The organism is Stenotrophomonas sp. TWI819 (genome assembly GCF_039673075.1).
In the GTDB taxonomy this organism is placed as follows: domain Bacteria; phylum Pseudomonadota; class Gammaproteobacteria; order Xanthomonadales; family Xanthomonadaceae; genus Stenotrophomonas; species Stenotrophomonas rhizophila_B.
Map to the genome: position 1 here is coordinate 1 of NZ_JBDJKY010000009.1, position 57671 is coordinate 57671.

Here is a 57671-nt window from a genome sequence, read left to right on the forward strand (position 1 = left end):
GCGCTGGCCCCCCATGCCCTTGTAGGCGAAATAAAGGAGGAGGGGGCGGCCGCAGGCCGACGCCGGAGGACATTCGCCGGAAAGGGTATGGGGGGCCAGCGCCCCACCCACCGACCGGCCCTACGACCAAGGTCGGACGGCCCGCGCCTCACCATCGGACTATGCTCGATCCCATGACTTTGTCTGGGAGGGCTGTCATGCGTTACGAAGATGTCTATCGACGTTCGGTCGATGAACCCGAGGCGTTCTGGGGCGAAGAGGCCCATCGCATCTATTGGCATACCCCGCCGCAGCAGATCCTCGACTACAGCAACCCGCCGTTCCGGCGCTGGTTCGTGGGCGGGGAAACCAACCTCTGCTACAACGCGGTGGACCGCCATCTGGTCGACCGTCCCGACCAGCTCGCGCTGGTTGCCATCTCCAGCGAAACCGGCGTTACCCGCGAGATCAGCTACCGCGAACTGCACCGCGAAGTGAATGCCTTCGCCGCCGTGCTGCAGCGGCTGGACGTGCAGCGCGGCGACCGCGTGGTGATCTACATGCCGAACATGGCCGAGGCCGTGTTCGCGATGCTGGCCTGCGCGCGCATCGGGGCGATCCACTCGGTGGTGTTCGGCGGTTTCGCCGCGCACAACCTGGCACTGCGCATCGATGACGCCGAACCGAAGCTGTTGATCGCCGCCGATGCCGGCAAGCGCGGTGGCAAAGTGATTCCGTACAAGGCGATGGTCGATGCCGCCTGCGCCGAAGCCGCCTCGCCGCCACCGCATGTATTGATCGTCTCACGCGGGCTGGACGCGGCCGAGCCGAAGGTGCCCGGCCGCGACGTCGACTACGCCACGCTGCGTGCCGAGGTGGGTGACCAGGATGTACCGGTGGTGTGGCTGGAATCCAGCGAGCCGAGCTATCTGCTCTACACCTCCGGCACCACCGGCAAGCCGAAGGGCGTGCAGCGCGATGTCGGCGGCTACGCCGTGGCGATGGCGCAGTCGATGGAGACGGTGTTCGACTGCAAGCCCGGCCAGGTGATGTTCTCCACCTCGGACGTGGGCTGGGCGGTCGGGCATTCCTACAACGTGTACGGCCCGCTGATCGGCGGCTGCACCTCGCTGCTGTACGAAGGGCTGCCGACTCACCCGGACCCGGGCATCTGGTGGGCGCTGTGCGAACAGTACGGCGTGCGCACGCTGTTCTCCTCGCCGACCGCGATCCGCGTGCTCAAGAAGCACGATGCCGATTTCATCCGCCGCCACGATCTGGAAGCACTGAAGTACGTCTTCCTCGCCGGCGAACCGCTCGATGAGCCGACCGCGCACTGGATCAACGATGCACTCGGTAAGCCGATCATCGACAACTACTGGCAGACCGAAACCGGCTGGCCGGCACTGACCCTGCTGCCGGGCGTGGACATGAAACCGGTGCGCTTCGGCTCGCCCGGTTTTCCGAACCTCGGCTACCGGATGAAGGTGATCGACGAGAACACCGGCGAGAGCGTCGCGCCGGGGCAGAAGGGCGTGCTGGTGATGATCCCGCCCTTGCCGCCGGGCTGCATGACCACCGTCTGGAAGGACGATGCGCGCTTCATCCAGAGCTACTTCAGCCACTTCAAGGAACTGCTCTACAGCTCGCTGGACTGGGCGATCCAGGACGAAGACGGCTACACCTTCATCCTCGGCCGCACCGACGATGTCATCAACGTGGCCGGGCACCGCCTGGGCACGCGCGAGATCGAAGAATGCATCGCCGGCCATCCGCTGGTGGCCGAGGCCGCCGTGATCGGGGTCAAGGATGAACTCAAGGGCCAGGTGCCGCTGGTATTCGTCACCCTCAAGCAGGCCCTGCAGGGCGACGGCAGTGCCGTGGCGGCCGAGATGATGCAGCGGGTGACCAATACCCTGGGCGCGGTCGCACGGCCGGCGCACATCCATATCGTCAACGCGCTGCCCAAGACGCGCTCGGGCAAGCTGCTGCGGCGCTCGCTGCAGGCGCTGGCCGAGGAGCGTGATCCGGGCGATCTGTCGACCCTGGACGACCCGGCGGCCTTGGACGAGATCCGACGCGCACTGGGGACGTAGGGCGCGGACAGCCTCGTGCGCCCCCGGGCCCGCCTCCTCGGAGAGGCGGGCTTTTTCATGCCCGCCGCGCGCCGGCCAGCCCGTGCTGCAGCGCATTACAGTCGATGCGGAGGGTCGGGTAAGCTGCGCAGGTGATCGTTGCAAGGGGGCGCGCACGTAGCGGCGAACGGCCGGTGCCACGCGCGGTGATGCACCACGTGAAGGGGGAGCACATGGCCTACATCCATGCCAAGACGGCCGCTGGCCGTCAGGAAATCGAGGATCGTGCACGGCGCCTGCCGCCGGCGTTGCGGTCGATTCTGCTGATGGTCGATGGTCAGCGCGATGACACCGCGTTGACCGCGCTGTTGCCGGGCCTGCGTGCTCCGGACGATGCGCTGGCGCAGCTCTCGGCGATGGGCTTGATCGAGATCGTCGGCGGCAGTGCCGCACCGGTCGTCGCCGCAGCGCTGACCGCCGGACGCGAGCAGGATCCGGAGCTGTACAAGCGGCTGTATGACTGGATGAGCGAATCGGTGCGCAGACACCTCGGTCTGAAGGGCTATTTCATGCAGTTGAAGGTCGAGCGCTGCACCGATGCCGGCAGCCTGGAAAAGCTGTGGCCGGACATGGCCGCCGCGATCAGCAAGGCGAAAAGCCCGGCACTGGCCAACCGCTGGCTGGAAGAAACGCACGCGCTGCTGCACACCGAGTCCGTGATCGCCTGAGGCGGCACGTCGACGGCGGCCAGCCAGCGCGCTGTTTAGAATGCGCGCTGTTCTGTTGCAGGAGAGCGGTGATGGTGGACGAGATCGAGATCGAGGACGACGGCGCCCCCGGGTGGGATGCCATCGATGCCGCGTTGAAGGCGGTGTATCCCACGCAGGCGCCGCAGCATTACGGCCCGGTGCTGCGCTCGCTGCTGGGTGGCGAGGATCCGCTGGACGGCATCAGCGCGTACTGGAACGATGCGCCGCTGCCGCACTGGCACTTCGTCAGCTACGGCTTCTCCGAGCTGTATGAAAAGGAGAGCGATGATCCGGCCACCAGTGGCTACGGCTTCGAGCTGAGCGTCCGGGTTGCCGCCGCGGCGGGCAGCGAGCCACCGCCGTGGGCGATGAACTTCCTGCAGAACCTGGCGCGCTACGTGTTCGCCAACGGCAAGGTGTTCCAGCAGGGCCACTACCTCAATGCGGGCGGGCCGATCGCCGCCGACACCGATACGCTGCTGCGGCACGTCGCCTTCATGCGCGACCCGCAACTGCCGCCGCGCGAGACGCCCAACGGTTCGCTGGCGTTCCTGCAGGTGATCGGGCTGGCCGATGACGAGATGGAGGCGGTGAAGCGCTGGTCGACCACGGGCGTGCTCGAAGCGCTGCTGCCGAAGATGCCGCTGTGGATCATCGATATCGCGCGTGGCTCGCTGCTGGACGACCCCGCGCTCGCTGCCGCCGTGGCAGAGGGTGCGGCACGCGAAGGCTCGCAGACGGCCTATCTGTTCCTGGAGAAGCTGGGCGGATCGGTGCAGGGCGAGGGCGCCGACCAGCAGTTGACCGTGACGCTGGGCGCGCGTCAGGTGGAATCGCTGCTCGCGCTGCTGCCGGCGCGGTTGCTGTTCGGCCAGCCATTGACGCTGGTCGGCAACGATCGGCAGATCACGCTGTCGCCGGCGGCCGTCAACGCGCTGGTGGTCGAGGGCGATGCGCTGGACTGCCAGCTGGCCCCGGCCACGGTGCAGGCGCTGGTCGCCACGGTCATGCCACGCCGCGGGACCTATGCGATCCCGGGTTGGCCGGCGCTGCAGGTGGTGGTGGAGCCGAGCGAACTGCGCGATGCCGAGGGCACTGTGGTCGAGATCGTTGGCTGATCGCCTCGCGCGCGCTGGAAACGAAAAAGCCCGGCACTGCCGGGCTTCTTCTTATCCGTCTACGTCAGCCGCACCGGTCAACTCAGGCCTTCGGCCTTCAGTACCGCCTGCACGCCGGCATCGGCGTCCATCCGCTGCTTGAAGGCAGCGATGTTGTCCAAGCCGCTCAGGTCGATCTTCGCGCCCGCGGCCCAGCGCAGGGTGATGTAGAAGTACGGGTCGGCGAAGCTGCGGAACCCGGCCAGCCAGGGGCGGTCGGCCAACTGCGCATCGGCGCGCTCGAACAGGCCACGCAGGCGCTTGCGGGCGGCGGCGCGGAGCGCGTCGTACTGGGTGTCGTCTTCGATGAAGGTGCCCGGCCCGAACAGCGGCTTGAACGCCGGGTGCAGGTCGGAGTTGACGAAGGACAGCCAGCGGGTGGCTTCGGCGCGCTGCTTCGGGCTGCCGTCACCGGTCAGGCCGGCCTGCGGGTAGGTATCGGCGATGTAGCCCATGATGGCCGCGTTCTGGGTCAGCACGAAATCGCCATCGACCACCACCGGCACCGAGCCGGCCGGATTGAGGGCCAGGAACGGCGGCGCCTTCAGGGTGTCCTTGTCGAGCAGTTCCACCTCGAACGGCTGGCCGGTCCACTGCAGGGCGATGTGATCGGCGGTGGAGCAGGCTCCGGGCTTGCTGTACAGCTTCATGGGAACTCCGTTGCGGATGGGTGGAAGGTGAGCCGCCCACTATTCCAGAGCCGGCCCCGCATCCTCAACGGTATGGCCGTAACAGATCGTTACGACGCGCGTGGCTTGAGTTTCTGCACGCGATAGAAGGTGTGATCACCGATCGTGGCCACCTGGTAGGCGTTGCGCCAGCTCGGGTTGGCGATCGCCAGGGCGGCGAAGTGGCTCGCCCCCGGGACGATCTCCTTGCGCTCACCGGCCGGCAGGGCCCAGTTGCGTTCGGCGTCGAAGGCGACGGTCATCGCTTCCTGCCAGGCATCGGCGTTGCCGAGCTGGGTGCCGGGCGCGACGATGGTCGGGGCGAACTGCTTGCGCGCGGTCACCACCTGGCACATCGAGTCGCCCCAGAGGCCGCTGTCCAGGCGGCGCAGCGCCACTTCCGCGACGGCTTGCTGGCCGCGCAGGGTCTGGTCACGCGCTTCGAGGTAGACGGTCGTGCTCAGGCACAACGAATCGGCGGCAGGCTGCGGCAACAACTGTGACAGCCAGAGAATCCAGGCCAGTTTCATAAATCTCCTTGCTCCGTGTGGGCCGCACCTGGCTGTTCCATCCGATCATGCGGACGGGGCGTGGGTACGACTTGGCGTCATGGGGAGGCGACCATCGGGGCCGCCCGGGGGCGGACCCGAAAGAAGACGTGGGGTCCGCGCGCTCACTCGAACTGGGTGGTGAGCGGGAAAGTTGGCGCACGATAGGGGGGGATTTCCCAATACATCCTGAACCCGAACGCTTGACATTCAGGTTTGGAGGTGGGGCTGAATCGGCGGTTCAGCCCCGTATTCAGGTCCGTTTCGACCCGGATCAGAGCGCGGCGGCGACCCGGCTGCCCTGATCGATCGCGCGCTTGGCGTCGAGTTCGGCGGCGACATCCGCACCGCCGATCAGCTGCGCATGGATGCCGGCGGCCTGCAGCGCGGCGTGCAGCTCACGGCGCGGTTCCTGGCCGGCGCAGACCACCACGTGGCTCACCGGCAGCAGCTGTTCCTGGCCATCCACGCGGATGCGCAGGCCGCTGTCATCCACGCCCAGGTACTCAACGCCACCGAGCATGCTCACGCCCTTGGCCTTGAGCGTGGCGCGGTGGATCCAGCCGGTGGTCTTGCCCAGCCGGGCGCCGGGCTTGCCTGGGCTGCGCTGCATCAGCCAGACCTTGCGTGCGGGTGCCTCAGGCGCTGGCTTGGCGAGCGCGCCGCGGCCCTCGAACGTCGGGTCCACGCCCCACTCCGCCATCCAGCGTGCCGGGTCCAGCGCGGAGGAGGGCCCCTCGTGGACGAGGAACTCGCCGACATCGAAGCCGATGCCGCCGGCGCCGATGATCGCGACCTGCTCGCCCACCTGGACCCTGCCAAGCAGCACATCCAGGTAGGTAACCACCTTGGGATGGTCGGCACCGGGGAAATCGACCCGGCGCGGGGTGATGCCGGTGGCGATCACCACCTCGTCGAAACCGGTCAGCGCGGCCACGTCGGCCACGGTGCCCAGCTTCACCTCGACACCGGTCTCGTCCAGCTTGTGGCGGAAATAGCGCAGCGTCTCGTGGAATTCTTCCTTCCCCGGGATGCGCTTGGCGACATTGAACTGCCCGCCGATCTCGCTGCCGGCATCGAACAGCGTGACCGCGTGGCCACGCTCGGCAGCCACGGTCGCGCAGGCCAGCCCGGCCGGCCCGGCGCCGACCACGGCGATCCGGCGCGCGGCGCTGGTCGGGCGGTAGACCAGTTCGGTCTCGTGCACGGCGCGCGGGTTGACCAGGCAGCTGGCGGTCTTGTTCTCGAACACGTGGTCCAGACAGGCCTGGTTGCAGGCGATGCAGGTGTTGATCGCCTCCGGACGGCCGGCGCGCGACTTGTTGGCCCACTGCGGGTCGGCCAGCAGCGGCCGCGCCAGCGAGACCATGTCGGCACCGCCCGCGGCAAGGATGCGCTCGGCCACGTCGGGCATGTTGATGCGGTTGGTCGCGATCACCGGCACGCGCACGTGCGGTTTGAGTTTGGCGGTAACCGCCGCGAAGGCGCCGCGCGGTACCGAGGTTGCAATGGTCGGGATGCGCGCTTCGTGCCAGCCGATGCCGGCGTTGATCAGGGTCGCGCCCGCCGCTTCGATGGCCTGCGCCTGCTGCACGATCTCGGTCCAGTTGCTGCCGTCGGGCACCAGATCCACCAGCGAGAGCCGGTAGATGATGATGAAATCCGGGCCGCAGGCCTCGCGGATGCGACGCACGATCTCCACGGCGAACTGCATGCGCTGGGCCGCGTCACCGCCCCAGCGATCGGTACGCTGGTTGGTACGCGGGGTGATGAACTCATTGATCAGATAGCCTTCCGAGCCCATCACCTCGACGCCGTCGTAGCCGGCCTCGCGGGCCAGCCGCGCGCTGCGCGCGTAATCGGCGATGTGGCGCTCCACCCCGCGCGCCGACAGCGCCCGCGGGGTGAACGGGTTGATCGGGGCCTTCAGCTTGGAGGGAGCCACCGAGAGGGGGTGGTAGGCATAGCGGCCGGCATGCAGCAGCTGCAGGCAGATCTTGCTGCCGTTGTCGTGCACGGCCCGGGTGACCTGGCGATGCGGTCGCACCTCCCACGGCCAGGACAGCTTGCCACCGAATGGCTTGAGCCAGCCGACCACGTTGGGCGCGAAGCCGCCGGTGACGATCAGCCCGACGCCGCCGGCCGCCCGCTCGGCGAAATAGGCCGCCAGGCGTGGGAAATCGCGTGCACGGTCTTCCAGACCGGTATGCATGGACCCCATCAGGACCCGGTTGCGCAGCTGGGTGAAGCCCAGATCGAGCGGCGTGAACAGATGCGGATAAGCGGTGGATTCGGCGGCTGGCGACATGTGGATACGCTTGCGTACGGAAGCCCGCAGGGTGCCGCGAATGTCCTTGAAGAGCAAGGGCAGGTGTCCCCGAACTGCCGACCATCGGTCGGCACGGACGCCCGTTAGGGCGTGGCGGCTGCCGGGCTGGGCTTGCGGATGCCGAACAGCGGCAGGGTGACGCCGCACAGCGGGCCGATCAGCAGCGCGAACGCGAGGGTGCCGACCCCGACATTGCCACCCAGCCACCAGCCGATCAGCAGCACGGTGCCTTCGATCGCGCTGCGCACGATCCAGATCGGCCAGCCGGTGCGGGCGTGCAGGCCGGTCATCAGACCATCGCGGGGGCCGGGGCCGAAGCGCGCGCCGATGTACAGGCCGGTGGCCAGCGCGACCAGCAGCAGGCCGCAGACGAACATCGGGATCTGCCAGGTCAGGCCATGCACCTCCGGCAGCAGCCACAGCCCGAACTGGGCGCTGGGGCCGATCAGCAGCACGTTGAGCACGGTGCCCAGACCCGGTTTCTGCCGGATCGGCCACCACAGCAGCAACACCAGCGCGCCGATCACATTGGTGGCCACGCCGAAGGACAGTGGCGTCTGCAGCGCGATGCCCTGTGACAGCACATCCCAGGGCGCTACGCCGATCGCCGCGCGGATCATCACCGCCGCGCCGAAGCCGTACAGGAACAGACCAAGCAGGAGTTGCAGCAGGCGCAGGGGCAGGGACGTGGGCATGGCGGATTCACCGGAAGGGCCACTGACTGTAGGCGGCACGGCGTACCGCCGACAGATACAGATGCGCACGAAAGTGCGATGACACACCGGCGCGCGGTTTACTCCCAGCCGGACAGCACCAGCTTGCCGATCACGCCGCCCGCTTCCAGCCGGCGGTGTGCCTCGCGCAGGTTCGCCGCATTGATCGTGCCCAGGTGCGTGTGTGCGGTCGTGCGCAGTTCACCGGCATCGATGAGGCTGGCCGCCCGGTTGAGAATGCAATGCTGCTCGATCATGTCCACCGTCTGGAAGCGCGCGCGGGCGAACATGAATTCCCAGTGGATGCCGATGCACTTGGCTTTATAAGGATCGCCGATGCGCAGCGCGCCGCGCGGCTCGACGATCAGCCCGACATGCCCCTGCGGCGCCAGCAGCTCACCCAGCGGTTCCCAATAATGGTCGGTGTCGGCCAGGTTCAAGGCCGCCTGCACCTGCGCAATTCCCAGTGCCTGCAACTGCGGCGCCAACGGCTGGCGATGATCGATCACGTGGTCTGCGCCCATCTGCAGGCACCACGCGCGCGTTTCATCCCGCGATGCCGTGGCGATCACCGTGAAGCCCGCATGCCGCGCGAGCTGGATCGCAATGGAGCCAACGCCACCGGCACCGCCGATGATCAATAGATGCTGGCCGCGATGACGGCAGTCATCAAGCTGCAATGGCATCCGCTGGAAAAGCAGCTCCCACGCCGTCAACGTGGTCAGCGGCAGCGCCGCCGCTTCGGCGAAATCCAGCGTGGTCGGTTTGCGCCCGACCAGACGCTCGTCGACCCACTGGTACTGCGCGTTGCAGCCCGGGCGTGTGACATCGCCCGCGTAGTACACCTCATCGCCGGGCGCGAACGCGCTCACCTCCTCGCCGACCGCTTCAACAACCCCTGCAGCGTCATAGCCGAGCATCCGCGCAGGGTTCTCGTGTTGCGCTCGCGGCGCGCGCTGTTTTGCATCGACAGGATTCACCGACACGGCGTGTACGCGCACCAGCAGATCGCGTCCTTGCGGTGCGCCCGGCGGCGCGATATCCAGGTCCTGCAGGCTTGCGGGGTCTTCAATCGGCAGATACTGCGTCAATCCCACGGCTTTCATGGCGGCTCCGGATGGGGGAATCACCTTCATCATACGGATCACGACGCCGCTGTTTCTGCGCTGAATCAAGAGGTGATCGCGATTTGAACCCTTCCGTGAAAAATGTGTCCCGACCGCGCCTGAATTACGCAAAACCCTTGTCGCGTCTGGGTCTTGCGGAATTTCATCAACCTGTATAGGGTGCCACCAGCTGGACCGGTAGAGGTCTAGCGGTCGTCTTCACATGTTACGGGACTGTTAACATCACCTTCACTCGCCTGAGCATAATGTTCGCGGCGGTGGCGTGCTGAATCGGCAGTCTGAAAAACGACGCAGTAGTGCTGGCCCATGCCTCTACCGGTTTCATACCCCCGAAATAGGAGCTGTACTCAATGAACAAGAAGATCCTTACTGCCGCGCTGCTGGGCGGTCTGGCTTTCGCCCAGGCTGCATCGGCGCAGGATTTTGACGACCGCTGGTACCTGACCGGTTCGGCCGGCTTCAACTTCCAGGATAGCGACCGTCTGACCAACGACGCTCCGTTCGTTACCCTGGGCCTTGGTAAGTTCATCAGCCCCAACTGGTCGCTGGACGGCGAGCTGAACTACCAGAACCCGAACTTCGATTCCAACCAGGATCTGAACTGGAGCCAGTACGGCGCGTCCGTCGATCTGCGTCGCCACTTCATCCAGGACGGCCGCGGCTGGAACCCGTACCTGCTGATGGGTCTGGGCTACCAGAAGTCGGAAGAAGAGTACCCGGCACTGGACGGCAACGGTCCGCGTGAGCGCAAGGACGGCAACTTCGCCGCCAAGGTCGGTGTCGGTCTGCAGACCACCTTCGAAAAGCGCGTCGCCGTGCGTGCCGAAGTGGCCTACCGCGCTGATTTCGACGACAAGAGCATTGCTGCTCCGAGCGAAGACTGGTTCGGCGACGTGCTGGCTTCGGTCGGTGTCGTGATCCCGCTGGGCCCGGCCCCGGTTGCTGCCGTGCCGGCTCCGGCTCCGGTTGCGCCGAGCTGCGCCGATCTGGATGACGACGGTGACGGCGTCAACAACTGCGACGACAAGTGCCCGAACTCCCAGCCGGGTCAGACCATCGGTCCGGACGGTTGCCCGGTCCCGGTGTCGATCGATCTGAAGGGCGTGAACTTCGACTTCGATAAGTCGAACCTGCGTCCGGACGCGGTTGCGATCCTGAGCGAGGCTTCGGAAATCCTGAAGCGTTACCCGGATCTGCGCGTTGAAGTGGCCGGTCACACCGATTCCAAGGGTACCGACGCTTACAACCAGAAGCTGTCCGAGCGTCGTGCTACCTCGGTGTACAACTATCTGACCCAGAACGGCGTTGACGCTTCGCGTCTGGTCGGTCCGATCGGTTACGGCGAGAGCCGCCCGATTGCGCCGAACACCAACCCGGATGGTTCGGATAACCCGGAAGGTCGCGCCAAGAACCGTCGTACCGAGCTGAACGTCCAGAACTAATCCTTCTGGCAGTACAGTCTCAATAAGCAGGGCCCGGCATTGCCGGGCCCTGTTTTTTTTTGTCTTCTCTCAACTCGACACTTGGGCCCTTCCGCGCGCGTCACGCCCCGTATCGACCGGTAGGCTCCTTGGCAAATGTCCCCCGGCCGCCGCCTGACGGCGACGGCCTCCTCCTTGATTTTGCCCAGGGGCCTACCGGTCGCTGCGGGGCTGGGCGTGCTGTAAACCCACGTAAAACCTCGCCCTTCTCCGCAACGCCAACTGGCTTGGCACGATGGGCCGCGCTGCGCTTGTGGGCGAAATAAAGGAGGAGGTGGCGGCCGCAGGCCGCCGCCGGGGGACATTCGCCGACAAGCGCGGCGTGGTCCAGCGCTCGACGCACCGGCCGCCGAGAGTCAAAAGGTTCGCCGTTCGCTTCAAGAAGTGCCCTCGCTGATGGAGAAGCGCCTTCTCACGGATCCAGTCGGTTCGAATCCTTGAAATCAACAATAAATCCAATAAGTTGCCGTATTCATTGAAGGTGGCGCTTGAAAGACGTTGTGGCGCTGTTAAACTCGCCGCGTCGACCCCTTCCTGGATGCATCCCATGCAGCGTTTTGCACTGGCCGCCGCGCTTGGCCTGGCCCTGGTTCCCACCGCCCACGCTGCCGTGGACTGTTCGGCACCTGCCAGCGCATCGCCGCTGCCGCTGCCGGCCACCGCGATCGCACCGGTTGCCGAAGAGCTGTACATCCGCAACGTCCAGTTGGGCATGCCTGCCGGCGTGCTGACCTCCAGCTACGACCGCGAGCAGTCGCTGGACAGCGTGCTGCAGCGCCTGCGCATCGACGGCTGCCAGAACATCGCCAAGGCGATCCCCAGTGCACCGGTGATCAACCCGAACGATCCCGCCGCCTACAAGCCGCAGACCGAGTTCGACAACACGCCGTGGCGCTTCGACATGAGCCAGAACGGCAAGCGCATGACCGCCGAAGAATTCGACGCGTGGATGAAGGCGCGCGGTGTGCGCGTGGTCAAGGCGCGCCCGGTACCGGCTGCCGTGCCGGCCGCCACCACCGAAGCACCGGCTGAGACCAAGCCGGCGGACAAGAAGTAAGCCGCCTGAGCGGAGCACGATGACGACACGCCGGCCACCCGCCGCGAATGCGTCCCGACCACGCCGCCCCGAGCGGCGTGCGAGCCCCGCAACAGGCACCCGCAACGCCGCCTCCAGCAGCCCCGCGGGCGCACCGCGCCATGGCCTGGCGCGCGTGCTGTCCAAGGCCGGGCTGTGCTCGCGCACCGAAGCTGCGCGCTGGATCGCCGATGGCCGGGTGACGGTCGACGGCCGTGTCATCAACAACCCCGAATTTCCGATCATCGACGGGCGCCATCACGTGCGTGTCGATGGTCAGCCGCTGGATGCGCCCAAGCGCGTGCACCTGATGCTCAACAAGCCGCGAGGGCTGGTGACCACCGCGCAGGACGAGCGCGGCCGTGACACCGTGTACCGCTGTTTCGATGCTGCCGGCCTGCCGTGGATCGCGCCGGTCGGGCGCCTGGACAAGGCCAGCGAAGGCCTGCTGCTTTTCAGCAATGATCCGCAGTGGGCCGCGCGCCTGACCGATCCGGCCACCGGCCCGGACAAGACCTATCACGTCCAGATCGATGCCATCCCCGATGCCGCGCAGCTGCAGGCGTTGTGCGCGGGGATCGAGGACGAAGGCGAGCTGCTGCGTGCGCGGCGCGCCACGCTGCTGCGCAGTGGCGACAAGACCGCCTGGCTGGAAGTGGTGCTGGAGGAAGGCCGCAACCGGCATATCCGCCGCCTGCTTGCCGCATTCGACATCAACGTGCTGCGCCTGGTGCGCGTGGCGATCGGCCAGCTGCCGCTCGGCGAGCTGGGCAAGGGCGCCTGGCGCGAGCTCAGCCAACACGATCTGGATCTGCTTTATGCCGTGGCCGACAGCGCCGCGGCCACACCGTGACCTTGTGGCCTGCCGGCATGTGGCAGGCCAATCGACCCGGGCAATGGATGGCCTTCGAAGGGACGTTCCGTTCAACACCGGGAGTAAGACCATGCACGTCAGTACCCTCAACCGTTCCCTGTTCCGCGGCGCCTGCCTGTTGTTGCCGGCCGCGCTGCTGACCGCCTGCGGCGGCCACAAACAGATCGCCAAGCAGGCGCCGCCGGTGACCGACAAGGTCGTGGAGGTCAAGGTTCCCGAGCTGGATGGCCGCGGCAGCTACCGCTTCCTGATGAGCGATGGCGACAAGCGCATGAGCGCCGACGAGTTCGATGCCTGGATGAAGGCCAACGGCATCCGTGTGGCCAAGGGCAATGGCCAGGATGGACCGGTTGCGGCACCGGTGGTGGTGGCCAGCAAGGAAGAGGCCAAGGACAAGAAGAAAAAGAAGAAATAAAAAAAACGCCGGGCATGGCCCGGCGTTCTGTGGGGACGGCACGCCAGGCGCCGCCGTCCGGTCAAGCCTTGATCACGCCCAGTTCCAGGCCGATCCGGGTGAAGGCATCGATGGCACGGTCCAGGTGTGCACGCGTGTGTGCGGCGCTGATCTGGGTGCGGATGCGGGCCTGGCCCTTGGGTACCACCGGGAAGAAGAAGCCGATCGCGTAGATGCCTTCCTCGAGCAGGCGCTCGGCGAACTTCTGCGCCAGCGGCGCGTCGTACAGCATCACCGGGCTGATCGGATGCACGCCCGGCTTCACATCGAAACCGGCGGCGGTCATCTTCTCGCGGAAGTAGGCGGTGTTCTGCGCCAGGGTATCGCGCAGGTCATCGGCGGCGGCCAGCATCTCGAAGGCCTTGATGCCGGCAGCGACCACGTGCGGCGGCAGCGAGTTGGAGAACAGGTACGGGCGCGAGCGCTGGCGCAGTAGTTCGATCACTTCGGCGCTGGCGCAGGTGAAGCCGCCCAGTGCACCGCCCATGGCCTTGCCCAGGGTGCCGGTGATGATGTCGATCTTTTCCAGCACGCCTTTGACCTCGGCCGAGCCGCGGCCCGTGGCGCCGAGGAAGCCGGTGGCATGGCATTCGTCGATGTGGACCAGCGCGTTGTACTTCTTGGCCAGTGCGGTGATCTCATCCAGCGGGGCGATGAAGCCGTCCATCGAGAACACGCCGTCGGTGGTGATCAGCTTGGTCTTGCAGCCGGCCGCATCGGCTGCCTGCAGCTGGGCTTCCAGATCGGCCATGTCGCAGTTGGCGTAGCGGAAACGCTTGGCCTTGCACAGGCGCACGCCATCGATGATCGAGGCATGGTTGAGCGCGTCGGAAATGATCGCGTCGTGCTCGCCCAGCAGCGGCTCGAACAGGCCACCGTTGGCGTCGAAGCAGGCCGCGTACAGGATGGTGTCCTGCTTGCCGAAGAAATCGGCGATCTGCTTTTCCAGCTGCTTGTGCAGGTCCTGGGTGCCGCAGATGAAGCGCACCGAGGCCATGCCGAAGCCGTGGGTATCCAGCGCATCCTTGGCGGCCTGGATCAGGTCCGGATGGTCGGCCAGGCCCAGGTAGTTGTTGGCGCAGAAGTTCAGTACCGAACGGCCATCGTCCAAGGTGATCTCGGCAGACTGCGGGCTGGTGATGATGCGTTCGGACTTGAACAGGCCCTGGGCGCGGATCGCCTCCAGTTCTTCAACGTAGTGCTGGGTCAGCGAGGCGGTGGTGGCGTCGGTCATGGCAGGCAGTCTTCGGCACGGGAAACCCGGGATTTTACCTGTCGCAGGCGGCCGCAGGGTGCGCCGCCGGGTAGCCGGGGCGGGGCAGGGCAAGGGACGGTTGCAGACGTGATTGTTGCATCGCAATATCAATCAGGTTAAAAAACTGTAAACCGCGCCGTTCCGCCCACCCCCACGTCTGGAGAGACCCCGCATGAACCACGCCACGCGCTGTACCGCCGCCGCTGTGCTCTGCGCCGCCCTGCTTGCCCCGTTTGCCGCCAGCGCCCAGGACGAGGCCGAATCGCCGTTCAGCTGGAACGTCACCGCCGTATCGGACTACGTGTTCCGTGGTGTGTCCCAGACCGACGAGGACCCGACGATCCAGGCCGGCTTCACCTACACCTCGCCGGTGGGCCTGTACGCCGGTGTCTGGGGCTCGGGCGTGGATTTCGGTGATGGCGGCCCGGATGCCGAGGTCGATTACCTGATCGGCTACGCCTTTGACGTGACCGACAACGTCAACGTGGATCTGCTGCTCAACCGCTACACCTACCCGGGTTCGAGCGAGTTGGCCTACAACGAGTTCATCACCAAGACCACGTTCGCCAAGCAGTACAGCCTGACCGTGACCTATACCAACGACGTGTTCAACTCGAGCACCGATGCGTGGTACTACGCCGTGGGCGGCGAGTGGGCACTGCCGCAGGACTTCACGCTGAGCGCGAACGTCGGCCGCAGCACCTTCGAAGAAGGCATCTCCAAGGATTACACCGATTGGAATGTCGGCGTCAGCCGCCAGTTCGGCCTGTTCAACCTGGGCCTGGGCTACTACGGCACCGATGGCAACGGCCGCGACAACTCCGGCAAGCTGGCTGACAACCGCGTGGTGTTCACGGTCGGCATCGGGCAGTAACCGGCACCCGACACCGCCAACCACCTCGCGAACCAGAAAAGGCGCCCGGATGGGCGCCTTTTCAATGTTGACCTCACACCGGAACCCTTGCTGGAGAACAGCCCCCTTGTTGTTCAAGGGGGCGCGCCAACGGCGCGAGGATAAGGTGGAATGGACAATTGACCATCGGTGCCGAAGGCACAGGTGATCAATTCCAGCTCAGCACCACCTTGCCGGCCTTGCCCTGTTCCATCAGGTCGAAGCCCTTCTGGAAATCATCGATCGGCAGCTGGTGGGTCATCACCTTGCCGAGCGGGAAGCCGGAGAGCACCAGCTGGGTCATCTTGTACCAGGTCTCGTACATCTTGCGGCCGTAGATGCCCTGCACGGTCAGGCCCTTGAAGATGATCTTGTCCCAGTCGCAACCGGCGCCCTTGGGCATGATGCCGAGCATGGCGATCTTGCCGCCATGGTACATGCAGTCGAGCATGTCGTTGAACGCGCGCGGATTGCCGCTCATTTCCAGGCCCACGTCGAAGCCCTCCATGTGCAGTTCCTTCATCACGTCCTTGAGCGAGGTGTTGGACACGTTCACCACGCGGGTGGCGCCCATGTCGGCGGCCAGCTTCAGGCGGAAATCATTGACGTCGGTAACCACCACGTTGCGCGCACCGATGTGCTTGCAGATGCCCGCGGCGATGATGCCGATCGGGCCGGCGCCGGTGATCAGCACGTCCTCGCCGATCACGTTGAACTCCAGCGCGCAGTGCGCCGCGTTGCCGTACGGATCGAAGAACGCGGCCAGCTCGGAGGGGATCTGATCCGGGATCGGCCACAGGTTGCTGGCCGGCATCACCATGTACTCGGCGAAGGCGCCGTTGACGTTGACGCCGATGCCCACGGTGTTCGGGCACAGGTGCTGGCGGCCGCCGCGGCAATTGCGGCAATGGCCGCAGACGATGTGGCCTTCGGCCGAGACGCGCTGGCCAATCTCATAGCCGGTCACGCCCGGGCCGATCTCGGCGATGCGGCCGACGAACTCGTGGCCGATGGTCAGGCCCGGCTTGATCGTGCGCTGGCTCCACTCGTCCCACAGGTAGATGTGCAGGTCGGTACCGCAGATGGCGGTCTTTTCCAGCTTGATCAGGACCTGGTTCGGGCCTGGGGTAGGGACCGGCACCTCTTCCAGCCAGATGCCCTTGGCGGCTTCGCGTTTGACCAGGGCCTTCATTGTTTGCTGCGCCATCGGGGTGGAACTCGTCTGGGGGAAAACGCGGATTATAGAGCGGCTGGCGGTTTTCCCATGTTGCAGCGCGGGTGGGTTGGGAGGTGGCCATGCCCATCATTGCCGCACTGCGTGCGGCCAGCCGACCCTGGGGCGGCTCCACCGGGCTTCGGGACGGCGCAGCGGCTGGGCTAGAATCGGCGGTTCTTTCACCAGGGGCTGCTCAATGCGCTCGAACCTGCTTGCTTTCTCCGTCGTCGCCAGCCTTGGGCTGGTCCAGGTCGCCCATGCCGCTGAAGGCATGTGGGTGCCGCAGCAGCTGCCGGAAATCGCCGGCCCGCTCAAGCAGGCCGGCCTGAAGCTGTCCCCGGAGCAGATCTCCAACCTGACCGGCGACCCGATGGGCGCGGTCGTGGCGCTGGGTGGCTGCACCGCCAGCTTCGTCTCCCCGCAGGGCCTGGTGGTCACCAACCACCACTGCGCCTATGGCGCGATCCAGCTGAATTCGACGGCCGAAAAGAACCTGATCAAGGACGGCTTCAACGCGCCGACCCTGAAGGACGAGCTGAGCGCCGGCCCCAATGCCCGCGTGTTCGTGCTGGACCAGATCACCGACGTGACCGACCAGGCCAAGGCCGCGATCGCCGCCGCCGGCAAGAACCCGCTGGCCCGCACCCGCGCGCTGGAGGCCTTCGACAAGGCCCAGACTGCCGCCTGTGAAGCCGATGCCGGCTTCCGCTGCCGCCTGTACAGCTTCTCCGGCGGCAACACCTACCGCCTGTTCCGCAACATGGAAATCAAGGACGTGCGCTTGGTCTACGCGCCCCCGGGCAGCGTCGGCAAGTTCGGCGGCGACATCGACAACTGGATGTGGCCGCGCCACACCGGCGATTTCTCGTTCTACCGCGCCTACGTGGGCAAGGACGGCAAGCCGGCCGCCTTCTCGGCCGACAACGTGCCTTACCAGCCCAAGCACTTCCTGAAGTTCGCCGACCAGCCGCTGGGCGCCGACGACTTCGTGATGGTGGCCGGCTACCCGGGCCGCACCAACCGCTACGCCCTGGCCGGCGAGTTCAATGAAACCGCCAGCTGGACCTACCCGACCATCGCGCGCCACTACAACGCGGTGCTGAAGATGATCGACGAGGCCGGCAAGGCCGACCCGGACGTCAAGGTGAAGTACGCCGCCACCGCGGCCAGCATGAACAACGTGGCCAAGAACTACGCCGGTCAGCTGGAAGGCTTCAAGCGCATCGACGCGGCCGGCCAGAAACAGGCCGAAGAAGCCGCCGTGCTGGCCTGGCTGAAGAAGCGTGGCGCCGCCGGCAAGCCGGCCCTGGCTGCGCATGCGCAGCTGATCCAGCACCTGGACACCAGCAAGGCCACGCGTGAGCGCGACCTGTTCGTCAGCCAGTTCAACAGCACCTCGGCCGTGGGCTCGGCGATCACCCTGTACCGCCTGTCGATCGAACGCAGCAAGGCCGATGCCGAGCGCGAAGTCGGCTATCAGGAGCGCGATCTGCCCTCGATCGAAGGCGGCCTGAAGCAGATGGACCGCCGTTACGTGCCGCGCATGGACCAGCAGCTGCAGACCTACTGGCTGAGCCAGTACGTGGCCCTGCCGGCGTCACAGCGCACCAACGAGGTGCTCAACCAGTGGCTGGCAGGCAGCGATGCGGCCGCCGTGCAGGGTCTGGTCGGCAAGCTCTCGGCCACCAAGCTGGGCAGCCTGGATGAGCGCCTGACGTGGTTCAAGGCCGACCGCGCGGCGTTCGAGGCCAGCACTGATCCGGCCATCCAGTACGCGGTGGCGGTGATGCCGGCGCTGCTCAAGCAGGAAGAGCAGAAGAAGACCCGCGAAGGCGAGTCGCTGGTGTCGCGCCCGCTGTATCTGCAGGCCGTGGCCGACTACAAGAAGAGCAAGGGCGAGTTCGTCTATCCGGACGCCAACCTGTCGCTGCGCATCACTTTCGGCAACGTCATGGGCTACGGCAAGGACGGTGTGAACTACACCCCGTTCACCACCCTGGAAGGCGTGGCGGCGAAGGAAACCGGCGAAGATCCGTTCGATTCGCCCAAGGCGCTGCTGGAGGCGGTCAAGGCCAAGCGTTACGGCGGCCTGGAAGACAAGCGCATCGGCTCGGTGCCGGTGAACTTCCTGTCCAACCTGGATATCACCGGCGGCAATTCCGGTTCGCCGGTGCTGGATGCCAACGGCAAGCTGGTCGGCCTGGCCTTCGATGGCAACTGGGAGTCGGTGAGTTCGAACTGGGTGTTCGATCCGGTGATGACCCGCATGATCGCGGTCGACAGCCGTTACATGCAGTGGATCATGCAGGAAGTGGCGCCGGCGCCGCAGCTGCTCAAAGAACTGAACCTCAGCAAGTAAGCCGATACGTCGGTTTCCAGAACCCCGCAGCGACATCTGCGGGGTTTTTTTTATGGTCCGCTATACCTCCAACGCGAGGCGTCTTGTTTTCCCCTGAGGGAGCGCGCCGGGCAGGGCTGGGCGAGACACGCCGTGAACCCATCCATGGGGGTCTCGTACGACCGCATCCATGCGGTCGAACGGTCTCGCCCAGCCCTGCCCGGCGCGCTCTGGACAGATGCCGGTGTGCGGACAAAAAGGCGAAGCGGCACTGCACCTGCGCTTTGCGTCCGCCTCAGCGACGAAAACCTTGATGGCTGAGGCCGGGTAGCCTCTGGCAGGACCGTGCGACGGCATGGATGCCGTCGTACGAGCCCCCAGGGATGGGTTCACGGCGCGTCCTGCCAGAGGCTGCCCGGCCTCAGCCTGCGCGGGCCAGTCAGGCGCCGGGCTGTACGAGCCATCCTTCCGTAAGTCAGCAAGTCAGCAAGCACGCAAACAACGAAGCGCAAAGCGCCACACAGCTTCACAGCCGCGACCGGGTATCATCCCTGTTCCGCGTGCTTTCACAGGATGTGAACGAAGCGCCGGAACCTCCTCCCCCAAGGACCCCTTGTCCGCATGCGCATCCTGCTTGCCCGTCACGGCGAAACGCCGTGGAATGCCGAAGGCCGCTACCAAGGCCAGATCGATATCCCGTTGTCGCCGATCGGCGAAGCCCAGGCCAAGGCACTGGGGGAACGTCTGAAGTCCGTCGACATCACCCGTGCCGTTGCCTCACCGCTCTCGCGCGCCCAGCTCACCGCCCAGCTCGCCCTCGGTGCCGAGCGCGCGCCTATGCTGCTGACCGAGCCGGACCTGCAGGAAATCGCCCACGGTGAATGGGAAGGCCTGCTGGCCAGCGAAATCCACGACAAGGATCCCTCCCGCCTGCGCGCCTGGCGCGAAGAACCGGACACCGTGCTGATGCCCGGCGGCGAATCGCTGCGCCTGGTGCTCGAACGCAGCTGGCGTGGCCTGGCCCGTGCCGCTGAAGGCCTGGGCGAGCACGACACCCTGCTGGTGGTCGCCCATGACGCCGTCAACCGCGTGATCCTGTGCCGCATCCTCGGCCTGCCGATCTCGCGCCTGTGGACCTTCCGCCAGGCACCGACCACCCTCAACCTGCTCGAAGGCCCCGACCTCGATCAGCTGGAAGTGGTCCGCCTCAACGACTGTGCGCACCACACCCCGTTCTTCGGCGAAGCCAAGCACCGCGCGCTGTAACGCACTGCGTCCCATCCTGCCGTCCGCCCCAACGATTCCGATCCAACGACCATGACCACCACCGCCCGTCCGCAGACCCTCTCCGATTGGCTCGGCTACATCGAGCAGCAGCACCCCGCCACCATCGACATGGGGCTGGACCGGGTGCGTACCGTGGCGCAGGCGATGGGGCTGGGCGCGCCGGCCGAGCGCAGCATCGTGGTCGGTGGCACCAACGGCAAAGGCTCCACCGTGGCCTTCATCGAGGCCATCGCACGTGCCGCCGGCTGGAAGGTCGGTGCGTACACCTCGCCGCACCTGCTGCGCTACAACGAGCGCGTGCGCATCGATGGCCAGGACGCCACCGATGACGCTCTGATGGCGGCCTTCAACGCCATTGAGGACGCGCGTGGCGATACCACGCTGACCTACTTCGAGTACGGCACGTTGGCCGCCCTGCAGCTGTTCGCGCAGGCGGGCCTGGATCTGGCCGTGCTTGAAGTCGGCCTTGGCGGGCGTCTGGATGCGGTCAACATCGTCGATGGCGACGTGGCGGTGATCACCACCGTCGATATCGACCACAGCGGCTGGCTGGGCGAGGACCGTGAAGCGATCGGGACCGAGAAGGCCGGCATCATCCGAGGCTGGAAGCCGGTGATCCTCGGCGAAATCGATCCGCCCTCGAGTGTGCTCGCGCGTGCCTATCTGGTGGGTGCCAACGCCATCCGTGGCGGCAGCGATTTCTTCGCCGATGCCATCGATGGCGAGCGCTGGCGCTGGCGCGATGTCGGCTTCCGTATCGAACTGCCGCACCCGACGCTGCGCGGGCCCATCCAGCGGGCCAATGCCGCGACGGCGATCGCCGCGCTGCGTGCGCTGGATCGTCCGCTGCCGCGCACCGCCTTCATCGAAGGCGTCGCCGCCGCGCGTATCCGTGGCCGTCTGCAGGCCTTCGATCGTGACGGCGTGGAGGTGCTGGTCGATGTCGGCCACAACCCGCAGGCCGCACGCGAACTGGCCACCGCACTGAAGGCCAGTCGCGTCACCGGCAACACCATCGCGGTGTTTGCCGCCCTGCAGGACAAGGATGCCGCCGGGGTGGTCGAGGCCTTGGCCGATCAGGTCCAGCAGTGGCACCTGGCCGGGCTGGAGGGGGCGCGTGCGCAGAGCGCCGAGGAACTGCGGGCACGCCTGACCGGTACGGCTGCGGCCGGCGCTACGCCGCATGCCACCGTCGTGGACGCCCTGCAGCATGCCGTGACGCAGGCCCAGGCCGGCGATCGCGTGCTGGTGTTCGGCTCCTTCCACACCGCCGCGCAGGCGCTGCAGACCCTCGACCCCGGCGCCTGAGGTGCTTTGCAGCGCCGTTCAGCCGCATCAGCCGCCGCACACGCGCGCACCCGTATAATCGCCGTGGCATTCCGCCGCGCCGCCTGCCTGCCTTCACGTGGATACTCCTCTGAAACAGCGACTGATTGGTGCCATCGTCCTGGTGGCGTTGGCCGTGATTTTCCTGCCCATGCTGGTCAAGGGTCCCGCACCTGACAGTGGTGTCGCCAACGTGCCGATCAGTGCACCGGCCGCGCCGTCGGATGGCCAGTTCGAAACCCGCGAGCTGCCGCTGGTCGCCCCCACTGGTGGCGCCACCGGCCTGCAGAGCGGGGCATCCACCACGCAGCCGCTGGCCGACAGCGCTGCGGTCGCCGCCGATCCGGCGCCGGCCGATACCTCGCCGGCCGTGGCCGCGGGCAACTACGCCGTCAGCTTCGGTGCCTATGCCACCGAAGCCGATGCCGACCGCGTCATCGCCTCGTTGAAGAGCGCCCAGCTGGCGGGCTTCCGCGAGCCGGCCATGATCAATGGCCGGCAGGCTTGGCGCGTACGCGTCGGCCCCTACGCCGATCGCGCGCTGGCCGAAGCCGGCCGCCTGCAGGCGGTGAAGGTGCGCAACGACGTCAAGGCCGAGGTCATCACCCTGGATGCTCACGCCGATACCGCGGTTGCCGCCACGCCGGCTGCGACTGCACCGACCCCGTCGGCCTCCAGCGCTGCCGCCGCGCCGGCGGGCAATACCGTGAAAACCGAATCCCTGCCGGCCGAGCCGGTCGCGGCCGCCAAGCCGGAACCGAAGCCGGCCGCGCCCAAGCCCGAGCCCAAACCGGCCCCGGCGCCCAAGCCCGAGACGGCCGTCGCGGCACCGGCTGCTCCGGCTGCCCCGGCCGCCAGCAGCGTCGGTTTCGCCGTGCAGCTCGGTGCCTTCGGCCAGGCGGCCGAGGCCAACGCGCTGCGCGACAAAGTCCGCGCCGCCGGCTTCAGCGCCTTCGTGGAGCAGGTCCGTACCGACAAGGGCACCCTCAACCGGGTCCGCGTCGGGCCGGTCGCCAACCGCGCCGATGCCGAGAACCTCAAGGCCCAGGTGGCCGCCAAGGTCGGTGTGGCCGGCATGGTCCGCCCGCACCCCTGATGCCTGAGCTGCGCCGCCCCGCACCCGCTGGACGGCGCCTGCCGCGCGGCCTGCCGGCATGATCGACATCGTCCTGCTGGTCCTGATCGGGGCCTCGGTCCTGCTGGGCCTGATGCGCGGCTTTGTCGGCATCGTGGTCAGCACGCTGTCCTGGCTGCTGGCCGGCTGGGCCGCGTTCCTGTTCGGCAATGACGCAGCCCAGTGGTGGGCGGCGCCGCAGGAACCGGGCACCGGCCATTACGTTGCCGGCTATCTGGGGGTGTTCCTGATCGTCATGATCGGCGTCGGCCTGATCGGCATGCTGATCAAGGCGGCCGTGAAGGTCACCTGCCTGACCGGCGCCGACCGCCTGCTGGGGGGCGCGCTGGGCTTGGTACGCGGCGCCTTCCTGGGCTGCGTGCTGCTGATGCTGGCTGCCTTCACGCCGCTGCCGCAGGAGCCGGCCTGGCAGACCTCGCAGGTGCGGCCACTGCTGCAACCCGGCGTGCGCTGGATGCAGGCGCAGCTGCCGGAGATGGCGTTGCCGGAGGTGAATCTGCCGCAACTGCCGACGATGGATTTGGGCAAGCCGCTCGCGACAGGCGATAATGGCGTCCTTGGCGAGGTAGTGGCAGGGCGCGGATGGCCGCGTCCCGTTGACGAGGGGAGGGAGACGGCACCTGCCGACGCTGCGGCGCGCGGGCCGGCTTCCACACTGCCAGTCAATATCGAGCCGGCGCCCCCGCGTCCGGACGACACCGCTCCGGCACGGAACGGTACCCCCGGCCAGGCACGGCCACCTTCACTGTAGATGGGCGCAGCCCAGCGGAGAATTCGCACCATGTGTGGCATCGTCGGAATCGTCGGCAACCAGAACGTCGCCGGGCAGTTGTATGACGGCCTGACCGTCCTCCAGCATCGTGGCCAGGACGCGGCCGGCATCGCCACCGCCGATGGCACCCGCCTGCGCGTGCAGAAGGCCAATGGCCTGGTGCGCGATGTGTTCGATGCCAAGCGGATGTCCACGCTGGAAGGCCGCGTCGGCATCGCGCATGTGCGCTATCCCACCGCCGGTTCGGAAGGCATGGACGAGGCGCAGCCGTTCTACGTGAACTCGCCGTACGGCATCGCGCTGGCCCACAACGGCAACCTGATCAATACCGAAGCCCTGCGCCAGCAGGTGTTCGAGCAGGACCGCCGCAACGTCAACACCGATTCGGACAGCGAAGTGCTGTTGAACGTGTTCGCCTTCGAACTGGACGCGCAGCGCCAGCTGACCCCGGAAGCGGCGATCCGCGCCGTGGCCGCCGTGCACCGCCGCGTCAAGGGCGGCTATGCGGTGATCAGCGTGGTGCTGGGCCTGGGCCTGGTGGCCTTCCGCGATCCGCACGGCATCCGCCCGCTGGTGCTGGGTAAGCGCGCCCACGCCGAGGGCGACGAGTACATCGTGGCCTCCGAATCGGCCGCACTGGACGTGCTCGGCTTCCAGCGCGTGCGCGATGTGCGCCCGGGCGAAGCGCTGGTGATCACCGCGCGGGGTGAGCTGTTCTCCGAAGTCTGCGCCGAGCCGGTCGAGCACAGCCCGTGCATCTTCGAGTACGTGTACTTCGCCCGCCCGGATTCGATGATCGACAACGTCTCGGTGCACAAGGCGCGCATGCGCATGGGCATCAAACTGGGTGAGAAGATCCTGCGCCTGCGCCCGGATCACGACATCGACACCATCATCCCGATTCCGGATACCTCGCGCGATGCCGCACTGGAGATTTCCAACACGCTCGGGGTGAAGTACCGCGAAGGCTTCATCAAGAACCGTTACATCGGCCGCACCTTCATCATGCCGGGCCAGGGTGAGCGGGTGAAGTCGGTGCGCCGCAAGCTCAACCCGATCCACCTGGAGTTCCGCAACCGCGTGGTGCTGCTGGTCGACGATTCGATCGTGCGCGGCACCACCAGCCAGCAGATCGTGCAGATGGCGCGTGACGCCGGTGCCCGCAAGGTCTACCTGGCCAGCGCCGCGCCGCCGGTGCGCTACCCCAACATCTACGGCATCGACATGCCGGCGGCCGAAGAACTGGTCGCGCACAACCGCAGCATCGAAGAAATCGAGAAGCACCTGGGCTGCGACTGGCTGATCTACCAGGACATCGAGGACATGGAAGCGGCGGTGAGCGAAGGCAACCCGGAGCTGAAGTCGTTCGATTCCTCGTGCTTCAACGGCGTCTACCCGACCGGGATCGAGCCGGGCTATTTCGAGCGCATCCAGCAGCTGCGTTCGGACGATGCCAAGCACAAGCGTCGCGCCTGAGGGCAGGGCATGAGTGACGTGTTGGACAGCGCGGCCGGCGATCTGCTGCAGGCCGCGCAGCAGTGCCTGGCCGAGCCGGATCCGTTGCGCAAGGTCGCGTTGACCCAGCACTACGCCGTGCAGTTCCGCGCCGGTCGCCTGAAGGCACCGGCCGATGCGCCGCCACCGGAGCCGATCCGGATGCCGGGCCGCCCGGCCCGGCCCACACTCGTCCACCCGCGCGATCTGCCGCGTCGTGGCCTGGGCAGCGTGGAAGGGCGGGCCGCGTTCGTGCACGCCATCGCGCATATCGAACTCAATGCGATCGACCTGGCCTGGGATGCGGTCTACCGTTTCCGCGGCCTGCCGAGCTCCTTCCATGCCGACTGGGTCAGCGTGGCCGATGACGAATCGCGCCACTTCATGCTGCTGCACGATCGGCTGCAGGCCAACGGCTATGCCTACGGCGATTTCGACGCGCACAACGGCCTGTGGGAAATGTGCGAGAAGACTGCGCATGACGGGCTGGCGCGCATGGCGCTGGTGCCGCGCGTGCTCGAAGCGCGCGGGCTGGATGTCACCCCGGGCATGATCGTGAAGCTGCGTGCCGGTGGCGACCATGCCACCGCCGATGTGCTGGAGATCATCCTGCGCGAAGAGGTGGCGCATGTGGCCGCTGGTTCGCGGTGGTACCGCTGGTATTGCACGCGCGAGAACGTCGAGCCACGCCCGCGGTTCATGGCATTGCTGCGCGAGTACGCCGGCGGCTTCCTCTATGGCCCGTTCAACCTGGAAGCGCGCCTGTTGGCCGGATTCGACGAAGAAGAACTGGCCGAGCTGATCGAACAGACCGAACTGCGCGGTCAGGTGTTGGCCAGCACCACGCGCTGACCGTTTTCGGTCGGCCGGTTGACGTAGAACAGCCCTGGCCCCGGCCGATACGGCAGTTCCCGCGTGCCTTCATCGGCGGCATAGAGCAGCGCAGTGTCGCCCAGGGCATCGAAGTTCCAGTGCGCGGACTGCATCTGGTAATGCTGGCGAAGCGTGAGCTCCTGCGCGGCATCCAGCGGATGGCCGGCCAGCAACCGGGCCGCGATGGGCTGCAGCTCCAGGGGAAGTGCGAGTGCGGGCAACGCGTCCGGTGAGGTCGTCCACGCGACACCTGCCGCCCCCGCATGCTGGTGCAGCAGGCGCAGCGCGATAAACTGGTAACGCGCATCGACCTCGCGGCGCAGCACCACCGCCGCGTAGGCGCGCAGGGTGAGTTGCGGCAGGACGCTGCGGCTGCCGGCCACACGCTGCTGCTGCCAGTGGTGCCAGACATCCACCCAGATCGCGTCATCCCCCAGCCCCAGTGCGCGCTGCCAGCGCCGACACGTCGCCTGTGCGGCGCGGTAGACCGTGCTCGCGCGCAGCAACGCCAACGGCGGCACATCGCCTGCGGCCAGTCCGGTGCCACGCAGCAGCTGTCCCTGTGGTCGGCTCAGCAGCTTGGGTCCTTCGATGCGCTGGTCGTAGCCGCCGCCGATGTTGGCGTGCACGCCGGGCAACGCGATCTCCTCATGTTCGGGCGCCACGCTGGTCAGCGCGAAATGCTCGCGGTGCTCATCGCGCGCGACCAGCTGCACCACCTTGTCCGCGCAGCCGGCGGGCAGTGCGACCACCGGCATCTCATCGCCATGCTGGCGGCCGATCGCCACCACCGTATCGAGCAGCCCGACGAAGCGCACCGGCCCCACCGCGCCTGGAAATCCCGGCGCCAATGACCAGCCCGAGCGCACCAACTGCTCGCGCAGCCACGCGGCGGCACCGGGTGCGTTGAGCACGTTCACCGCGTCGCGCGCGCTGGCCGCGCCACGCGAATAGCCGAACAGATCCACCCGCACGCTGCCGAGGACGCGGCCAGGGTGCGCGCGGGCGAGCTGGCGCAGCGCGTCGGGCAGCAGCTGCTCCAGCGCCCGGCGTCGCTTCGCGCGTACACCGGTGCGGCCGATGCCGAACGCCAGCCCCAACAGGTCGTCCTCTTCACCGGTGCGCGTGCCCACACCCTCGATATAGATCGACAGCGCGAGCGTGTTGCCTGCGGGCGGCATCTGCCGATGGTCCGGATACAGCGCATGCAGCCGCGCGATGTTGGTCAGGCCGTTGCTGTAGCTGCTGGTCAAGCGGCTCTGGTACGGGGAGGCATCATCGGCGACTACGGCGGGTGGGCGCGGTGTGGGCGTCGTGGCGCCTGCCGGGCGTGAGGCGCGCTGCAGGTTGTCAGCGTTGTTGCGGGTGCCATCGAAGAACAGACCGATGTGCAGCGTGTTGTCGAGGCGAGTGCGGTCGGGTGGGCTCATATCCAGCGCCTGGTTCGGGTCTGCATGCACGTCCACCTGTGTCTGGCCATGATCGACCCGCGACGTTGAGCAGCAACGGGCACGCACGGTAGGACGATAATTCAATACGCGGCGATGATCGAGATGTCGCTATCGGCATTTTGTTTTGATACCAAGGCCGATATAACGCAAGGTTTACCTGGCCGTGTCGAGCGGTGCCTATTCTGCAGGCCGTTTCCGCACAACGGGCATTCCCATGATGCTTCGCCCACCGGTCCTGAACCGGCGTCGTTTTCTCGGTCTGGCGGCACTGGGAGGCACCGCGCTCAGCCTCCCCCGGCCCACGCTGGCACAGCATCTGGACGGAGCGCTTGCCGCCACGTTCGATGCGGACTGGTGGTGGGGCGTTTTCCGCTCGCTGACCCTCAAAGCCCTGGCGGCGGTCCCGGAGGTGGGGGGCATCCTGTCCTTTTTTGGCGGGCTGTTCATTCCCGGCCATCTGTTCGACAGCGACGATGCGCAATGGCAGCAGTACGTCGAGGCGATCAACCGGATCGTCGATGAGAAGATCGACGATGCCCTCTACCTCCAGGTGCAGGCGTCGCTGGTGGGGTTCACCCGGACCACCCGGCTGTTCCTCTCGGCGCTGCAGAGCGGCGATGCACAGCACCTGCGCAGCGTCATCGATGCCATGAACGTGGCCTTCACCGCCTCCATCCAGGGCTTCATGTTGAAGGGCCATGAGGCGCGCCTGCTGCCGCTGTTCGTCCCTGTCGCCAACCTGCATCTGGGCCTGCTGCGCCAGGCTGTCCAGCAGGGACGCAAGGGCGGCTTTCCACCGGCGGTCATTCTGGATTACCAGCAACAGCTGCAGGCCAACATCAGCGACTACGGCCAGTACTACGATGATGTCGTTGAACTGCAGCTGCAGGCGGCGGCGAAGGCCCATCCGCATGATGCGTGGGACCACCGCAACGAGCCGCTGGCCGCGGTGTATACCCTGCGCAGCCAGCTCCAGGCGAGCCTGGGCGATACGCGTGACTGCTGGGCCTACTTCGATACGGCCCGGTACCCGGAGGTCGTGCAGGTGCGGCTGGACCGTGAGCTCTTCAGCATGCTGGTCGGCTCCTACTACGACAACGCGGTCCCCGAGCCGATGCGGCTGGCGTTGCCACCACCGCCCACCGGCCCGATCCGCGCCATCACGCTGCAGGGCTTCGTGTTCGTCGATGGGTTGACGCTGGCCTACGCGGCCGGACAGGGGCCAGGCCACGTCGATGCTGTGCACGTGGGTGGACCCGGGGGCGATGCCTATCGGTATCACGACGTCGTCCAGCGTGGACATATCCGCGCCGTGCTGGTGCGACAGGGCTATGCAGTGGACACGCTGGTGCTGGAGTACGGCGACGGTGGTCGCACTGCCGAGGTCGGCAGTCACGGCAATGACCGTCCGGTCACCCGGCTGGGCTTTCCGGACCACCACCTCTCCAGTGTGATCGGCTTCGGCACGGCGGCCGGCTACGGCGGTGTGCTGTCCGGGTGCATGTTCGGCTTCCAGCTGGATACGCCTACCGCCCCGGTCGCCTTGGACAGGCAAGTGCGGGAGCGGCTGCAGCGTGTGTGGCCGGTCGGGCTGCAACCCGCGCTGCGTGAGCCTGCACAAGGCTGAACCAAGAAGCACTCGATCACAGTTCCGAAATTCCATTCGTAATTTCTATTGAATTAACCGCGCCAGGTCGCGCCAGATGGGCGAGCCGGCCCTGACAGGCATCGCCAGCAGCGCTGACAACCAGCGCGTACTGGTCAACACCAAGGCAGCGGTGGCCGCGTTCCGCTGATCTGCGTTTCCCGCGGCGGCCACTGCGCCGTCGCGGGGGCGGTTCAGTTCGCCAGGGCGTCCAGCGTCCAACCTTCGGGCGTGACGCGCAGTACCGAACCCTGCTCGTACCAGTCGCCCAGTACGATGCGGGTGCAGTCGCGCCCGCCGGTCTGCAGCGTGTGGATGGCCGGGCGGTGGGTGTGGCCGTGGATCATCGTGTCCACGCCATAGCGGCCGAACGTGGCATCCACTTCCGCAGGTGCGACATCGGTGACGGTTTCGAACTGGGCACGGTCGCCCTGTTTCATTTCCGACTGGCGCGCCTGGCTGGCATCGCGCGCCTTCTGTGCGAAGGCGATGCGTGCGGCCAGTGGCTGCGACAGGAACTGCGCCTGGAACACCGGGTCGCGGGTCTGCGTGCGGAACTGCTGGTAGGCGACATCGTCGGTGCACAGCAGATCGCCGTGCTGCAGCAGTACCGGACGGCCATACAGATCGATGACGCTCGGGTCGGGGAGAATCGTGAACCCTGCGCGGCGCGCGTAGTCCTCGCCGACCAGGAAATCGCGGTTGCCGCGGATGAAGTACACCGGCACGCCGGCATCGGCCACGGCATGCAGCGCGGCCGCTACCGCATCGGCGGCCGGGGAGGGCGTGTCATCGCCGATCCAGGCTTCGAACAGGTCGCCCAGGATGTACAGGGCGTCGGCCTGCATCGCTTCATCGCGCAGAAAGGCCAGGAACAGGTCGGTGATGGCTGGACGACTCGGGTCCAGGTGCAGATCGGAGATGAACAGCGTGGTCATGGACCCATTGTAAAACGGGATCACGGGGTGAGGCATCGCTACAGGGTGAATCGCCCTTGCCGAGTCAACAGGAGGCGCGGCGATCCCGGCTACAACGGCAGCCATCGCAGGCTGGCGGCGGCCAGCAGTGCGGCGATGCCGGTCGCGGCCAGCACATCGCTGGGGTAGTGCAGGCCCAGCACCACCCGCGACAGGCCGATCAGCACAGTGAAGGGCACCAGCAACGGGGCCAGCCACGGGTAGTAGGCCAGTGCCACGATCGTGAAGGACACCGCGTGCAGGGTGTGCCCGGACGGGAAACTGAACTCATCCAGCGGCGCCACCCAGGCGCGGATGCGCAGGTCGGCGGCAAATGGCCGCGGGCGGCGCGTCCAGCGCTTGAGGCCCTTGTACAGCAGCAGTGCCATCAAGCCGGTGGCGGCCATGTGCAACGAAGCACGCAGGCCATCCAAGCCGTCCAGCAGCACCAGCGCGCCCATCAGCGCATACCAGAACGCGCCATCGCCCAGGCGGCTGATCACGGCGAAGGCATGGCGGATCCGGCGGTGCCGGCAGTAGTGGTTGGCGCGGCGGCACCAGCGGGTTTCGCGCCCGCGAAGGGCATCAAGCGGCGTGGTCGGCATGCGGCCTCCGGGCCTGGGCCAGCTCGGCCAGCAGCGCATCGAACTCGGCCACCACATGCTGCGGATGCAGCCGCTTCATCGCAATGGCGGCAGTGCGGCCGAGCCGGTGGCGCAGGGCGTCGTCGCCGGCCAACTGCACGGCGGCGGTCACAAACTCGCTGTCGTCATTCACGGCAATGCCGTTCTCATCGGTGCGCAGGTACTCGCGGGCAGCGCCGTAATCGAAGGCGACCGTGGCCAGACCGCTGGCCATGGCTTCAAGGGTGACGTTGCCGAAGGTCTCGCTGCGGCTGGGGAACAGGAACAGATCGCCGCTGGCGAAGTGCCGCGCCAGCGCATCGCCGCGCTGCACGCCGCAGAAGATGAAGTCCGGGTTGTCGTGGGCCAGCTTGGCGCGTGACGGGCCATCGCCGACGAACACGAACCGCGCCTTCGGTCGCACCTGCTGCAGGTGGCGGAATGCTTTGACCGCCAGACCAAGGTTCTTTTCCGGTGCGATGCGGCCGACATAGATCGCCGCGAAGCCGTTGCCATCGATGCCCCATTCCTCGCGCAGTGCCGGGTCACGGCGTTCGGGCTCGAACTGACTGCTGTCCACGGCGCGCGCCAGCAGGCGCACACGATCAAAGCCCTGCTCGCCGAGGAACTGCTGCAGCTCCTGGGTCGGCACCAGGGTGGCATCGGCCTGGTTGTGGAAGCGGCGCATCCAGCGCAGCGCGGCGGCCTGCAGCCAGGCCACGCCGTAGTCGGGCAGGTACTCATCGAAGCGGGTATGGAAGCCGGTGGCGACCGGGATTCCGAGGCGTCGTGCGGTGCGCAGTGCCGACCAGCCCAGCGGGCCTTCGGTGGCGATGTAGATCGCGTCCGGCCGCTGGTGTTGCCACTGGCGGGCCAGGCGGGAGGGTGCGGGCAGACCGAAGCGCAGGCCGGGGTAGCGCGGCAGGTTGGCGCCGGTGACCAGCACCGTGCCGTCCACCGCCTCGGCATCGGAGGGTTGCCGGGGCCGGACCAGATCGACCTGATGGCCGGCGGCACGCAGCCCCAGTTCCAGGCCCTGTACGGTCAGGGCAACGCCGTTGACTTCAGGGGGGTAGGTTTCGGTGACGATGGCATAGCGCATGGCGGGCCTCCGGTATGCCACGCATGCTGGGGCCGGGCGATGTAGCCGACATGACCGCCGTATGACGTTGGGATGACGCGCGCACCGGCAGTAAAAAGCCACGGCCCCGAAGGGCCGTGGCGATCAATCGTTGTTACCCGGCGGCGATCAGAAGCGCTGCTGATATTTCATGTACATGAAACGCCCGATGTCGTAGCCACCGTAGTAGGAGAAGTTGGAGTTCGGCTGGCTGTACATGATTGGGCCGTACTTCTCGAACACGTTGTTGGCACCGACCGAGACGGTCGCATCCCACGGCAGGTTGTAACGGAACTGGACGTCGTGGAAGGTCACCGGACCACGCTGATTGTAGTCACGCGTACCGGCGAACCACGGCGCCTGCACACCGGGGTCGGAGCACTCGTCCGGCCGGGTCTTCGCGTTGAGGCAGCGTTCCTTGACCCCGGAGTAATAGCGCGCGGTCCAACTCACCCCGAAGTCGCCCACGTCCCAGCCCAGGGTCAGGTTGGAGCGCACCCGGAAGCCGCTGCCGATGCCGTTTCTCGGTTCGGGGGCCACGTCAGCGTCGTTGGTGGTGCGCTCCAGGTAGGAGCTGACATAGGTGGTCGACCACCCGGTGGTCAACTTGCCGTAGTCCGTATCCAGATGGTGGCTCAGCTCCAGATCGTAGCCTTCCGTCTCCAGGAAGCCCGAGTTGCGCTTGCCGTATTTCAACGTGTCGACGATGCCGGTCACCGGATCGCGCGTGAAGCCACTGCAGCGCGAAGCGATGCCCTGCTCATAGCAGTCGCGCAGCATGTCGTTGGGATGATCGTTGACGATGGTGTTGTCGATGCGGATCTTCCACCAGTCCAGCGCCACGTTGAGGTTGGGCACGAAGCCAGGGCTCCAGACCAGACCCAGGGTACGGCTCGTGGAGGTTTCCGGCTGCAGATCCGGGTTGGAGCCGTTGGTGAACGGCACCGGGGTCTGGGCGCTGCTGCTGGTGATCGGCACGCCGCCCTGGCGCAGCTGGCGGTAGCTGTCCGCATTGGCGATGTCGGCGGCACAGCGCGCACGGACCTCGGCACTGCTGGCCGAGGCACCGTACACGGTATCGCAGGGATCGCGGTAGTTGGTGGTAAACGTCTCCGAGCCGCCGCCGTACAGATCGGAGATGGTCGGCGCACGGAAGCCCTGCGCCCAGGTGCCACGCACCAGCAGCTGCTCGATCGGCTTCCACTTGAAGCCGAATTTGCTGTTGAGGGTGGTGCCGAAGGTGTTGTAGTCCGAGTGGCGGGTGGCCGCGCTCAGGCTCAGCTCACGCGCACCGGGCAGGTCGGCCAGGATCGGCACGCTGAGCTCGAGGTAGGCCTCGTTGACCTTGTAGCCGCCGCCGGTCGGGCCGGCGGCCAGATTGGTGGTGGCGCCGCTCTGGGCCAGCGGATCGGGAATGAACTCACCGGCCTCCTTGCGGGTTTCCACGCCGAAGGCGAAGCCCAGATCGCCGGCTGGCAGCGTCATGACCGTACCGGCGATGCTGGCGAACGCGTTGCGGGTGGTGGTCTTGCCGCGGGAGATTTCCGGCGGGAACAGGGAGTCGATCAGCGCCTGGTTACCGGTCAGGCCATTGGGGTCGTTGCTGCCGTAGGGCACCAGCGGATTCCAGGGCATGCAGCCGGCAATCGGCGCGCCGGGAACGCCGCATTCCACCTTGCCGGTCGCCTCGTTGTAGTAAGACGGGCCGACCGCGTTCTTGACGCGTTCCTTGTTGAGGTTGCCGGTGGAGGTCTGCAGCAGTTCGCTGCGGTTGTATTGATAGCCCACTTCCCAATCGAAGTAGCGCTCGCCGACCTCGAAGCTGCCTTCCAGCGCAGCCACGGCGCGCCAGGTGGTCAGCTCGCTGGTGCTGACCCGCGGGACCTCCCAGGTGCGGCGATTCCAGGCGATGTCGGTGGGTTTCTCATAGCCGTGGTGATTGCCGAACGGGTTGAACCAGCTGTCGGCCGACATCGGCCCGATGCCTGCGGTGGCGGACTGCAGCGGATAGCCGGCGATCTGGCGGGTGGACGTGCGCTTGTTGTAGCCCAGCTGCGTGGTCAGGCGGATGTCATCGGTCAACTCCAACCGGCCATCCAGGAACAGCGAATCGCGCTTGAGCGGCGAGATCAGGTGCATCTGCTCCTGTGCGTTGCTGACATCGCCGGTGAACGGGGTCAGGTCGCTGAGATGGTAGTTGGCCGGGTTGGTCGGGTCGGTACCGCGATCCAGCGAGTAGTTGCAGCCTGCCGTGGCGGTGCAGCCCGGGCCCTTCAGGCCGTTGATCTGGCCCCACTGGCTGATCTGGGTCCAGTTGTCGCCCGAGTGGCGGGTGGTGTTCGGGAATTGGCTGAACCAGCGATCGCGTGCCCACACGCCCTTCTCTTCGGTGTGCTCGGCCGAGAAGGTCAGCGAGGCGCGGTCGTTGGACCAGCCGGCCACCACGTCGATGCTGTCGCGGGCGCCATCGCCCTGGCTGTACTGGCCGTGGTAGACGTTGGCAGTGACGCCGCTGACGTTGCTGCGGGTGATGATGTTGATCACGCCGGCCATGGCGTCGGAACCGTAGATCGCCGAGGCACCGTCCTTCAGTACTTCCATGCGTTCGACCGCCGAGACCGGCACGCTGGAGATGTCCTGGTAGCCGCTGGTGGTGATGCCCAGGCGCTTGCCGTTGATCAGCACCAGGGTGCGCTGCGCGCCCAGGTTGCGCATGTCGATATAGGTGCCGCCAGCGGTCTCGCCGGCACTGAGCACGTTGGAACGGCTCAGTGCCGGGCTGCCGACGGCCGTCAGGTTCTGCAGGATGTCAGCGACCGAGCTGAAGCCCTGGCGTTCGATATCGGCGCGACTGATCGCGAGCACCGGCTGCGCGGATTCGACATCAACCTGGCGGATGCGCGACCCGGTGATCTCGATGCGGTCCAGGGTGGTCGGGGTGGCGTCCTGGGCGAGGACGGCGGTGGAGGCCAGGCCAGCGGTGCCGGCCACGAGGGCAAGGCGGATCGCCTGCCCCAACGGGGTGGTGGATGAAGACATGATCGACTCTCTCTCTTATCGGAACGACGTCCAAGAGGTCGGCGGACCCAAGTACCGCCTTCCTCAAAAATCCAGCCGTGTGAAGGCCGGTGTCCCGAGAGTAGATCGATTGGTTAAGCTTCCATGAGGGAGATGTGAGGGTGTTCTCACAAATAATTCACGGGTTCGGCATTCTGCGAATTCAGCCTGGAAATTGCTGCAGATGCACGCTACGAAGCAGGTAAAAACGTCAGGCGACGAAGGGTCGGAACTGCACACCCAGGCCAGCCATGCCCTCGGTTTCGCCGATCAGGTCCGCGCGCAGCAGCGGACGCGCATCGATGTACGCCTGCGGCAGGATCAGCGACAAGCGTGCGTCGTCGGCGGTCAGTTCCAGTGCGGGCATCGGTGTGTCTTCGTGCGCGCGGTTGAGCAGGACCGCCAGGCGCAGCAGCGCGGTCATGCGCCGTGCCGGCTGCAGGAGACGTTCGGGCAGTGCATCGAAGGCGGACTTGGAAATGTTGCGGCGATGGCTGCGCACCAGCGCGGCCAGCAGCTGCTGTTCCTGCCGCGAGAAACCGGCGATGTCCGAGTTCTCCAGCACGTAGCTGCCATGCACGTGGTAGCCGCTGTGCGCGATCATCAGGCCGAGCTCGTGCAGCCGCGCGGACCAGCCGAGCATGCGGGCATCGTCCGGATCCAGCTGCCAGCTTTCTTCGACCTGGGCGAGCAGGTTCATCGCCGTGCTTTCCACGCGATCAGCCTGGACGGTGTCGATGCCGTAACGCTGGGTCAGTGCCGCGACCGATTCGTCGCGCAGGTCGTTCTCGCTGGCACGGCCGAGGATGTCGTAGAGAATGCCCTCGCGCATCGCGGCCTTGCTGACCAGCAGCTTCTGCAGCCCAAGTGCCTGGAAGGCGGCTTCGAGCACCAGGATGCCACCGGCGATGATCGGGCGACGATCCGCGGAGAGGCCGGGCAGGTCGATGTCTTCGATGCGCTTGGCCTTGAGCAGCTCATCGCGTAGCTGCGGCAACGCCTCAGCGGTGATCGCGCCCTTGCTCAGTTTCATGGTGGCGCAGATTTCGCTGATCGCCTTGTGCGTCCCGGAGGACCCCAGTGCTTCGTGCCAGCCCAGTGCGCGGTACTTGTTGGCGAACTGCTGGAACTCCGCACCGATTTCGGTCAGGGCGTCCTTCCAGCGCTTCTTGCTCAGCTTGCCGCCGGGGAAGAAACGGCGCGTGCTGGCGATGCAGCCGGCCTGCAGGCTTTCGCGCTCCAGGGTCTGCATGCCCTGGCCGATGATGAATTCCGTGGAGCCGCCGCCGATGTCGATCACCAGCCGGCGCTGGTCCGCCTTGGGCGGCTGCGCATGGGCCACGCCCAGGTAGATCAGACGCGCCTCTTCGCGGCCGCTGACCACTTCGATCGCATGCCCGAGCGCGGTTTCAGCCGGCATCAGGAAGGCCTGCGGCGAGCGCAGCTGGCGCACCGTGTTGGTGGCCAGCGCGCGGACGCGTACCGAGGGGATCGCACGGATGCGCTGGCCGAACCGGGCCAGGCATTCCAGCGCGCGCTGACGGGCCTCGGCGGACAGGCCGCCTTTGCCATCCAGGCCATCGGCCATGCGCACGGTCTCGCGCAGGCGGTCGACCACCCGCAACTGCCCGAGGGTGTATCGCGCGATGACCATGTGGAAACTGTTGGATCCCAGGTCGATGGCGGCGAGCAGGTCGCCATCCTGCAAAGCGGGCGGAGTCGTGGAGGTATGCGGCATGGGCGAATGTTAGCCGAAGGCAGGGGCCCCGCGTCACCGCACCGCCTTCACAGGGGATGCGACGCGGGGTCGCAGGCTACAGACCCTGCAGCAGGGCCATCTGCGCCGAATGCGGGGGCTCGTCGTGCCCCGGCGTGCACTTGATGTAGCTGCCGTCGGCCTGCAGTTCCCAGGCGTTGAGGTTGTCGTCCAGGTAGTTCTGCAGCACGTCGCGGTAGACCTTGCGCGCCAGTTCCGGGTCCAGGATCGGGAAGCAGGTCTCGACCCGGCGCAGCAGGTTGCGCTCCAGCCAGTCCGCGCTGGCGCAGAACAGCTCCGAGGCGCCGTCATTGCCGAACCAGTAGACCCGGCTGTGTTCCAAGAAGCGGCCCACGATCGAGCGCACCCGGATGGTGTCCGACACGCCAGGAACGCCGGGTCGCAGCGTGCAGGCGCCGCGCACGATCAGGTCGATCTGTACGCCCGCCTGCGAGGCCGCGTACAGGGCACGGATCATCTGGGGTTCGTTGAGGGCGTTCATCTTGGCGATGATCCGCCCCGGCCGGCCACTGGCGGCCAGGCGCGTTTCGCGCTCGATCCGTTGCAGCAGACCCGGGTGCAGGGTGAAGGGCGACTGCAGCAGGCGCTTGAGCTTCATCCGCGGGGCCAGCCCGGACAGCTGCTGGAACAGCAGGTGCACATCGTTGCCGATGTCCGGATCGGCGGTGATCAGGCTCAGGTCGGTGTAGGCCCGCGCAGTACCGCTGTGATAGTTGCCGGTGCCCAGATGCACGTAGCGGCGCAGCTTGCGGCCTTCGCGGCGCACGATCAGCAGCATTTTCGCGTGGGTCTTGAAACCGACCACACCGTAGACGACCTGCACGCCGGCTTCCTGCAGGCGGTCGGCCAGGCCGAGGTTGGCTTCTTCATCGAAGCGCGCGCGCAGCTCGACCACCACGGTGACGTCCTTGCCGTTGCGTGCGGCCTGGATCAGTGCATCGACGATCAGCGAATCCTTGCCGGTGCGGTACAGGGTCTGCTTGATCGCCAGCACGTTCGGGTCGACTGCCGCCTGCTTGATCACGTCCAGCACGGCAGTGAACGCATCGAAGGGGTGGTGCAGGAGCACATCCCGGCGCGCGACGATCTCGAAGATGCCATCGCTGTCGCGCAGGACGCGCGGGCTCAGCGAGGGGTACTTCAGGTCCGGCCGCTGGATCACGTCGTACAGCTGGACCACGCGGTTGAGGTTGACCGGTCCGTCGATGCGGTAGACCGCGTTTTCGGTCAGCCCGAAGTTCTGCAGCAGGGTGCGTACGATGTCGCGCGGGCAGTCCTGCGCGATCTCCAGCCGCACGGCCGGTCGGTAGCCACGGTCGACCAGCTCATCGCGCAGCGCCAGGGCCAGGTTCTCGACTTCTTCCTCGTCCACCACCAGTTCGGAATTGCGGGTCACGCGGAACTGATACGCGCCCTGGACTTCCATGCCCGGGAACATCTCATCGACGAACGTGGACAGCACCGAGGACAGGAACACGAAGGTCTGCGGGCCGCCGAGTTTTTCCGGCAGCTGGATGATGCGCGGCAGTGAACGCGGTGCACGCACGATCGCCAGATGCCCCGCGCGACCGAACGCGTCGGTGCCCTTGAGCACCACCACGATGTTCAACGACTTGTTGAGGATCTTCGGGAACGGGTGCGACGGATCCAGGCCGAGCGGGGACAGCACCGGCATGATCTCGTTGCGGAAATACGCCCGCAGCCAGCGCTTCTGGCGATGGTTCCAGGAGTGCCGGCCGAGCACGTCGATGCCGGCGTCATGCAGTGCCGGGCGCAGGGTCTCGTTCCAGCAACGGTACTGCTGGTCCACCAGCTGCGCGGCACGGTCATGGATGGCGTTGAGGATCGCCTGCGGGGTCATGCCGTCCGGCGCGGGCGGCAGGCCGAACTCCTGCGCATGGCGCACCGCGGCCGCGCGGATCTCGAAGAACTCGTCCAGGTTGGTGCAGGAGATGCACATGAAGCGCAGGCGCTCCAGCAGCGGCACCTGCGGGTCCATGGCCTGGGCCAGCACGCGGAAGTTGAAATCCAGCTGCGACAGCTCGCGGTTGATGTACAGCGCCGGATCGCGCAGCGGATCGCCGTCCACAGGCACGGCGACGGGAACAGGAGTGCTCATGCGGAAAAGTCTTCAGAAGAAGGAAGGGAGACGACCTCGTTGCGCGCACGCACCTGGTCGGCATCGAAATGGCACGAGAACGTGCTGCCTTTACCCACCTCGCTCTGGATCTCCAGGCGGGCGTGGTGCAGGCCGAGAATGTGTTTGACGATCGACAGGCCCAGCCCGGTGCCGCCGCTTTCGCGCGAGCGGCTGCTGGAGACGCGGTAGAAACGTTCGGTCAGGCGCGGCAGATGGTTGGCCGGGATACCGTAACCGGTATCGCGTACCGACAGCACCACAACTTCGCCTTCGCGCGCGAACTCCACTTCCACGCGACCACCGGCCGGGGTGTAGCGCACCGCGTTGGTGACCAGGTTGGAGAACGCGCTGTGCAGTTCCTTGTTGGAGCCCTGCAGATCCACACCGGCGGTATCGATGATGCTGATCTGGTGACGGCCCTGGCTGTGCGCTTCGGCCTCGCGGCGCAGCGTGGCCAGCATCGGCGTCATCGCCACGGCTTCGGCTTCGGTGTGCTCCTGCGATTCCAGCCGCGACAGGGTGAGCAGGTCTTCGACCAGCTGCGCCATGCGCTGGGATTGCTTGCGCATCTCCTCCAGCATCGGGCCGGTGCCGGGGAAGTCCTCCGGATCCATCATGTCCAGGTAGCCATGCACCACGGTCAGCGGCGTGCGCAGCTCATGCGAGACGTTGGCGACGAAGTCGCGGCGGACCTGTTCCAGCCGCAGCAGCTTGCTGACATCACGTGCGATCAGCAGCCAGTAATCGGGCGAGTAGGGAATCAGGCGCAGGTTGAGGCGGATCGCCGGGTCGACCGGGGAGGGCACATCCAGGATCGGTTCGGCATTGCGGCCACCGGCCAGCCAGTGCGCCAGCGGCATCGGCTGCAGGCGTTCAACCAGCGCTTCGCCCAGGTCGCCCGGGTGGTGCAGACCGAGCAGCGAGGTCGCCGCTTCGTTGAACCACTGCACGCGCTGGCTGTTGCGGTCGACCACCACCACCGCATCCGGCAGCGCGGCCGCAGCAGCGCGATAACTGCGCAGCATGTCCAGCAGACGACGCTTGCGCGTGCGCATTTCCCACTGGTTGCGGTAGAGCAGGCGGTCCAGCTCGTTCCATACACCGGTGCCGTCACCCATGTCCCAGCGATGGCGCGCGGTGAGGCCACGCAGCACCCGGCGCAGCCGCCAGTAATGCCAGGCCAGTGCGCCGATGGAGGCCAGTGCGATGCACATCCACACATGTCCGACTGCCAGGCCCAGCACGCCGGCCGCGAGCAGCAGGGCGGCGAGGGTGGCCAGCGTTTTCAACCAGGCAGAACGGATGTGGCGGGGCATTGCGGTCTCGCAGAAAGTGCGGTCCTCGGACTCGATCCAAGGTTATAGCAGGAGTGGCCGGAACCGGGCATGCGCGCCCGGGGCCGGCCCGACGAGACTCAGGTGGACGTCGAGAACCGGTAGCCGGCGCCGCGCACGGTCTGCACCATGTTCTCCGCGGCGAACGGCTCCAGCGTCTTGCGCAGGCGGCGGATGTGCACGTCGATGGTGCGCTCCTCCACATACACGCTGCCGCCCCACACGTGATCCAGCAACTGGGCGCGGGTGTACACGCGCTCAGGGTGGGTCATGAAGAAATGCAGCAGGCGGTATTCGGTCGGACCGATCGGCACCGGCTGGTCGCCGGCGAAGACGCGGTGCGCGGCGCCATCGATGCGGATCGTACCGACCGCGACGCTGCCATCTTCGTCATCGTCGCGGGCGCGGCGCATGACCGCACGGATGCGGGCCAGCAGCTCGCGCGCCGAGAACGGCTTGACCACATAGTCGTCCACACCCGCTTCCAGGCCACCGACGCGGTCGTTCTCTTCCCCGCGCGCGGTGAGCATGATGATCGGCACTTCGCGGGTCAGGGCTTCTTTGCGCCAGCGCCGGGCCAGATCCAGGCCGCTGGTGCCCGGGAGCATCCAGTCCAGCAGGATCAGGTCCGGGACGCGATCGGCGATGGCGGTCTGCGCCTCACGCGCGTCGCCGGCATGGATCGGGTCGTAATCGCCCTTGCGCAGGGCAAAGGCGACCATTTCGCGGATCGCGGGTTCGTCATCGACGATCAGGATGCGTTTCTGCACGTGCCCACCGTATTGCTCATCAGATCGGGATTGAGCTCAGTAGACTACGGTTTCATGACAGGTTTGTGACGAGGGGGCCGTTACCGTCGTCGGCCGCCATCCCACCGTCATCCGGGCGCGCCTCAGCGGCGGTCCAGCTCCGGGTCGTCGATTCCCTGCCGGCGCATTTCCAGCACCGTGGGGGTGATGCTCTCGATCCGGGCATCGACCCGGGCACGGCCGACATAATCCAGGTTCGGCTGCCGCTTCAAGGCCTGCAGCTGGATCAGCGCCTGCTCCGGGCGGCCACTCAGGTACGCGGCTTCGGCGTAGGCCTCGCTGGCCCGGGTGGTGTCGCCAGCCAGTTCGCTGGCGCGGGCGAAGCGCTGCTGGAAGACCGGATCATTGCCGCTTTGCGACAGCATCGGGCGCAGCATCGCCTGCGCGCGCTGGCCGGCCTCGCGCCCGCCCTGTTCATTGAGGATGGCCGCATAGGTCAACGCGACCGGGCGGCTGCCGGGGTGCTGGCGCATCAGGGTTTCGAACCGGGCGTTGGCCTGCACCGGCTGGCCGCCGCGGGACTCGGCCTCGCCCAGCGCCAGCGCCACCCAGACATTGTCCGGGTGGTCGCGCAGCAGCTCGCCCAGGTCCCGGGTGGCCTGCGCGGCGGCACTGTTGCGCAGCCGCCCCAGGGCCAGCCCGTAGCGTTGCGGCTCGGTCAGCCCGTTCTTCTGCGCGCGCTGCAGGCTTTCGTATTCCCGGATGACATCGCCAGGGGTATCGGCACTGAGCACGCGCAGGCGCTCGCGTGCCCACTCGAACTGGCCCGTGCTGCCGCGGCTGAGCGCGTTGACCGAAATCTGCATCGAGGCCGGCAGCAGCGGATTGCTCCGCCGCACCAGCGGATCGGAGAGGGCCGGATCGGACGGGTTCACCCGCTCCTGGCGGACCCCGCCGGGCACCTCGGTGGTGAGCAGCACCGTGTCCTTCTTCATCTGCTCGGCGCGGGCCTTGGCCTCGCTGATGCGGGTGGTGGTGACCGGGTGGGTCTGCAGGAAATCCGGGACGCTGTAACCGCCCTGGTTGCCACGCATCGAGGCCGACATGCGTTCGAAGAAGCCGGCCATCGCATCCACGTCGTAGCCGCTGCGGGCGAGTGTGCGGATGCCCAGGCGGTCGGCCTCGGATTCGTTGGAGCGGGTGTAATTGATCTGGCGCTGCTGCATCAGGCCCATGCCCGAGGTGATCGCGGCCATGGTGGCATCACCGGAGGAATTGCCGCCGGCCTGCTGTGCGGCCACGATCGCGGCGAGCATGCCGAGCAGGATCGGGATCTGGTCGCGCTGGGCACGTTCGACACCGCGCAGCACGTGCTGCTGGGTGACGTGAGCGATTTCGTGGGACAGCACCGCGGCCACCTCATCTTCGCGCTCGGCAGTCAGCACCAGGCCCGCGTTGACCCCGATGTAGCCGCCGAGAGTGGCAAAGGCGTTGATCTGCCGGTCCTTGAGCATGAAGAAGGTGTAGGACTGACGCGGCTGGGCACTGTTGGAGCCCAACCGGGCGCCCATGGTCTGCAGCCAGTCATCGACCAGCGGGTCATCGAGCAGATAGCCGTAGTTGCGCAGTTCGCGCAGCATCATCCCGCCGTACTCGGCCTGCCGTGCCGGGGTCAGCAGTTCGCCGGCCGAGGACCCGATGTCCGGCAGCTTGCTTTCCTGGGCCCCGGCCAGCGGCACGGCCAAAGCCAGGGTCAACGCGGCAGAGAGCAGCAAGGGGCGCAAACGGAGCTCCTGGGGGAAGACGGACGACAGCGTGACAGGGCCAGTGCAACCTGCAGTTAAACCACAGTGTTGCGGTGGTGACGTGGAAAATCCAGCGGACCGCTACCATATACAGACCAACGTTCCGCTGTGGAGTTTCCCGTGAGCCAAGATGCTGTTTCCACCCCCGGTGGCGCACCCGCCATCACCATCTACTCGACCGCGGTGTGCCCGTACTGCGTGGCCGCCAAGAACTTCCTGAAGAGCAAGGGCCGCGACTGGACCGAGGTCCGGATCGACCTGGACCCGGTCGAGCGCGAGAAGATGATGGCCAAGACCCGCCGCACCAGCGTGCCGCAGATCTTCGTGGGCGAGGTCCATGTGGGCGGCTACGACGACATGATGGCGCTGCACCGTGCCGGCAAGCTGGAGCCGCTGCTGGCCGGGCAGGACCCGGCATGAGCACGGCCGACGACGGCAGCAAGGACCGCATCGCCGAATTCACCGAGTTCCGCCAGCGCATGAACCAGCGCATCCTGGGTGAACCCAACCAGGTCGTGCGCCGGTTCTTCGCGCTGGACACCCAGACCTACCAGGCCGGCGCGCTGGATGTGAAGACCAAGGAACTGCTGGGCCTGGTCGCCTCGATGGTGCTGCGCTGCGATGACTGCATCAGCTACCACGTGGCCCAGTGCAAGGACGCCGGCGTGAGCCGCGAGGAGTTCTTCGAGACCTTCTCGGTCGGCCTGGTGGTCGGCGGCTCGATCGTGATCCCGCACCTGCGCCGCGCCGTGGATTTCCTGGATCAGCTCGAAGGTGGCGCCGAAGCGCCGGCCGTTCACGAGCATTGAGCCGGGGCCGTGATGGCCCCGCCGCGGTAGAGCCGACCGTTGGTCGGCTGCTTCGGCGCCCCAGCGATGTCGGCGCTTCCGGTGGCGCACCGTTCAGGTGCGAGACCCCGTTCAGCAACCCGGATAGCAATGCCTCTGGAGGAAAGCCCCTTCTGTTGAAGGGGTGCGCCGACAGGCGCGGGGTAGAGGAGGAATGCGCGGGCAAACCGCTTCGCGGTTTGCAGGGGCGCGCCGACAGGCGGGGGTAGAGGAGGAATGCGCGGGCAATTGTGCCGTTGCCGGGCTGCGCCAATGGTCTAGTTGGGACGTCTGCCCCGGCTAAGGCATAATTGCCGATGAAACTTCCCTTGCGCCCGCGCTTTGCGCACCTCACGGATGGCGCTCCCCCTCGGTTCGGAATACACATCAATGACGCAGAAAATCACGGTCATCCGCGGTGACGGCATCGGCCCGGAGATCATGGACGCTACCCTGTTCGTGCTCGGCAAGCTGGACACCGGCTTTGAATACGAAGACGCCGACGCGGGCCTGGTCGCGCTGGAAAAGCACGGCGATCTGATGCCGGCCTCCACGCTGGAGTCGATCGCACGCAACAAGATCGCACTGAAGAGCCCGCTGACCACGCCGGTCGGTGGTGGCTTCACCTCGATCAACGTCAGTCTGCGTCGCCACTTCGACCTGTACGCCAACGTGCGTCCGGCGGTGTCCTTCCCGAATACCAAGTCGCGTTTCGGCGATGGCGTGGACCTGATCACCGTCCGTGAGAACACCGAAGGCGCCTACCTGGCCGAAGGCCAGGAAGTGTCGGCCGATGGCGAGACCGCCTTCTCCGGCACCCGCATCACCCGCAAGGGCTCCGAGCGCATCGTGCGCTACGCCTTCGAGCTGGCCCGCAGCACCGGCCGCAAGAAGGTCACCGCCGTGCACAAGGCCAACATCATCAAGTCGACCTCGGGCCTGTTCCTGGCCGTGGCGCGCGAAGTGGCGGCCAAGTACCCGGACATCGAGTTCCAGGAAATGATCGTCGACAACTGCTGCATGCAGCTGGTGATGCGTCCGGAACAGTTCGACGTGATCGTGACCACCAACCTGTTCGGCGACATCATCTCCGACCTGTGTGCCGGTCTGGTCGGCGGCCTGGGCCTGGCCCCGGGCGCCAACATCGGTGAGAACGCGGCGATCTTCGAAGCCGTGCACGGCACCGCGCCGGACATCGCCGGCCAGGGCAAGGCCAATCCGTGCGCGCTGCTGCTGGCCGCTGCGCAGATGCTGGACCACGTCGGCCAGGTCGAGAACGCCGAGCGCCTGCGCAAGGCCATCGTGGCCACGCTGGAAGCCAAGGATTCGCTGACCGGCGACCTGGGCGGCACCGGCAACACCATGGGCTTCGCCCAGGCTATCGCCAGCCGCCTGTAAGGGCGCCTGCGGGTCATTCAAAAAAGCGGGGCGCTTCGGCGCCCCGCTTTTTTGTTGCCTGTTCAATGGCGGGTTCGATGGCGATTCCCAGGGGAGGGTTATCTGTCGATCTGTGCGAAAAATGCACAGATGGTGTTCAGGTAGCTGGCTGTTTCTGCACGGATCCAGCGCGCACCATGCACGCCATCCCAACCACAGCAGGAGCTTTCCCATGAACTTCGCCTCCCTGATCGGCCTGGCCGGCATCCTCGGTGTCGCCACCGCGTCCGCCCAGCCCGCTGCCGAGCCGGCTCACCCGACCATCCGCCACATGGCGGGCGCGCGGGACGCGAGCGCATTGCCGGCCGGCAAGACCGCGTTGCCGGTGATCGATTTCCAGAACGAGTACTTCGCCGGCGGCCGCATGCCCATCCCTGATGGCGACGCCGCCCTGGCCCAGACCCGCCGTCTGGTGGACTTCGCCGATGCCCACAAGATCCCGGTCATCCACGTCCAGCACGTGCTGCCGGCCGGGGCGCCGCTGTTCGCCGAAGGCGGCCGCACGGTCCAGTTCCACCCGCAGATGCAGCCGCGCAAGGGCGAGCAGGTGATCGCCAAGGACAACGTCAGCGTGTTCGCTGGTGCCTCCGGCCCGGTGCTGGAGCAGGCGCTGAAGGACGCCGGGATCGACACGCTGATCATCGCCGGCCTGCAGACCCATGCCTGCGTCGCCGGTGCCGCCCGCGATGCCGCGCCGAAGGGCCTGAACGTGATCGTGTCCTCTGACGCCACCGCCAGCCGTGATCTGGACCTGCACGACGGCAGTCGGGTCGGGCATGCCAGCCTGCACGCCGCCGCGCTGGCCAGCATCGAAGACACCTACGGCACCGTGCTGAGCACCGATCAGATCCTGGCGCTGCCGGTCCGCTGAGCTGCACCGGCCTTGGTATGCTGCCGGCACCGCCACAGGTGCCGGCCGCTGCACGGGAGCGAGATGGACCAGTTTTCCGCCATGAAAGCGTTCCGCAGCATCGTCGACGCCGGCAGTTTCACCGCCGCCGCCGAGCGCCTGGACACCACCCATTCGTCGATGTCGCGGCAGCTGCGCCAGCTGGAAGCGCACCTGGGGTCACGCCTGCTGGATCGCAACAGCCGCCGGCTGACGCTGACCGAAGCCGGGCGGGCCTATTACCAGGACTGTGTGGATATCCTGGATCGGCTGGAGGTGGCCGAACAGCGCCTGCAGGCCGATCGCGACGCACCCAGCGGGCTGTTGCGGGTCAGTGCACCGCTGGTGATCGGCACCCTGGAACTCTCGCAATGGCTGCCTGCATTCCTGGAGCAGTACCCCGGCATCGAGCTGGATCTGTCCTGCGATGATCGTCTGGTCGACCTGATCGGTGGCGGTTTCGACATGGCCCTGCGCATCGCCGGGCCGCTGGCCGACAGTACCTTGGTGGCGCGCGAACTGGCCGTTACCGACATGGTATTGGTGGCATCGCCACGCTACATCGCGCAATGGGGGCTGCCGCGCCAGCCGACGGACTTGGCCCGGCATGCGCTGATCGGGTTCGCGGGTGCGCGTGGGCCGGCCGCGTGGTCACTGACCTCCGCGCGCGGGGTGCAGAGCGAGATCCATCCGCACGGGCGGCTTCGTGTGGATGCCATCCCGGCGCTGTACGCGGCCGTGCTGGCGGGGCAGGGCATCGCCGCCTTCACCCGCCTGACCGTGCAGGACGATCTGCTGCATGGCCGTCTGGTGCGTGTTCTTCCGCAGCATCATGCGGGGCGCCGCCACTACTATGCGGTGTACCCACACGCACGCCAGCTGGCGCCCAAAGTGCGCGCGCTGGCCGACTTCATGGCCCGGCACTACACCGCGCTCCAGCAGTTGCGCGCAGCCGTACCGGAGGCATGAAAAAGGCGCCTTGCGGCGCCTTCGTCATCTCGCTGCGGGCGCGTGGCTCAGCGCTGCTGGATCTTGGACAGCAGGCGCAGGAATTCCACGTACAGCCACACCAGCGTGACCATCAGGCCGAACGCGCCGTACCACTCCATGAACTTCGGTGCGCGTGCCTCGGCGCCGGTTTCGATGAAGTCGAAATCCAGCACCAGGTTCAACGCGGCCACCACCACCACGAACAGGCTGAAGGCGATGCCCATCCAGCCGCCTTCATGGATCATCGGCACGTTGATGTTGAAGAAGCTCAGTACGAACGAAGCCAGGTACAGCAGCGCGATGCCGCCGGTTGCCGCCACCACGCCCAGCTTGAAGTTCTCGGTGACCTTGATCAGACCGCTGCGGTACACCGCCAGCATCACGAACATCGTGCCGAAGGTCAGCATCACCGCCTGCATCACGATGCCGGGGAACTTGGCATTGAACATCGCCGAGATCGCGCCGAGGAACAGGCCTTCGACGAGTGCATACATCGGTGCGGTGACCGGCGACCATTCCTTCTTGAACACGGTCACCAGGGCCAGTACCAGGCCGCCGATCGCACCAACCAGCGTGTACAGCATGGCGCTGGAGGTGGGCAGGCCGTTCGCATCGACCGACTGGCTCCACGCAAACGCGGCCGTCAGCACGGTCAGCAACAGCAACACGCCGGTCTTGTTGACGGTGCCGTTGATGGTCATCGCCTGGTCGGGGCGGGCCACGACCGAGCCGCTGGCCAGGTCGAGGAAGGTGGACTCGGAAAGTGCGGGATTGCCGCTGCGCATTGCCAATCTCCTTGATGGGGTAGGGGTTCGGCCCTCCGGCCGCTGCCCCGAGCATAGCCGAAGCCGCCATCGGCAATGACGACATGTGAATTGATGTGTGAAAACCGTTGACAGATGCCATGCCGATTCCCACAATAGGCGGCTCTTTCGGGGGGAACCCCGGAGGGAAACAAACCGCCGGGGTATAGCGCAGTCTGGTAGCGCGCCTGCTTTGGGAGCAGGATGTCGGGGGTTCGAATCCCTCTACCCCGACCAAGCCCGCTGCTCAAGTCGGGATTGGAGTGCGACAATCCGGACCGAGCGCCCGTAGCTCAACTGGATAGAGCACCGGCCTTCTAAGCCGGCGGTTACAGGTTCGATTCCTGTCGGGCGCACCATCCGGTGCAAGCGGTAGGAGACAAGGTTTTCAGTGGTGGCTGTAGCTCAGTTGGTTAGAGTTCCGGATTGTGATTCCGGTGGTCGGGGGTTCGAGTCCCCTCAGCCACCCCACTGATTCAAACTGGTTCACCGAGAGTGAATCAGGGTTGCAAAAGGCAGCACACACGCTACAATGTGCGCCTGAGTTTTCAGGGCTGTTAGCTCAGTTGGTAGAGCAGTTGACTCTTAATCAATAGGTCCAAGGTTCGAATCCTTGACAGCCCACCAAGACAGAAGCCATCTGGTCCGCCCGGTGGCTTTTTTCTTGTTCGAGACATTGCGTTGAACGGGCGGATCGTTGCGCGCCTACAGGCGACATTCGCGTTCCATTCAAACAAAACGCTTGCGTCGCGTGCAGGAAATCCTGCATAATTCGCCTCCCGATTTTCGGGCTGTTAGCTCAGTTGGTAGAGCAGTTGACTCTTAATCAATAGGTCCAAGGTTCGAATCCTTGACAGCCCACCAAGACGAAAGCCGCCTGGTCCGCCAGGCGGCTTTTTTCTTGTCAAAGCGCTTCAGCTTTGGGTCCGGGCCTGCAACAATGCGCGCCTGAGTGTTCAGACTCGCGAAAGTGGCGGAATTGGTAGACGCCCTGGATTTAGGTTCCAGTGCCGCAAGGCGTGGGGGTTCGAGTCCCCCCTTTCGCACCAGTGCAGGGCGTTTTCGCCCGCACCATGACCATGGGCACGTCCCCGATCGGGGAGACGGCCACATGCTGGGCCTCTGGCGGCCCCGACCGTTCTCGGCCCGCGCTGGCGGCGCTGGCATTTATCGGCGAAACTACAGGGCTGCGGCGGGCATGCGCGTCCACGACCCCGCGTCCAAAACCCGTTTCATCCATCACATCGTGCCGGGGCCCATGCCGCCGGTGGCAGGAGTCAACATGCAAGCTTCGATCGAATCCACTGGCAATCTGGAACGCCGCCTGACCTTCTCGCTGCCGGAAGACCGTCTGCAGACGCACATCAGCGGCCGTCTGGGCGAAATCGCCCGCACCACGCGCATCAAGGGCTTCCGCCCGGGCAAGGTGCCGGCCAAGGTGATCGAGCAGCGTTTCGGCCAGCAGGTCCGCAGCGAAGCCGTCGACGGCCTGCTGCGTGAGACCTTCGATGCCGCCCTGCGCGAGCACGAGCTGCGCATCGCCGGCACCCCGCGCATCGACAAGGGCGAGGGCGAGCTGTCCTTCGTGGCCACCGTCGAGCTGGTGCCGGACTTCGGCGACGTGGACGTCAGCAAGCTGACCGTGGTCCGCCATACCGCCGAGATCAACGACGCCGACATCGACCAGATGATCACCAACCTGCGCGAACAGCGCCGCAGCTGGAGCCCGGTCACCCGTGGCGCCCAGGACGGCGATCTGGTCGCCCTGGAAACCTGGTCGCAGGCCGGCGATGAGCGCCTGCCGGCCGAAGGCACCGAAAAGGGCAGCGTGATCGTGGGCCAGGGCATGATGTTCGAGCAGATCGAACAGGGCCTGGTCGGTCTGACCGCCGGTGAAGAAAAGACCCTGGACGTCGAGTTTCCGGCCGATTGGCGCGTGCCCGCGCTGGCCGGCAAGCAGGTCAAGGTCACCGTCAAGGCGGTGGACGTGTCCGCGCCGGTGCTGCCGGAGGTCGATGCCGACTTCATCACCAGCTTCGGCGTGAAGGGTGGCGACGTGGAGCAGTTCCGCAAGGACATCCGCGCCAACCTGGAGCGTGAGCTCAAGGGCGCCCTGATGAACCGCCTGCGCCGCGAAGTCGGCGAGCAGCTGATTGCCGCCTACGCTTCGGTCGAAATGCCGCCGCGCCTGGTCGAGAACGAAGCCCGCGCCATGCTGGCCCAGCAGATCGATCAGATCCGCCGCAGCGGCCGCAACCCGGGCGACGTCCCGGCTGACGCCCATGAAGGCTTCAAGGACGCCGCTGCCAAGCGCGTGCTGGTCGGCCTGCTGGTCGGCGAAGTGGCGCGCAAGAATGACCTGCGCCTGGACCCGAAGCGCCTGAATGAAACCATGCGCCTGATCGCCTCGACCTACGAAGAGCCGGAGCAGGTCATTGAGATGTACCGCAATGACCCCCAGCTGATGACTGGGCTGCAGAATCGCGTGATGGAAGAGCAGGTGATCGATTGGATCGCCGAGCGCGCCCAGCACACCGAAGAGAAGCTGTCGTTCCAGGACGCGATCCGCCAGTAAGCGGCCCGCGTTTTACGCCCCGCGCCCTGGCGCGGGGTCGTTCCCCCCAAAATAGGTGCCTCACTAATGGACAACCGAACCACAGCCCTGAACATGGTTCCGATGGTGGTCGAACAGACCAGCCGCGGCGAGCGCGCCTATGACATCTATTCGCGCTTGTTGAAAGAGCGTCTGATCTTCCTCGTGGGCCCGATCGACGATCACATGGCCAACGTGGTAGTGGCGCAGCTGCTGTTCCTGGAAGCGGACAACCCGGAAAAGGACATCAGCATCTACATCAACTCGCCCGGTGGCGTGGTCACCGCCGGCATGGCGATCTACGACACCATGCAGTACATCAAGCCGGACGTGAGCACCATCTGCGTCGGCCAGGCCGCCTCGATGGGCGCCCTGCTGCTGGCGTCGGGCGCGGCTGGCAAGCGGTATGCCCTGCCGAACTCGCGCGTGATGATCCACCAGCCGCTGGGCGGCTTCCAGGGCCAGGCCACGGACATCGACATCCATGCCCGTGAAATCCTGACCCTGCGTTCGCGCCTGAACGAAGTGCTGGCCAAGCACACCGGCCAGTCGCTGGAGACCATCGCCCGGGATACCGAGCGTGACAACTTCAAGAGCGCGGTCGATGCGGTGGCCTACGGCCTGGTCGACCAGGTCCTGGAGCGTCGCCCGGAAGAGTCGATCCAGCCGGCGTAAGGTTGTGCCAGGCCGGGAAACCGGCTTGTTTCCACCGGGTCGGGCAGGACTGGCGTCCTCCTGACCCTGTGCTATTCTCGAATCGAACCCCCGTTCAGTCGGGTGGGGTAACTGGGTAAGCGAAGCATGAGCGAAGACCGCCAAGGTCGTTCCACGGACACCGGCAAGATCCTCTACTGCTCTTTCTGCGGAAAGAGCCAGCATGAGGTGCGCAAGCTGATTGCGGGTCCGAGCGTGTTCATCTGCGATGAATGCGTCGAGCTGTGCAACGACATCATCCGTGAGGAGCTGGAGGAGAAGGCGCAGTCGGCCCGCAGTTCGCTGCCCAAGCCGCGCGAGATCCTCGAAGTCCTGGACCAGTACGTGATCGGGCAGAACCGCGCCAAGCGGACCCTGGCCGTGGCCGTATACAACCACTACAAGCGCATCGAGAGCCGCCAGAAGAACGACGAGGTCGAACTGGCGAAGTCGAACATCCTGCTGGTCGGTCCGACCGGTTCGGGCAAGACGCTGCTGGCCGAGACCCTGGCCCGCCTGCTCAACGTGCCGTTCACCATGGCCGACGCCACCACGCTGACCGAAGCCGGTTACGTGGGCGAAGACGTGGAGAACATCATCCAGAAGCTGCTGCAGAAGTGCGACTACGACGTCGAGAAGGCACAGCAGGGCATCGTCTACATCGATGAAATCGACAAGATCTCGCGCAAGAGCGAGAACCCGTCGATCACCCGCGATGTGTCCGGCGAAGGCGTCCAGCAGGCCCTGCTGAAGCTGATCGAGGGCACCGTGGCCAGCGTGCCGCCGCAGGGCGGTCGCAAGCACCCGCAGCAGGAATTCCTGCAGGTGGACACCAAGAACATCCTGTTCATCTGTGGCGGCGCGTTTGCCGGCCTGGACAAGGTGATCCAGCAGCGTTCGAACGATTCGGGCGGCATCGGGTTCGGTGCCAAGGTGAAGAGTTCCGAGCGCAAGCAGGAAGTGGGCAAGATCCTGGCCGAAGTCGAGCCGGAAGATCTGATCAAGTTCGGCCTGATTCCGGAGTTCGTCGGCCGCCTGCCGGTCGTGGCGACGCTGGAAGAGCTGGACGAGGCCGCCCTGGTGCGCATCCTCACCGAGCCGAAGAACGCCATCACCAAGCAGTTCAAGAAGCTGTTCGAGATGGAACACGTCGAGCTGGAGTTCCGTCCGGACGCACTGGCCGCCATTGCCCGCAAGGCGCTCAAGCGCAAGACCGGTGCCCGTGGCCTGCGTACGATCGTCGAATCGGTCCTGCTGGACACCATGTATGACCTGCCCTCGGCAGAGAACGTCAGCAAGGTGGTAGTGGACGAATCGGTGATCGAACACAAGTCCGAACCGTACCTGATCTACCAGACGCCACCGGCGCCTGAACAGAAGGCGGCTGGCGCTGAATAATCAGTTCAAGTAATTGAATTGATAGAATTTTTTCAGAACAGCTTGCATCTAGAAGCCGATGGCCCCATAACGAGGCCATCGGCTTTTTTTGTATCCGGGCGAGGCGCCCGGAGGCCATCCCCACTGTTCCACTGGAGCCCACATGGCCCGTTCCCCAACTGAGACTCTCGACCTGCCGGTACTGCCGCTGCGTGACGTGGTGGTGTTCCCGCACATGGTCATTCCGCTGTTCGTCGGCCGTGACAAGTCCATGCATGCGCTGGAGCAGGCGATGGAGGCGGACAAGCGCATCCTGCTGCTCGCGCAGAAGTCCGCCGAGACGGATGATCCGTCCGCCGCCGATCTGTACCAGGTCGGCACGCTCGCCCAGGTGTTGCAGCTGCTGAAGCTGCCCGATGGCACCATCAAGGTGCTGGTCGAAGGCCTGTCGCGCGTCAACGTCACCGACGTGACCGAGCGCGATGGCTCGCTGCACGGCGTGGGCATGGAAATCGAATCGGACGAATCGCGCGAGCCGCGCGAGATCGAGGCGATCGCCCGTTCGCTGATGTCGCTGTTCGAACAGTACGTCAAAACCAACCGCAAGCTGCCGCCGGAGCTGCTGCAGACCCTGGCCGGCATCGATGAGCCGGCGCGCCTGGCCGATACCATCGCCGCGCACATCAGCGTGCGCCTGGCCGACAAGCAGCGCCTGCTGGAAACGCTGCAGATCGGCGACCGCCTGGAAATGCTGGTCGGCCTGGTCGATGGCGAGATCGACGTGCAGCAGATGGAAAAGCGCATCCGCGGCCGCGTGAAGTCGCAGATGGAGAAGAGCCAGCGCGAGTACTACCTCAACGAGCAGATGAAGGCCATCCAGAAAGAACTGGGTGACCTGGATGACGCGCCCGGCGAGATGGACGAGCTGGCCCGCAAGATCGCCGAGGCGGGCATGCCCAAGCCGGTGGAGACCAAGGCCAAGGCCGAGCTCAACAAGCTCAAGCAGATGTCGCCGATGTCGGCCGAGGCTGCCGTCGTGCGCAACTACCTGGATTGGCTGCTGGGCGTGCCGTGGAAGAAGCGCAGCAAGGTCCGCAAGGACCTCAAGGCCGCACAGGACACGCTGGATGCCGATCACTTCGGTCTGGACAAGGTCAAGGACCGCATCCTGGAATACCTGGCGGTGCAGTCGCGCGTGAAGCAGATGAAGGGCCCGATCCTGTGCCTGGTCGGCCCGCCCGGCGTGGGCAAGACCTCGCTGGGCCAGTCCATCGCCAAGGCGACCAACCGCAAGTTCGTGCGCATGAGTCTGGGCGGCGTGCGCGACGAGGCCGAGATCCGCGGGCACCGTCGTACCTACGTCGGCTCCATGCCGGGCCGCATCGTGCAGAACCTCAACAAGGTCGGCAGCAAGAACCCGCTGTTCGTGCTCGATGAGATCGACAAGATGTCGATGGACTTCCGGGGCGATCCGTCGTCGGCGCTGCTGGAAGTGCTCGATCCGGAGCAGAACAACGCGTTCAACGATCACTACCTGGAAGTGGACCTGGACCTGTCCGAAGTGATGTTCGTGGCGACCTCCAATTCGCTCAACATCCCCGGCCCGCTGCTGGACCGTATGGAGGTGATCCGCATCCCCGGCTACACCGAGGATGAGAAGCTCAACATCGCCATGCGCTACCTGGTGCCCAAGCAGATCAAGGCCAATGGCCTGAAGCCGGAAGAGCTGGAGATCGAGGCCGACGCGATCCAGGACATCGTGCGCTATTACACGCGCGAATCCGGCGTGCGCAACCTCGAGCGCGAAGTCGCCAAGATCTGCCGCAAGGTAGTCAAGGAGATCGCGCTCGCCGGTCCGGTCGCACCGGCCAAGCCGGCCAAGGCCACCAAGAAGACCAGTGCGAAGAAGAAGGCGCTGGTGGTGGTCAACGGCAAGAACCTGGACAAGTACCTGGGCGTGCGCCGCGTCGATTTCGGCCGTGCCGAAGAGCAGAACGAAGTGGGCCTGGTCACCGGCCTGGCCTGGACGGAAGTCGGCGGCGATCTGCTGCAGATTGAATCCACACTCGTCCCGGGCAAGGGCCAGCTGATCCTGACCGGCCAGCTCGGCAACGTGATGAAGGAATCCGCCTCGGCGGCCCTGTCGGTGGTGCGTTCGCGTGCCGAGCGGCTGGGCATCGACAACGAGTTCCTGCAGAAGCACGACGTGCACGTGCACGTACCCGATGGCGCCACCCCGAAGGATGGCCCCAGCGCGGGCATCGCCATGGTCACCTCGCTGGTGTCCACGCTGACCAAGGTGCCGATCCGGGCCGAAGTGGCGATGACCGGCGAGATCACCCTGCGCGGTCGCGTCACCGCCATTGGCGGCCTCAAGGAGAAGCTGCTGGCGGCGCTGCGTGGCGGCATCACCACGGTCATCATCCCCGAGGAGAACCGCAAGGATCTGGCCGATATCCCCGCCAATGTCACCCGTGATCTGAAGATCGTGCCGGTGAAGTGGATCGAGGAAGTGCTCGACCTGGCCCTGGAGACGCCGCTGACCGCACCGAAGCCCAAGAAAGATGGGCAGCGTGTCACGGTACGTGGCAAGTCCAAGACAGCTTCCACCACGCGCGTCAAGCATTGACGCGCGCTGTCCAAGTGCCCGAAACCCGCGTCGTTATTGGCTTTTCAGCTTGCGCGGGTAGGGGGGCACTGGTATAAAAGCACCACTCGTGAGTCAGCGTCATGCTGAATTCGGCGAACAGAGAACTTCACTGGCATCCGGCGGCGTATCGTCCTCGGGTGTCTCAATGTTGAATCCGCGGAATCCCCGCCAAAGGAGCTGTAGAGAATGAACAAGACCGAATTGATCGACGCCGTTGCTGAAGCCGCTGACCTGACCAAGGCCGAGTCCAGCCGCGCCGTTGATGCCGTCATCGCTTCCGTCACCAAGGCCCTGAAGGGCGGTGACGCGGTGACGCTGGTGGGCTTCGGCACGTTCCAGGTCCGCGACCGCGCTGCCCGTACCGGCCGCAACCCGAAGACCGGCGACACCATCAAGATCGCTGCGTCGAAGAATCCGTCGTTCAAGGCTGGCAAAGCCCTGAAGGATGCCGTAAACTAAGCGGCTTGCTGGGGTGCTTAGCTCAGCGGTAGAGCGTCTCCTTTACACGGAGAGGGTCGGGGGTTCGAAACCCTCAGCACCCACCAGGCACTGCCAGTAAAAGTTTTGAAATGTGGAGCGGTAGTTCAGCTGGTTAGAATGCTGGCCTGTCACGCCGGAGGTCGCGGGTTCAAGTCCCGTCCGCTCCGCCAATCTTTGAAGAGCCCTTGGTGAAAACCAAGGGCTTTTTTTTGTTTCCAATTCAGCGGGTCGATCAATGGGGCGCTGCTGACGGCCAGCCGGCTGCAATGACCGGGCGCGGCCCATGTGGATCGGGCCGGGGCGGTTGATGCGGGCACTTTTGGAGCCTGCCGCGAAGCGGGTTACACTGCCGGGCTCGCCAATCAGGCCTTGATTTTTCCCATGCTGCAGAAACTTCGCGACAAGACCTCGGGCTGGATCGTTACCGTGATCCTGGGGCTGCTGATGATTCCGTTCCTGTTCGTGATCGACTCCAGCTACCTCGGTGGCGTCGGCTCGCAGAACGTGGCCAAAGTGGCCGCCCCGCCGACCTGGTGGAAATCCGCCCCGTCGTGGTGGCCGGTCTCGTTCCTGTGGCAGCACCATGAAATCAGCTCCAACGATTTCCGCGTGCGCTTCGAGCAGGCGCGCCAGCAGGCACGCCAGGAACAGGGTGAGGATTTCGATCCGCGCCAGTTCGAAAGCACCGAAAGCAAGCTGGCCGTGCTCGATCAGATGATCGATGAGCAGGTCGTGCGCCTGGCTGGCGAACAGTCCGGCATCGTGATCGGCGATGGTGCCGTGCGCGAGTACATTGCCTCGATCCCGGCCTTCCTGGATGCGGACGGCAAGTTCAACCAGGACAATTACCGCATCGCGCTGGCCAGCGGTAATCCGCCGCGCACGCCGACGCAGTTCGAAGCGCTGGTGCGCGAGAGCATCCAGCAGTCGATCATCCCATCGGCCCTGCAGCGTTCGGGGTTCACCACCCAGAGCGAGGCCGAGCGCCTGATGAAGCTGCTCGGTGAAACGCGTGACGTGGAGCTGGCCGCGCTGCCGGAAACGCCGGCCGATACCGCCGAAGTGACCGACGCACAGATCAAGCAGTGGTACGACAGCCACACCAAGGATTTCCGCCAGCCGGAAACCGTGTCGCTGGAGTACGTCGAGATCAACGGCGCGAACCTGCCGGCGCCGGCGGCGGCAGACGAAGCCACCCTGCGCAAGCGCTACCAGGATGAGAAGGCACGCTTCGCCACGCCGGAACAGCGTCTGGCCTCGCACATCCTGATCACCGCCGATGGCAGCGATCCGGCCAAGCTGAAGGCGGCCGAAGAAAAGGCCACGCGCATTGCCGCGGAAGCCAAGGCGCCGGGTGCCGATTTCGCCGCGCTGGCCAAGGCCAACTCGGAAGATCCGGGTTCCAAGGACACCGGCGGCGACCTGGGCTGGGTGGAACACGGCGCGATGGTGAAGCCGTTCGAAGACGCGCTGTTCGCCATGAAGACGGGCGAAGTGGTTGGGCCGGTGAAGACCGAGTTCGGCTACCACGTGCTCAAGCTGCGCGAGACCAAGGGGGGCGAAGGCCGCGCGTTCGAGGACGTGCGTGACCAGCTGGCTGCCGAACAGCTCAAGGCCGATACCGATCGCGTGTTCACTGAACTGAGTGGCCGCCTGGTGGATCTGGTCTACAAGAACCCGACCTCGCTGGAAGGCCCGGCCAAAGACATGAGCCTGCCGGTGCAGACGATCGGTCCGTTCACCCGCGCCACCGCCAGTGGCATCGCGGCCAACCCGGCCGTGCTGCGTGCGGCGTTCTCCGACATCCTGACCCAGGATGGCACGGTGAGCGACCCGATCGACCTGGGCCCGAACCACAACGTGATGATCCGCGTGACCGAGCACAGCCCGGAGCAGGCACTGCCGCTGGCCAAGGCCCGTGAGCAGGTCATCGCTGCGATCCATGCCGACCGCACCCGCCAGGCTTCCGAGAAGGCCGTGGACGCCGTGCTGGCCAAGCTGAAGGCCGGGCAGACCCTGCAGGCGCTGGCGACCAGTGACCAGCTGCAGATCAGCCCGCTGCCGGGCCTGCCGCGCACCCAGCCGGTGCCGACCCCGGAAATCAACCGCGCGGTGTTCAGCGCGCCGCTGCCGGCCGAAGGCAAGCCCAGCTACGGCAAGGTCGCCGTGCAGGGCCGCTACGTGATCTACGCGGTCAGCAAGGTCACGCCGGGCAACGTGGCCGAAGTAGATGCCGCCCAGCAGCAGCAGCTCAAGGAGCAGCTGAGCCAGATCGACGGCATGGCCGCCGCCAAGGCCTACGTCGAAGCGATGCGCAAGCACTTCAAGGTGCAGACCGAAGAAGCCAACCTCTAACGGGGGTCGGCTTCTGCAGGAAAACAAACAGCCCGGCAATGCCGGGCTGTTTGTTGTTGAAAACGACACTGCCCGGCAGAACCGGGCAGTGTCGTCACCTGCA

Annotated in this window: 45 protein-coding genes and 8 tRNA genes; 35 read left to right on the forward strand and 18 right to left on the reverse strand. The window is 66.2% G+C overall.

The genetic code is table 11. The annotated features are described in order from the left end of the window. The first annotated feature begins 197 nt into the window (after positions 1-197). From prpE to ABE463_RS12960, 3 genes are all read left to right on the forward strand, one after another. Positions 198-2075, forward strand: coding sequence for a propionate--CoA ligase (gene prpE / locus ABE463_RS12950; protein WP_346468453.1), 1878 nt, complete (start codon positions 198-200; stop codon positions 2073-2075). Positions 2076-2287: 212 nt separating this feature from the next. Then, positions 2288-2782 (forward strand): hypothetical protein, encoded by a 495-nt coding sequence (locus ABE463_RS12955; protein ID WP_259261122.1) that lies wholly within the window; start codon positions 2288-2290, stop codon positions 2780-2782. A 71-nt stretch (positions 2783-2853) separates the two neighbouring features. Further along, positions 2854-3921, forward strand: a complete 1068-nt coding sequence (locus ABE463_RS12960) for a suppressor of fused domain protein (RefSeq protein ID WP_346468454.1) — start codon at positions 2854-2856, stop codon at positions 3919-3921. Positions 3922-3998: 77 nt separating this feature from the next. Here the strand turns inward: ABE463_RS12960 and ABE463_RS12965 are convergent, their stop codons facing one another. From ABE463_RS12965 to ABE463_RS12985, 5 genes are all read right to left on the reverse strand, one after another. Beyond that, positions 3999-4610, reverse strand: a complete 612-nt coding sequence (locus tag ABE463_RS12965) for a glutathione S-transferase N-terminal domain-containing protein (protein ID WP_346468455.1) — start codon at positions 4608-4610, stop codon at positions 3999-4001. Positions 4611-4699: 89 nt separating this feature from the next. After that, positions 4700-5158, reverse strand: a complete 459-nt coding sequence (locus ABE463_RS12970) for a cell wall hydrolase (RefSeq protein ID WP_088435200.1) — start codon at positions 5156-5158, stop codon at positions 4700-4702. 292 nt (positions 5159-5450) lie between these two features. Beyond that, positions 5451-7484, reverse strand: coding sequence for an NADPH-dependent 2,4-dienoyl-CoA reductase (locus ABE463_RS12975; protein WP_346468456.1), 2034 nt, complete (start codon positions 7482-7484; stop codon positions 5451-5453). Positions 7485-7588: 104 nt separating this feature from the next. Continuing rightward, entirely contained in the window at positions 7589-8200 is a 612-nt protein-coding gene (locus ABE463_RS12980) for a hypothetical protein (RefSeq protein ID WP_346468457.1), read from the reverse strand. Positions 8201-8298: 98 nt separating this feature from the next. Beyond that, complete coding sequence (locus ABE463_RS12985) at positions 8299-9324, reverse strand: zinc-binding alcohol dehydrogenase family protein (RefSeq protein ID WP_346468567.1); 1026 nt, start codon at positions 9322-9324, stop codon at positions 8299-8301. Between the two features lie 371 nt (positions 9325-9695). On the opposite strand from ABE463_RS12985, the gene ABE463_RS12990 reads away from it, so the two are divergent. The 4 genes from ABE463_RS12990 (at position 9696) to ABE463_RS13005 (ending at position 13190) form a co-directional block, all read left to right on the forward strand. Then, complete coding sequence (locus tag ABE463_RS12990) at positions 9696-10787, forward strand: OmpA family protein (protein WP_346468458.1); 1092 nt, start codon at positions 9696-9698, stop codon at positions 10785-10787. Between the two features lie 586 nt (positions 10788-11373). Next, a complete protein-coding gene (locus ABE463_RS12995) occupies positions 11374-11883 on the forward strand; it encodes a hypothetical protein (RefSeq protein WP_313209609.1) in 510 nt (169 codons plus the stop codon). A 19-nt stretch (positions 11884-11902) separates the two neighbouring features. Next, the gene (locus ABE463_RS13000; RefSeq protein WP_346468459.1) at positions 11903-12754 is read left to right on the forward strand and encodes a pseudouridine synthase; all 852 of its coding nucleotides are present in this window, start codon (positions 11903-11905) and stop codon (positions 12752-12754) included. Between the two features lie 91 nt (positions 12755-12845). After that, on the forward strand, positions 12846-13190 hold the full coding sequence (locus tag ABE463_RS13005) for a hypothetical protein (RefSeq protein WP_346468460.1): 345 nt from the start codon (positions 12846-12848) through the stop codon (positions 13188-13190). A gap of 61 nt (positions 13191-13251) precedes the next feature. Here the strand turns inward: ABE463_RS13005 and kbl are convergent, their stop codons facing one another. Next, entirely contained in the window at positions 13252-14463 is a 1212-nt protein-coding gene (gene kbl / locus ABE463_RS13010) for a glycine C-acetyltransferase (RefSeq protein ID WP_346468461.1), read from the reverse strand. Between the two features lie 193 nt (positions 14464-14656). On the opposite strand from kbl, the gene ABE463_RS13015 reads away from it, so the two are divergent. After that, positions 14657-15358, forward strand: coding sequence for a TorF family putative porin (locus ABE463_RS13015; protein ID WP_346468462.1), 702 nt, complete (start codon positions 14657-14659; stop codon positions 15356-15358). 187 nt (positions 15359-15545) lie between these two features. On the opposite strand, the gene tdh is transcribed toward ABE463_RS13015, so the two are convergent. Then, positions 15546-16568, reverse strand: a complete 1023-nt coding sequence (gene tdh / locus ABE463_RS13020) for an L-threonine 3-dehydrogenase (RefSeq protein WP_123728470.1) — start codon at positions 16566-16568, stop codon at positions 15546-15548. A 220-nt stretch (positions 16569-16788) separates the two neighbouring features. On the opposite strand from tdh, the gene ABE463_RS13025 reads away from it, so the two are divergent. The 7 genes from ABE463_RS13025 (at position 16789) to ABE463_RS13055 (ending at position 25796) form a co-directional block, all read left to right on the forward strand. Continuing rightward, positions 16789-18951 carry a S46 family peptidase gene (locus tag ABE463_RS13025; protein ID WP_346468463.1) on the forward strand — a complete coding sequence of 721 codons (2163 nt, stop codon included), beginning with the start codon at positions 16789-16791 and terminating at the stop codon, positions 18949-18951. A gap of 600 nt (positions 18952-19551) precedes the next feature. Further along, on the forward strand, positions 19552-20196 hold the full coding sequence (locus ABE463_RS13030) for a histidine phosphatase family protein (RefSeq protein WP_346468464.1): 645 nt from the start codon (positions 19552-19554) through the stop codon (positions 20194-20196). Positions 20197-20247: 51 nt separating this feature from the next. Then, positions 20248-21525 (forward strand): bifunctional tetrahydrofolate synthase/dihydrofolate synthase, encoded by a 1278-nt coding sequence (folC, locus tag ABE463_RS13035; RefSeq protein ID WP_346468465.1) that lies wholly within the window; start codon positions 20248-20250, stop codon positions 21523-21525. Between the two features lie 97 nt (positions 21526-21622). Then, positions 21623-22639, forward strand: a complete 1017-nt coding sequence (locus tag ABE463_RS13040) for an SPOR domain-containing protein (protein WP_346468466.1) — start codon at positions 21623-21625, stop codon at positions 22637-22639. Positions 22640-22697: 58 nt separating this feature from the next. Continuing rightward, a complete protein-coding gene (locus ABE463_RS13045; protein ID WP_346468467.1) occupies positions 22698-23429 on the forward strand; it encodes a CvpA family protein in 732 nt (243 codons plus the stop codon). Positions 23430-23459: 30 nt separating this feature from the next. Beyond that, entirely contained in the window at positions 23460-24926 is a 1467-nt protein-coding gene (gene purF, locus ABE463_RS13050) for an amidophosphoribosyltransferase (RefSeq protein ID WP_019185825.1), read from the forward strand. A 9-nt stretch (positions 24927-24935) separates the two neighbouring features. Further along, complete coding sequence (locus ABE463_RS13055) at positions 24936-25796, forward strand: ferritin-like domain-containing protein (RefSeq protein ID WP_346468468.1); 861 nt, start codon at positions 24936-24938, stop codon at positions 25794-25796. Here the strand turns inward: ABE463_RS13055 and ABE463_RS13060 are convergent. Then, entirely contained in the window at positions 25769-27247 is a 1479-nt protein-coding gene (locus ABE463_RS13060; RefSeq protein ID WP_346468469.1) for a DUF2235 domain-containing protein, read from the reverse strand. The two genes, ABE463_RS13055 and ABE463_RS13060, sit on opposite strands and share 28 nt — an antisense overlap. A gap of 235 nt (positions 27248-27482) precedes the next feature. Between ABE463_RS13060 and ABE463_RS13065 the strand changes: the two genes are divergently transcribed. Beyond that, a complete protein-coding gene (locus tag ABE463_RS13065) occupies positions 27483-28895 on the forward strand; it encodes an insecticidal delta-endotoxin Cry8Ea1 family protein (RefSeq protein ID WP_346468470.1) in 1413 nt (470 codons plus the stop codon). Between the two features lie 212 nt (positions 28896-29107). Here the strand turns inward: ABE463_RS13065 and lpxH are convergent, their stop codons facing one another. The 9 genes from lpxH to ABE463_RS13110 form a co-directional block, all read right to left on the reverse strand. Next, positions 29108-29851: a UDP-2,3-diacylglucosamine diphosphatase gene (lpxH, locus tag ABE463_RS13070; RefSeq protein WP_346468471.1), complete on the reverse strand. Its 744-nt coding sequence runs from the start codon at positions 29849-29851 to the stop codon at positions 29108-29110. A gap of 89 nt (positions 29852-29940) precedes the next feature. Next, positions 29941-30474, reverse strand: coding sequence for a phosphatase PAP2 family protein (locus ABE463_RS13075; RefSeq protein ID WP_346468472.1), 534 nt, complete (start codon positions 30472-30474; stop codon positions 29941-29943). Then, positions 30455-31594 (reverse strand): glycosyltransferase family 1 protein, encoded by a 1140-nt coding sequence (locus ABE463_RS13080; RefSeq protein WP_346468473.1) that lies wholly within the window; start codon positions 31592-31594, stop codon positions 30455-30457. The genes ABE463_RS13075 and ABE463_RS13080 overlap by 20 nt, the downstream gene beginning before the upstream one ends. Positions 31595-31741: 147 nt before the next feature. Continuing rightward, entirely contained in the window at positions 31742-34651 is a 2910-nt protein-coding gene (locus ABE463_RS13085; protein ID WP_346468474.1) for a TonB-dependent receptor, read from the reverse strand. A gap of 229 nt (positions 34652-34880) precedes the next feature. After that, complete coding sequence (gene ppx, locus ABE463_RS13090; protein ID WP_313209572.1) at positions 34881-36407, reverse strand: exopolyphosphatase; 1527 nt, start codon at positions 36405-36407, stop codon at positions 34881-34883. A 76-nt stretch (positions 36408-36483) separates the two neighbouring features. Beyond that, the gene (gene ppk1, locus ABE463_RS13095; protein WP_346468475.1) at positions 36484-38565 is read right to left on the reverse strand and encodes a polyphosphate kinase 1; all 2082 of its coding nucleotides are present in this window, start codon (positions 38563-38565) and stop codon (positions 36484-36486) included. After that, complete coding sequence (phoR, locus tag ABE463_RS13100; protein ID WP_346468476.1) at positions 38562-39902, reverse strand: phosphate regulon sensor histidine kinase PhoR; 1341 nt, start codon at positions 39900-39902, stop codon at positions 38562-38564. Before phoR ends, ppk1 begins: the two co-directional genes overlap by 4 nt. Before the next feature lie 98 nt (positions 39903-40000). Further along, positions 40001-40690, reverse strand: a complete 690-nt coding sequence (gene phoB, locus ABE463_RS13105; RefSeq protein ID WP_123728486.1) for a phosphate regulon transcriptional regulator PhoB — start codon at positions 40688-40690, stop codon at positions 40001-40003. A gap of 122 nt (positions 40691-40812) precedes the next feature. Continuing rightward, positions 40813-42453 (reverse strand): M48 family metalloprotease, encoded by a 1641-nt coding sequence (locus tag ABE463_RS13110; RefSeq protein ID WP_346468477.1) that lies wholly within the window; start codon positions 42451-42453, stop codon positions 40813-40815. A gap of 141 nt (positions 42454-42594) precedes the next feature. On the opposite strand from ABE463_RS13110, the gene grxC reads away from it, so the two are divergent. The 5 genes from grxC (at position 42595) to ABE463_RS13135 (ending at position 46596) form a co-directional block, all read left to right on the forward strand. After that, a complete protein-coding gene (gene grxC / locus ABE463_RS13115; RefSeq protein ID WP_019185813.1) occupies positions 42595-42894 on the forward strand; it encodes a glutaredoxin 3 in 300 nt (99 codons plus the stop codon). After that, a complete protein-coding gene (locus ABE463_RS13120; protein WP_346468478.1) occupies positions 42891-43283 on the forward strand; it encodes a carboxymuconolactone decarboxylase family protein in 393 nt (130 codons plus the stop codon). Before grxC ends, ABE463_RS13120 begins: the two co-directional genes overlap by 4 nt. Before the next feature lie 408 nt (positions 43284-43691). Next, complete coding sequence (locus ABE463_RS13125; RefSeq protein ID WP_121042973.1) at positions 43692-44699, forward strand: isocitrate dehydrogenase; 1008 nt, start codon at positions 43692-43694, stop codon at positions 44697-44699. Positions 44700-44910: 211 nt separating this feature from the next. After that, the gene (locus ABE463_RS13130) at positions 44911-45609 is read left to right on the forward strand and encodes an isochorismatase family cysteine hydrolase (protein ID WP_346468479.1); all 699 of its coding nucleotides are present in this window, start codon (positions 44911-44913) and stop codon (positions 45607-45609) included. 63 nt (positions 45610-45672) lie between these two features. Further along, positions 45673-46596, forward strand: a complete 924-nt coding sequence (locus ABE463_RS13135; protein ID WP_346468480.1) for a LysR family transcriptional regulator — start codon at positions 45673-45675, stop codon at positions 46594-46596. Between the two features lie 47 nt (positions 46597-46643). Here the strand turns inward: ABE463_RS13135 and ABE463_RS13140 are convergent, their stop codons facing one another. Further along, positions 46644-47402 carry a Bax inhibitor-1/YccA family protein gene (locus tag ABE463_RS13140; protein WP_123728491.1) on the reverse strand — a complete coding sequence of 253 codons (759 nt, stop codon included), beginning with the start codon at positions 47400-47402 and terminating at the stop codon, positions 46644-46646. Positions 47403-47580: 178 nt separating this feature from the next. Between ABE463_RS13140 and ABE463_RS13145 the strand changes: the two genes are divergently transcribed. The 14 genes from ABE463_RS13145 (at position 47581) to ABE463_RS13210 (ending at position 57568) form a co-directional block, all read left to right on the forward strand. Beyond that, positions 47581-47657, forward strand: a tRNA-Pro gene (locus tag ABE463_RS13145). Positions 47658-47702: 45 nt separating this feature from the next. Next, positions 47703-47779: transfer RNA gene (locus ABE463_RS13150), tRNA-Arg, on the forward strand. Between the two features lie 35 nt (positions 47780-47814). Continuing rightward, a tRNA-His gene (locus ABE463_RS13155) sits at positions 47815-47891 on the forward strand. A gap of 80 nt (positions 47892-47971) precedes the next feature. Then, positions 47972-48047 (forward strand) — tRNA-Lys (locus ABE463_RS13160). 161 nt (positions 48048-48208) lie between these two features. Continuing rightward, a tRNA-Lys gene (locus tag ABE463_RS13165) sits at positions 48209-48284 on the forward strand. 100 nt (positions 48285-48384) lie between these two features. Beyond that, a tRNA-Leu gene (locus tag ABE463_RS13170) sits at positions 48385-48469 on the forward strand. A 233-nt stretch (positions 48470-48702) separates the two neighbouring features. Then, complete coding sequence (tig, locus tag ABE463_RS13175; RefSeq protein ID WP_259261157.1) at positions 48703-49995, forward strand: trigger factor; 1293 nt, start codon at positions 48703-48705, stop codon at positions 49993-49995. A 66-nt stretch (positions 49996-50061) separates the two neighbouring features. Next, positions 50062-50688, forward strand: a complete 627-nt coding sequence (clpP, locus tag ABE463_RS13180; RefSeq protein WP_121042979.1) for an ATP-dependent Clp endopeptidase proteolytic subunit ClpP — start codon at positions 50062-50064, stop codon at positions 50686-50688. 126 nt (positions 50689-50814) lie between these two features. Next, entirely contained in the window at positions 50815-52104 is a 1290-nt protein-coding gene (gene clpX / locus ABE463_RS13185; RefSeq protein WP_019185803.1) for an ATP-dependent Clp protease ATP-binding subunit ClpX, read from the forward strand. A gap of 142 nt (positions 52105-52246) precedes the next feature. After that, positions 52247-54712, forward strand: coding sequence for an endopeptidase La (gene lon, locus ABE463_RS13190; protein WP_259261159.1), 2466 nt, complete (start codon positions 52247-52249; stop codon positions 54710-54712). Positions 54713-54919: 207 nt separating this feature from the next. Next, positions 54920-55192, forward strand: coding sequence for an HU family DNA-binding protein (locus ABE463_RS13195; protein WP_019185801.1), 273 nt, complete (start codon positions 54920-54922; stop codon positions 55190-55192). Positions 55193-55203: 11 nt separating this feature from the next. Continuing rightward, positions 55204-55278, forward strand: a tRNA-Val gene (locus ABE463_RS13200). A gap of 28 nt (positions 55279-55306) precedes the next feature. After that, a tRNA-Asp gene (locus tag ABE463_RS13205) sits at positions 55307-55383 on the forward strand. Between the two features lie 211 nt (positions 55384-55594). Next, positions 55595-57568, forward strand: a complete 1974-nt coding sequence (locus ABE463_RS13210; RefSeq protein WP_346468481.1) for a peptidyl-prolyl cis-trans isomerase — start codon at positions 55595-55597, stop codon at positions 57566-57568. Positions 57569-57671 lie beyond the last annotated feature (103 nt).

Excerpts from the sequence above, each read along its gene's own strand:
- ABE463_RS13015 (WP_346468462.1), top strand. The coding sequence starts at position 14,657 with ATGAACCACGCCACGCGCTGTACCGCCGCCGCTGTGCTCTGCGCCGCC.
- ABE463_RS12985 (WP_346468567.1), bottom strand. The coding sequence starts at position 9,324 with ATGAAAGCCGTGGGATTGACGCAGTATCTGCCGATTGAAGACCCCGCA.
- ABE463_RS13075 (WP_346468472.1), bottom strand. The coding sequence starts at position 30,474 with ATGCCGACCACGCCGCTTGATGCCCTTCGCGGGCGCGAAACCCGCTGG.
- kbl (WP_346468461.1), bottom strand. The coding sequence starts at position 14,463 with ATGACCGACGCCACCACCGCCTCGCTGACCCAGCACTACGTTGAAGAA.
- ABE463_RS13000 (WP_346468459.1), top strand. The coding sequence starts at position 11,903 with ATGACGACACGCCGGCCACCCGCCGCGAATGCGTCCCGACCACGCCGC.
- ABE463_RS13065 (WP_346468470.1), top strand. The coding sequence starts at position 27,483 with ATGATGCTTCGCCCACCGGTCCTGAACCGGCGTCGTTTTCTCGGTCTG.
- phoR (WP_346468476.1), bottom strand. The coding sequence starts at position 39,902 with ATGCCCCGCCACATCCGTTCTGCCTGGTTGAAAACGCTGGCCACCCTC.
- ABE463_RS12960 (WP_346468454.1), top strand. The coding sequence starts at position 2,854 with ATGGTGGACGAGATCGAGATCGAGGACGACGGCGCCCCCGGGTGGGAT.
- ABE463_RS13055 (WP_346468468.1), top strand. The coding sequence starts at position 24,936 with ATGAGTGACGTGTTGGACAGCGCGGCCGGCGATCTGCTGCAGGCCGCG.
- ABE463_RS13210 (WP_346468481.1), top strand. The coding sequence starts at position 55,595 with ATGCTGCAGAAACTTCGCGACAAGACCTCGGGCTGGATCGTTACCGTG.
- purF (WP_019185825.1), top strand. The coding sequence starts at position 23,460 with ATGTGTGGCATCGTCGGAATCGTCGGCAACCAGAACGTCGCCGGGCAG.
- ABE463_RS13060 (WP_346468469.1), bottom strand. The coding sequence starts at position 27,247 with ATGAGCCCACCCGACCGCACTCGCCTCGACAACACGCTGCACATCGGT.
- tig (WP_259261157.1), top strand. The coding sequence starts at position 48,703 with ATGCAAGCTTCGATCGAATCCACTGGCAATCTGGAACGCCGCCTGACC.
- ABE463_RS13135 (WP_346468480.1), top strand. The coding sequence starts at position 45,673 with ATGGACCAGTTTTCCGCCATGAAAGCGTTCCGCAGCATCGTCGACGCC.
- ABE463_RS12975 (WP_346468456.1), bottom strand. The coding sequence starts at position 7,484 with ATGTCGCCAGCCGCCGAATCCACCGCTTATCCGCATCTGTTCACGCCG.
- ABE463_RS12955 (WP_259261122.1), top strand. The coding sequence starts at position 2,288 with ATGGCCTACATCCATGCCAAGACGGCCGCTGGCCGTCAGGAAATCGAG.
- ABE463_RS12980 (WP_346468457.1), bottom strand. The coding sequence starts at position 8,200 with ATGCCCACGTCCCTGCCCCTGCGCCTGCTGCAACTCCTGCTTGGTCTG.
- ABE463_RS13030 (WP_346468464.1), top strand. The coding sequence starts at position 19,552 with ATGCGCATCCTGCTTGCCCGTCACGGCGAAACGCCGTGGAATGCCGAA.
- ABE463_RS13130 (WP_346468479.1), top strand. The coding sequence starts at position 44,911 with ATGAACTTCGCCTCCCTGATCGGCCTGGCCGGCATCCTCGGTGTCGCC.
- tdh (WP_123728470.1), bottom strand. The coding sequence starts at position 16,568 with ATGAAGGCCCTGGTCAAACGCGAAGCCGCCAAGGGCATCTGGCTGGAA.
- ABE463_RS12965 (WP_346468455.1), bottom strand. The coding sequence starts at position 4,610 with ATGAAGCTGTACAGCAAGCCCGGAGCCTGCTCCACCGCCGATCACATC.
- clpP (WP_121042979.1), top strand. The coding sequence starts at position 50,062 with ATGGACAACCGAACCACAGCCCTGAACATGGTTCCGATGGTGGTCGAA.
- ABE463_RS12995 (WP_313209609.1), top strand. The coding sequence starts at position 11,374 with ATGCAGCGTTTTGCACTGGCCGCCGCGCTTGGCCTGGCCCTGGTTCCC.
- ppx (WP_313209572.1), bottom strand. The coding sequence starts at position 36,407 with ATGCCGCATACCTCCACGACTCCGCCCGCTTTGCAGGATGGCGACCTG.
- ppk1 (WP_346468475.1), bottom strand. The coding sequence starts at position 38,565 with ATGAGCACTCCTGTTCCCGTCGCCGTGCCTGTGGACGGCGATCCGCTG.
- ABE463_RS13045 (WP_346468467.1), top strand. The coding sequence starts at position 22,698 with ATGATCGACATCGTCCTGCTGGTCCTGATCGGGGCCTCGGTCCTGCTG.
- ABE463_RS13140 (WP_123728491.1), bottom strand. The coding sequence starts at position 47,402 with ATGCGCAGCGGCAATCCCGCACTTTCCGAGTCCACCTTCCTCGACCTG.
- clpX (WP_019185803.1), top strand. The coding sequence starts at position 50,815 with ATGAGCGAAGACCGCCAAGGTCGTTCCACGGACACCGGCAAGATCCTC.
- ABE463_RS12970 (WP_088435200.1), bottom strand. The coding sequence starts at position 5,158 with ATGAAACTGGCCTGGATTCTCTGGCTGTCACAGTTGTTGCCGCAGCCT.
- lon (WP_259261159.1), top strand. The coding sequence starts at position 52,247 with ATGGCCCGTTCCCCAACTGAGACTCTCGACCTGCCGGTACTGCCGCTG.
- ABE463_RS13025 (WP_346468463.1), top strand. The coding sequence starts at position 16,789 with ATGCGCTCGAACCTGCTTGCTTTCTCCGTCGTCGCCAGCCTTGGGCTG.
- ABE463_RS12990 (WP_346468458.1), top strand. The coding sequence starts at position 9,696 with ATGAACAAGAAGATCCTTACTGCCGCGCTGCTGGGCGGTCTGGCTTTC.
- ABE463_RS13195 (WP_019185801.1), top strand. The coding sequence starts at position 54,920 with ATGAACAAGACCGAATTGATCGACGCCGTTGCTGAAGCCGCTGACCTG.
- lpxH (WP_346468471.1), bottom strand. The coding sequence starts at position 29,851 with ATGACCACGCTGTTCATCTCCGATCTGCACCTGGACCCGAGTCGTCCA.
- ABE463_RS13080 (WP_346468473.1), bottom strand. The coding sequence starts at position 31,594 with ATGCGCTATGCCATCGTCACCGAAACCTACCCCCCTGAAGTCAACGGC.
- ABE463_RS13085 (WP_346468474.1), bottom strand. The coding sequence starts at position 34,651 with ATGTCTTCATCCACCACCCCGTTGGGGCAGGCGATCCGCCTTGCCCTC.
- ABE463_RS13005 (WP_346468460.1), top strand. The coding sequence starts at position 12,846 with ATGCACGTCAGTACCCTCAACCGTTCCCTGTTCCGCGGCGCCTGCCTG.
- folC (WP_346468465.1), top strand. The coding sequence starts at position 20,248 with ATGACCACCACCGCCCGTCCGCAGACCCTCTCCGATTGGCTCGGCTAC.
- ABE463_RS13120 (WP_346468478.1), top strand. The coding sequence starts at position 42,891 with ATGAGCACGGCCGACGACGGCAGCAAGGACCGCATCGCCGAATTCACC.
- ABE463_RS13125 (WP_121042973.1), top strand. The coding sequence starts at position 43,692 with ATGACGCAGAAAATCACGGTCATCCGCGGTGACGGCATCGGCCCGGAG.
- prpE (WP_346468453.1), top strand. The coding sequence starts at position 198 with ATGCGTTACGAAGATGTCTATCGACGTTCGGTCGATGAACCCGAGGCG.